The 57,671-nt window shown below is 40.5% G+C and carries 63 protein-coding genes, 1 tRNA gene and 1 other annotated feature (1 of these 65 running past the window's edge); of the genes, 44 read left to right on the top strand and 20 right to left on the bottom strand.

The features are described 5' to 3' along the window. Positions 1-354: the 3' portion of a beta-ketoacyl-ACP synthase II gene (fabF, locus tag FILTAD_RS08195; RefSeq protein ID WP_124069995.1), read on the top strand. Its footprint begins 882 nt before the window's first position; the window shows 354 of its 1,236 coding nt (coding positions 883-1,236); its start codon lies off the left edge, out of view; the stop codon is at positions 352-354. Positions 355-938: 584 nt separating this feature from the next. On the opposite strand, the gene trpS is transcribed toward fabF, so the two are convergent. After that, positions 939-1,925: a tryptophan--tRNA ligase gene (gene trpS / locus FILTAD_RS08190; RefSeq protein WP_124069994.1), complete on the bottom strand. Its 987-nt coding sequence runs from the start codon at positions 1,923-1,925 to the stop codon at positions 939-941. A gap of 95 nt (positions 1,926-2,020) precedes the next feature. Then, positions 2,021-2,263 (bottom strand) — a binding site (T-box leader). A gap of 57 nt (positions 2,264-2,320) precedes the next feature. After that, entirely contained in the window at positions 2,321-2,665 is a 345-nt protein-coding gene (locus FILTAD_RS08185; protein ID WP_124069993.1) for a DUF3899 domain-containing protein, read from the bottom strand. 237 nt (positions 2,666-2,902) lie between these two features. Between FILTAD_RS08185 and FILTAD_RS08180 the strand changes: the two genes are divergently transcribed. From FILTAD_RS08180 to FILTAD_RS08130, 11 genes are all read left to right on the top strand, one after another. Next, positions 2,903-4,606: a peptide ABC transporter substrate-binding protein gene (locus FILTAD_RS08180; RefSeq protein WP_124069992.1), complete on the top strand. Its 1,704-nt coding sequence runs from the start codon at positions 2,903-2,905 to the stop codon at positions 4,604-4,606. Between the two features lie 149 nt (positions 4,607-4,755). Next, entirely contained in the window at positions 4,756-5,685 is a 930-nt protein-coding gene (gene opp3b, locus FILTAD_RS08175) for an oligopeptide ABC transporter permease (RefSeq protein ID WP_124069991.1), read from the top strand. Next, positions 5,685-6,704, top strand: a complete 1,020-nt coding sequence (gene opp3C, locus FILTAD_RS08170) for an oligopeptide ABC transporter permease (protein ID WP_124069990.1) — start codon at positions 5,685-5,687, stop codon at positions 6,702-6,704. Before opp3b ends, opp3C begins: the two co-directional genes overlap by 1 nt. A gap of 14 nt (positions 6,705-6,718) precedes the next feature. Next, the gene (locus FILTAD_RS08165) at positions 6,719-7,783 is read left to right on the top strand and encodes an ABC transporter ATP-binding protein (protein ID WP_124069989.1); all 1,065 of its coding nucleotides are present in this window, start codon (positions 6,719-6,721) and stop codon (positions 7,781-7,783) included. Continuing rightward, entirely contained in the window at positions 7,783-8,709 is a 927-nt protein-coding gene (locus tag FILTAD_RS08160) for an ABC transporter ATP-binding protein (protein ID WP_124069988.1), read from the top strand. The genes FILTAD_RS08165 and FILTAD_RS08160 overlap by 1 nt, the downstream gene beginning before the upstream one ends. A gap of 114 nt (positions 8,710-8,823) precedes the next feature. Next, a complete protein-coding gene (locus tag FILTAD_RS08155; protein ID WP_124069987.1) occupies positions 8,824-10,029 on the top strand; it encodes a putative glycoside hydrolase in 1,206 nt (401 codons plus the stop codon). A gap of 517 nt (positions 10,030-10,546) precedes the next feature. Further along, positions 10,547-10,942 carry a transcriptional regulator SpxA gene (gene spxA, locus FILTAD_RS08150; protein WP_203229680.1) on the top strand — a complete coding sequence of 132 codons (396 nt, stop codon included), beginning with the start codon at positions 10,547-10,549 and terminating at the stop codon, positions 10,940-10,942. 253 nt (positions 10,943-11,195) lie between these two features. Continuing rightward, on the top strand, positions 11,196-11,855 hold the full coding sequence (gene mecA, locus FILTAD_RS08145) for an adaptor protein MecA (protein WP_124069986.1): 660 nt from the start codon (positions 11,196-11,198) through the stop codon (positions 11,853-11,855). A gap of 151 nt (positions 11,856-12,006) precedes the next feature. Beyond that, a complete protein-coding gene (locus tag FILTAD_RS08140) occupies positions 12,007-13,089 on the top strand; it encodes a competence protein CoiA (RefSeq protein ID WP_238988192.1) in 1,083 nt (360 codons plus the stop codon). A gap of 63 nt (positions 13,090-13,152) precedes the next feature. Further along, positions 13,153-14,976 carry an oligoendopeptidase F gene (pepF, locus tag FILTAD_RS08135; protein WP_124069984.1) on the top strand — a complete coding sequence of 608 codons (1,824 nt, stop codon included), beginning with the start codon at positions 13,153-13,155 and terminating at the stop codon, positions 14,974-14,976. A gap of 775 nt (positions 14,977-15,751) precedes the next feature. Further along, positions 15,752-16,630 (top strand): nuclease-related domain-containing protein, encoded by an 879-nt coding sequence (locus tag FILTAD_RS08130; RefSeq protein ID WP_160117585.1) that lies wholly within the window; start codon positions 15,752-15,754, stop codon positions 16,628-16,630. Between the two features lie 570 nt (positions 16,631-17,200). Here FILTAD_RS08130 and FILTAD_RS08125 read toward each other — a convergent pair. The 3 genes from FILTAD_RS08125 to FILTAD_RS16190 form a co-directional block, all read right to left on the bottom strand. After that, a complete protein-coding gene (locus FILTAD_RS08125) occupies positions 17,201-18,007 on the bottom strand; it encodes a DsbA family protein (RefSeq protein WP_124069982.1) in 807 nt (268 codons plus the stop codon). Further along, on the bottom strand, positions 18,004-18,396 hold the full coding sequence (locus FILTAD_RS08120; RefSeq protein WP_124069981.1) for a globin domain-containing protein: 393 nt from the start codon (positions 18,394-18,396) through the stop codon (positions 18,004-18,006). The genes FILTAD_RS08125 and FILTAD_RS08120 overlap by 4 nt, the downstream gene beginning before the upstream one ends. A gap of 104 nt (positions 18,397-18,500) precedes the next feature. After that, complete coding sequence (locus FILTAD_RS16190) at positions 18,501-19,187, bottom strand: lytic transglycosylase domain-containing protein (RefSeq protein ID WP_238988191.1); 687 nt, start codon at positions 19,185-19,187, stop codon at positions 18,501-18,503. 157 nt (positions 19,188-19,344) lie between these two features. Here FILTAD_RS16190 and FILTAD_RS08110 point away from each other — a divergent pair, with 157 nt between their 5' ends. From FILTAD_RS08110 to FILTAD_RS08095, 4 genes are read left to right on the top strand one after another with little or no spacing between them, the layout of a single operon-like run. Then, positions 19,345-19,734, top strand: coding sequence for a UPF0738 family protein (locus tag FILTAD_RS08110; RefSeq protein WP_238988190.1), 390 nt, complete (start codon positions 19,345-19,347; stop codon positions 19,732-19,734). 18 nt (positions 19,735-19,752) lie between these two features. Beyond that, on the top strand, positions 19,753-20,430 hold the full coding sequence (gene yjbM / locus FILTAD_RS08105) for a GTP diphosphokinase (RefSeq protein WP_124069980.1): 678 nt from the start codon (positions 19,753-19,755) through the stop codon (positions 20,428-20,430). Further along, positions 20,427-21,227 (top strand): NAD kinase, encoded by an 801-nt coding sequence (locus FILTAD_RS08100; protein WP_124069979.1) that lies wholly within the window; start codon positions 20,427-20,429, stop codon positions 21,225-21,227. Before yjbM ends, FILTAD_RS08100 begins: the two co-directional genes overlap by 4 nt. A gap of 1 nt (position 21,228) precedes the next feature. Then, complete coding sequence (locus tag FILTAD_RS08095; RefSeq protein ID WP_345788890.1) at positions 21,229-22,152, top strand: RluA family pseudouridine synthase; 924 nt, start codon at positions 21,229-21,231, stop codon at positions 22,150-22,152. On the opposite strand, the gene prpE is transcribed toward FILTAD_RS08095, so the two are convergent. Next, complete coding sequence (gene prpE, locus FILTAD_RS08090; RefSeq protein ID WP_124069977.1) at positions 22,145-22,885, bottom strand: bis(5'-nucleosyl)-tetraphosphatase PrpE; 741 nt, start codon at positions 22,883-22,885, stop codon at positions 22,145-22,147. The genes FILTAD_RS08095 and prpE overlap by 8 nt on opposite strands. 92 nt (positions 22,886-22,977) lie before the next feature. Between prpE and mgtE the strand changes: the two genes are divergently transcribed. Both mgtE and FILTAD_RS08080 read left to right on the top strand, forming a co-directional pair. Further along, entirely contained in the window at positions 22,978-24,351 is a 1,374-nt protein-coding gene (gene mgtE, locus FILTAD_RS08085; protein WP_124069976.1) for a magnesium transporter, read from the top strand. Between the two features lie 93 nt (positions 24,352-24,444). After that, a complete protein-coding gene (locus FILTAD_RS08080) occupies positions 24,445-24,876 on the top strand; it encodes a hypothetical protein (RefSeq protein ID WP_124069975.1) in 432 nt (143 codons plus the stop codon). A 164-nt stretch (positions 24,877-25,040) separates the two neighbouring features. Here FILTAD_RS08080 and FILTAD_RS08075 read toward each other — a convergent pair whose 3' ends face one another. Then, the gene (locus FILTAD_RS08075; RefSeq protein ID WP_124069974.1) at positions 25,041-25,574 is read right to left on the bottom strand and encodes a CotY/CotZ family spore coat protein; all 534 of its coding nucleotides are present in this window, start codon (positions 25,572-25,574) and stop codon (positions 25,041-25,043) included. A 149-nt stretch (positions 25,575-25,723) separates the two neighbouring features. Between FILTAD_RS08075 and FILTAD_RS08070 the strand changes: the two genes are divergently transcribed. From FILTAD_RS08070 to FILTAD_RS08040, 7 genes are all read left to right on the top strand, one after another. Next, positions 25,724-26,104, top strand: a complete 381-nt coding sequence (locus FILTAD_RS08070; protein WP_124069973.1) for a hypothetical protein — start codon at positions 25,724-25,726, stop codon at positions 26,102-26,104. After that, a complete protein-coding gene (gene spoVAC, locus FILTAD_RS08065; protein ID WP_124069972.1) occupies positions 26,104-26,559 on the top strand; it encodes a stage V sporulation protein AC in 456 nt (151 codons plus the stop codon). The genes FILTAD_RS08070 and spoVAC overlap by 1 nt, the downstream gene beginning before the upstream one ends. Beyond that, positions 26,553-27,554, top strand: coding sequence for a beta-ketoacyl-[acyl-carrier-protein] synthase family protein (locus tag FILTAD_RS08060; protein ID WP_124069971.1), 1,002 nt, complete (start codon positions 26,553-26,555; stop codon positions 27,552-27,554). Before spoVAC ends, FILTAD_RS08060 begins: the two co-directional genes overlap by 7 nt. Positions 27,555-27,563: 9 nt before the next feature. Beyond that, on the top strand, positions 27,564-27,926 hold the full coding sequence (gene spoVAE, locus FILTAD_RS08055) for a stage V sporulation protein AE (RefSeq protein WP_124069970.1): 363 nt from the start codon (positions 27,564-27,566) through the stop codon (positions 27,924-27,926). A gap of 94 nt (positions 27,927-28,020) precedes the next feature. Further along, complete coding sequence (locus FILTAD_RS08050) at positions 28,021-28,167, top strand: YjcZ family sporulation protein (protein WP_124069969.1); 147 nt, start codon at positions 28,021-28,023, stop codon at positions 28,165-28,167. 231 nt (positions 28,168-28,398) lie between these two features. Continuing rightward, positions 28,399-28,650, top strand: coding sequence for a stage VI sporulation protein F (locus FILTAD_RS08045; RefSeq protein ID WP_124069968.1), 252 nt, complete (start codon positions 28,399-28,401; stop codon positions 28,648-28,650). Positions 28,651-28,728: 78 nt separating this feature from the next. Then, entirely contained in the window at positions 28,729-29,031 is a 303-nt protein-coding gene (locus FILTAD_RS08040; RefSeq protein WP_124069967.1) for a hypothetical protein, read from the top strand. 63 nt (positions 29,032-29,094) lie between these two features. On the opposite strand, the gene FILTAD_RS08035 is transcribed toward FILTAD_RS08040, so the two are convergent. The 3 genes from FILTAD_RS08035 to FILTAD_RS08025 form a co-directional block, all read right to left on the bottom strand. Then, positions 29,095-29,523, bottom strand: a complete 429-nt coding sequence (locus FILTAD_RS08035) for a GNAT family N-acetyltransferase (RefSeq protein ID WP_124069966.1) — start codon at positions 29,521-29,523, stop codon at positions 29,095-29,097. Positions 29,524-29,526: 3 nt separating this feature from the next. After that, positions 29,527-30,042: a YjcG family protein gene (locus FILTAD_RS08030; RefSeq protein WP_124069965.1), complete on the bottom strand. Its 516-nt coding sequence runs from the start codon at positions 30,040-30,042 to the stop codon at positions 29,527-29,529. 88 nt (positions 30,043-30,130) lie between these two features. After that, positions 30,131-30,853, bottom strand: coding sequence for an alpha/beta hydrolase (locus FILTAD_RS08025; RefSeq protein ID WP_124069964.1), 723 nt, complete (start codon positions 30,851-30,853; stop codon positions 30,131-30,133). A gap of 111 nt (positions 30,854-30,964) precedes the next feature. Here FILTAD_RS08025 and FILTAD_RS08020 point away from each other — a divergent pair, with 111 nt between their 5' ends. The 5 genes from FILTAD_RS08020 to FILTAD_RS08000 all read left to right on the top strand — a co-directional run bounded on the left by FILTAD_RS08020 (position 30,965) and on the right by FILTAD_RS08000 (position 34,773). Continuing rightward, positions 30,965-31,549, top strand: a complete 585-nt coding sequence (locus tag FILTAD_RS08020; RefSeq protein WP_124069963.1) for a phosphatidylglycerophosphatase A family protein — start codon at positions 30,965-30,967, stop codon at positions 31,547-31,549. A 243-nt stretch (positions 31,550-31,792) separates the two neighbouring features. Further along, positions 31,793-32,521 (top strand): amino acid ABC transporter ATP-binding protein, encoded by a 729-nt coding sequence (locus tag FILTAD_RS08015; protein WP_124069962.1) that lies wholly within the window; start codon positions 31,793-31,795, stop codon positions 32,519-32,521. A 30-nt stretch (positions 32,522-32,551) separates the two neighbouring features. Next, entirely contained in the window at positions 32,552-33,355 is an 804-nt protein-coding gene (locus tag FILTAD_RS08010; protein WP_203229679.1) for a transporter substrate-binding domain-containing protein, read from the top strand. A gap of 104 nt (positions 33,356-33,459) precedes the next feature. Then, the gene (locus tag FILTAD_RS08005; protein WP_238988189.1) at positions 33,460-34,110 is read left to right on the top strand and encodes an amino acid ABC transporter permease; all 651 of its coding nucleotides are present in this window, start codon (positions 33,460-33,462) and stop codon (positions 34,108-34,110) included. A 12-nt stretch (positions 34,111-34,122) separates the two neighbouring features. Beyond that, complete coding sequence (locus FILTAD_RS08000) at positions 34,123-34,773, top strand: amino acid ABC transporter permease (RefSeq protein ID WP_124069960.1); 651 nt, start codon at positions 34,123-34,125, stop codon at positions 34,771-34,773. 402 nt (positions 34,774-35,175) lie between these two features. Here the strand turns inward: FILTAD_RS08000 and FILTAD_RS07995 are convergent, their stop codons facing one another. Continuing rightward, positions 35,176-35,754, bottom strand: a complete 579-nt coding sequence (locus tag FILTAD_RS07995; protein WP_203229678.1) for a uracil-DNA glycosylase — start codon at positions 35,752-35,754, stop codon at positions 35,176-35,178. 275 nt (positions 35,755-36,029) lie between these two features. Between FILTAD_RS07995 and FILTAD_RS07990 the strand changes: the two genes are divergently transcribed. Further along, on the top strand, positions 36,030-36,464 hold the full coding sequence (locus tag FILTAD_RS07990) for a YugN family protein (protein ID WP_124069959.1): 435 nt from the start codon (positions 36,030-36,032) through the stop codon (positions 36,462-36,464). A gap of 311 nt (positions 36,465-36,775) precedes the next feature. Here FILTAD_RS07990 and spoIIP read toward each other — a convergent pair whose 3' ends face one another. Continuing rightward, positions 36,776-37,687: a stage II sporulation protein P gene (gene spoIIP, locus FILTAD_RS07985; protein WP_124069958.1), complete on the bottom strand. Its 912-nt coding sequence runs from the start codon at positions 37,685-37,687 to the stop codon at positions 36,776-36,778. Further along, positions 37,677-38,216, bottom strand: a complete 540-nt coding sequence (locus tag FILTAD_RS07980; RefSeq protein WP_124069957.1) for an RNA polymerase sigma factor — start codon at positions 38,214-38,216, stop codon at positions 37,677-37,679. The genes spoIIP and FILTAD_RS07980 overlap by 11 nt, the downstream gene beginning before the upstream one ends. A 217-nt stretch (positions 38,217-38,433) precedes the next feature. Between FILTAD_RS07980 and FILTAD_RS07975 the strand changes: the two genes are divergently transcribed. Beyond that, on the top strand, positions 38,434-38,760 hold the full coding sequence (locus tag FILTAD_RS07975; protein WP_124069956.1) for a four-helix bundle copper-binding protein: 327 nt from the start codon (positions 38,434-38,436) through the stop codon (positions 38,758-38,760). 262 nt (positions 38,761-39,022) lie between these two features. Here the strand turns inward: FILTAD_RS07975 and FILTAD_RS16185 are convergent, their stop codons facing one another. Together FILTAD_RS16185 and FILTAD_RS07965 are read right to left on the bottom strand one after the other, a co-directional pair. Beyond that, positions 39,023-39,694 (bottom strand): collagen-like protein, encoded by a 672-nt coding sequence (locus tag FILTAD_RS16185; RefSeq protein WP_124069955.1) that lies wholly within the window; start codon positions 39,692-39,694, stop codon positions 39,023-39,025. 62 nt (positions 39,695-39,756) lie between these two features. After that, a complete protein-coding gene (locus tag FILTAD_RS07965) occupies positions 39,757-41,802 on the bottom strand; it encodes a PKD domain-containing protein (protein WP_124069954.1) in 2,046 nt (681 codons plus the stop codon). A 145-nt stretch (positions 41,803-41,947) separates the two neighbouring features. On the opposite strand from FILTAD_RS07965, the gene FILTAD_RS07960 reads away from it, so the two are divergent. The 8 genes from FILTAD_RS07960 (at position 41,948) to FILTAD_RS07925 (ending at position 49,338) form a co-directional block, all read left to right on the top strand. Next, the gene (locus FILTAD_RS07960) at positions 41,948-42,367 is read left to right on the top strand and encodes a hypothetical protein (RefSeq protein WP_124069953.1); all 420 of its coding nucleotides are present in this window, start codon (positions 41,948-41,950) and stop codon (positions 42,365-42,367) included. Then, a complete protein-coding gene (locus tag FILTAD_RS07955; protein WP_238988188.1) occupies positions 42,364-42,837 on the top strand; it encodes a hypothetical protein in 474 nt (157 codons plus the stop codon). The genes FILTAD_RS07960 and FILTAD_RS07955 overlap by 4 nt, the downstream gene beginning before the upstream one ends. Positions 42,838-42,909: 72 nt before the next feature. Continuing rightward, positions 42,910-43,491, top strand: coding sequence for an SCO family protein (locus FILTAD_RS07950; RefSeq protein WP_415579204.1), 582 nt, complete (start codon positions 42,910-42,912; stop codon positions 43,489-43,491). A 60-nt stretch (positions 43,492-43,551) separates the two neighbouring features. Beyond that, complete coding sequence (locus FILTAD_RS07945) at positions 43,552-44,313, top strand: hypothetical protein (protein ID WP_238988186.1); 762 nt, start codon at positions 43,552-43,554, stop codon at positions 44,311-44,313. After that, a complete protein-coding gene (locus FILTAD_RS07940) occupies positions 44,306-44,596 on the top strand; it encodes a hypothetical protein (protein WP_124069952.1) in 291 nt (96 codons plus the stop codon). Before FILTAD_RS07945 ends, FILTAD_RS07940 begins: the two co-directional genes overlap by 8 nt. Before the next feature lie 18 nt (positions 44,597-44,614). Further along, on the top strand, positions 44,615-44,902 hold the full coding sequence (locus FILTAD_RS07935) for a hypothetical protein (protein ID WP_124069951.1): 288 nt from the start codon (positions 44,615-44,617) through the stop codon (positions 44,900-44,902). Positions 44,903-44,921: 19 nt separating this feature from the next. Continuing rightward, positions 44,922-48,563: a multicopper oxidase domain-containing protein gene (locus FILTAD_RS07930; RefSeq protein ID WP_124069950.1), complete on the top strand. Its 3,642-nt coding sequence runs from the start codon at positions 44,922-44,924 to the stop codon at positions 48,561-48,563. A 64-nt stretch (positions 48,564-48,627) separates the two neighbouring features. Then, positions 48,628-49,338: a hypothetical protein gene (locus tag FILTAD_RS07925; protein ID WP_124069949.1), complete on the top strand. Its 711-nt coding sequence runs from the start codon at positions 48,628-48,630 to the stop codon at positions 49,336-49,338. Positions 49,339-49,382: 44 nt separating this feature from the next. Here FILTAD_RS07925 and FILTAD_RS07920 read toward each other — a convergent pair whose 3' ends face one another. From FILTAD_RS07920 to FILTAD_RS07910, 4 genes are all read right to left on the bottom strand, one after another. Continuing rightward, the gene (locus tag FILTAD_RS07920; RefSeq protein WP_148085393.1) at positions 49,383-49,688 is read right to left on the bottom strand and encodes a hypothetical protein; all 306 of its coding nucleotides are present in this window, start codon (positions 49,686-49,688) and stop codon (positions 49,383-49,385) included. Positions 49,689-49,696: 8 nt separating this feature from the next. Further along, a complete protein-coding gene (locus tag FILTAD_RS15805) occupies positions 49,697-49,864 on the bottom strand; it encodes a hypothetical protein (protein WP_160117584.1) in 168 nt (55 codons plus the stop codon). Positions 49,865-50,144: 280 nt separating this feature from the next. Then, positions 50,145-50,966 (bottom strand): DUF2935 domain-containing protein, encoded by an 822-nt coding sequence (locus FILTAD_RS07915; protein ID WP_282432576.1) that lies wholly within the window; start codon positions 50,964-50,966, stop codon positions 50,145-50,147. Positions 50,967-51,237: 271 nt separating this feature from the next. Next, a tRNA-Val gene (locus tag FILTAD_RS07910) sits at positions 51,238-51,310 on the bottom strand. Between the two features lie 125 nt (positions 51,311-51,435). Here FILTAD_RS07910 and FILTAD_RS07905 point away from each other — a divergent pair. Further along, a complete protein-coding gene (locus FILTAD_RS07905) occupies positions 51,436-52,290 on the top strand; it encodes a DNA-3-methyladenine glycosylase family protein (RefSeq protein ID WP_415579203.1) in 855 nt (284 codons plus the stop codon). A gap of 101 nt (positions 52,291-52,391) precedes the next feature. On the opposite strand, the gene FILTAD_RS15970 is transcribed toward FILTAD_RS07905, so the two are convergent. Next, entirely contained in the window at positions 52,392-52,535 is a 144-nt protein-coding gene (locus tag FILTAD_RS15970; RefSeq protein WP_203229676.1) for a hypothetical protein, read from the bottom strand. A 540-nt stretch (positions 52,536-53,075) separates the two neighbouring features. Between FILTAD_RS15970 and FILTAD_RS07900 the strand changes: the two genes are divergently transcribed. From FILTAD_RS07900 to FILTAD_RS07890, 3 genes are all read left to right on the top strand, one after another. Further along, positions 53,076-54,464, top strand: a complete 1,389-nt coding sequence (locus FILTAD_RS07900) for an aldehyde dehydrogenase (RefSeq protein ID WP_124069945.1) — start codon at positions 53,076-53,078, stop codon at positions 54,462-54,464. 252 nt (positions 54,465-54,716) lie between these two features. Beyond that, positions 54,717-55,769, top strand: coding sequence for a M42 family metallopeptidase (locus FILTAD_RS07895; protein ID WP_124069944.1), 1,053 nt, complete (start codon positions 54,717-54,719; stop codon positions 55,767-55,769). A 13-nt stretch (positions 55,770-55,782) separates the two neighbouring features. After that, entirely contained in the window at positions 55,783-57,273 is a 1,491-nt protein-coding gene (locus FILTAD_RS07890) for a UDP-N-acetylmuramoyl-L-alanyl-D-glutamate--2,6-diaminopimelate ligase (protein ID WP_124069943.1), read from the top strand. Positions 57,274-57,671 lie beyond the last annotated feature (398 nt).

Raw genomic sequence — 57,671 nt, 5'->3', positions numbered from 1 at the left:
GACAAAATCGACTACATCAACGCCCATGGGACAAGCACAGCGTACAATGATTTATATGAAACAATGGCTGCAAAAACAGTATTCGGAGAGCATGCCTATAAACTGGCAATGAGTTCGACAAAATCGATGACAGGTCACCTACTTGGTGCCGCCGGTGGACTAGAAGCCATCTTTACAGTAAAAGCTTTGCAGGAAGGCATACTTCCACCAACAACGAATTTTGCAAACCCGGATCCTGAATGTGACCTCGATTACATTACAGAAGGTGCGCGCAAAGTGGATATCCAATACGCAATGAGTAATTCACTAGGTTTCGGTGGTCACAACGCTTCATTGGTGTTTAAGAAAATATAACTATTTGAATGGGAGCCCCGCCTAGGTGGGGCTTCTTTTTTTGGTGGATAGCCATGACAGTTTGGTGGAATGGCCTCACAGTTTGCCGAATAGCCATGACAGTTCCCGATTGCCCTTACAGTTTCGTGTGTAGCCATGACAGTTTGGTGGAATGCCCTCACAGTTTGCCGAATGGCCATGACAGTTCCCGATTGCCCTCACAGTTTCGGGTGTAGCCATGACAGTTTTGTGGATTGTCCTCACAGTTTGCGAAATTGCCCTTACAATTCATCGAATCACCTTTCAAACCCACATCAACTCAACGAATCCACCCATCCGACACCTAATTTCTACACAAAAAAGGAACCCCTCGTCTAAAAGGGGTCCCTTCAGTCATATAATTAAAGAAAATCCAAAGGACGATGCCACAATGACACGCCTACTCTTGTTCCTTACCAGTTATGGATTAATAGTAGTAACAATTTCAAATATGATTTTATATTTCAACTACAGATCACTTGGGTATGAATGGAATCCTATCTTTCAGTACATTTTAAGCACGGCAGATTTCAAATTATTTGTCCTGTCCGTTATCGTGCTGATTCTTACCGTCTACGTCCCAGTCCCATCGCGGCCTCCATTTTCGCAAGAGTGACAGAAGCGATTGCATTCGCTTTTTTGGCGCCTTCGTCAAGAATATCATCTAAGACAGGTGATTCGAGAAGTTCATAATATTTCTCTTGAATCGGCGCCAGATGATTGATGATCGCTTCCGCAACACCCGCTTTAAATGCACCATAACCGAGACCCTCATATTTCGCAACAAGTTCGTCAACCGATACATCACTTAGTGCGGATTCGATGATCAATAAATTGGACACGCCCGGTTTATTTGCAACATCGAATTTCACAACACCTTCTGAGTCAGTGACGGCGCTTTTCACTTTCTTTTCAATCTCTTTAGGTGTATCCAAGAGATGAATTGTGCCCTTTTTGTTTGGATCCGATTTACTCATCTTTTTAAGAGGGTCTTGTAGCGATTTGATACGCGCACCGCTTTTTGGAATACGAACTTCAGGTATCGTAAGCACTTCTCCATAGCGTTTATTGAACCGTTCGGCAAGGTCACGTGTAATTTCTAGATGCTGTTTTTGATCTTCGCCGACTGGAACGACTTCTGTATTGTACAGTAGGATATCAGCTGCCATAAGTGGCGGATACGTTAGAAGCGCAGCGGACACAGCTTCTTTGCCTTCGGATTTATCCTTGAACTGAGTCATCCGCTCAAGTTCGCCGATGTATGAAATACATTGCATTATCCAACCGGCTTGCGCATGAGCAGGTACCTCCGATTGAATGAACAACACCGCTTTTTCCGGATCTATCCCACTTGCAATATAAATTGCAGCGAGTGAACGGATTGTTTTTGCTAGCTCAGCCGGATCTTGCTGAACGGTAATTGCATGCTGATCAACGATGCAAAAAATACAATCCTCTTCATGCTGTAACTCCGTAAACTGTCGAAAAGCTCCGATATAATTACCTAGCGTAATAATACCAGTTGGTTGCACACCTGAAAAAATGGTTTTCATTTAATCTCCTCCTAATTGGATGTAAAACTGAAATAATCGTACCAAAAGCCACAGAACTAAATTTGTTGACATAAAAAAACATCAATCGTCCCCGTAAAAGGGACGATTGATGTTTTTCAACCGTGGTACCACCCGAATTGCCCGAAGGCCACTCAAATTCCCATAACGCGGGGGACGTGACAAGCTACTTGAGTCGTTGTTTCACAATCAAACAACTTCTATGCGTTCACCTGTCAGGCTCGGGATTCCATTCGCCCTGTTTCGTCTACCTGTTTGCACCACCCACAGGCTCTCTGAAAGACTCCGTCAGAACTACTTTTTTCCGTCATTGCCGATCGCTCAAATGTTTAACAGATTATACAGCTAAAATAGATGGAACGCAAGGGGATAAAAAATTAACTATAAAAAATGCCTAGTGCGATAGCCGAAGCAATTAAAACAAGGACACCACTTACTACTAATCGGGAAGACGAACCCGAGAAAATTTCAGATGGCTTCCGCATCGACAATACATCATCCCGCCGCCGTTTAGGCGTAAACACTTTGCGCATGCTTACTGTGAAAAAATCGAAAAAACCGGTTGAGAATACATAATAGATTAGCCCGACAAATGTAATCGTACCACCGACAATAAACGAAGAATTTATGTAAGAAAGTAATGAAAATTGTTTATAGTACAAAAACATTATTAATAAAATAATTACATGAGAAATTGAAAAATTCAGTATTGTTTTCTTCACAGTAGCACCTCTTTTCTTAGTAATAGTAAGGTATTGGCAGATAAAAATCAAAACCGAATGCTGTAAAATAAAAAAACTAAAAATAAAAAAACGTTATTATCGTTGATATAATCAATTTCTTAGAATAGTAGCTGTAACAGTACACTGTGAAAAGTAAAAAAACTCTGTACAACGGAAATAGAAGATGTATAATTAAGTTGTACCAATTAATCAGACAATTCAGAGGGGGTATTTGGTTTGAAGAATAAAAAACTTATGTGGCTAATCAGCCTCGTGCTTGTACTTAGCGTGTTCTTAGCAGCATGCGGTAGTAAAGACGAAGATGCTGACACAAGTAAAGACACAAACAAGGACGAAGACAAAGGAACGACAGAAGAAACAGCGGGGGACGAAGAACAAGTCTTGAACTTGATTGAAGTAGCTGAAATTCCATCTGTCGACTCATCTATCGCAGAGGACGCTGTAGGTTTCAACGTCTTAAATAACGTTATGGAAGGTCTTTACCGTTTGGATCAGGAAAGTCTTCCAGTACCAGCAATGGCTGACGGCGAACCAGAAATCAGTGAAGATGGTTTAACATATACATTTAAAATTCGTGATGCACAGTGGTCAAATGGAACACCAGTTACTGCTAACGACTTTGTATATGCTTGGCAACGCGCTGTCGATCCAGAAACGGGTTCACCATATGGTCCGTACTTGATGGAAGGCATGGTTAAAAATGCAACTGAAATCGGTGATGGAAAAGCAGAACTTGCAGATCTTGGAATTACTGCGAAAGACGATAAAACACTTGTCGTTGAGCTTGTTCGCCCAGTACCCTACTTCTTATCATTAATGTCATTTGGTACATTTTATCCACTAAATGAAGAGTTTGTTACTTCACAAGGTGATAAATATGCAAGTAGTTCAGATACAATGATTTACAACGGACCATTCGCATTATCCGATTGGGATGGAACGGGCGGCTGGAAATATGTTAAAAACGATAAATATTGGGACAAAGACACTGTAAAACTTTCAGCAATCAATGTTGACGTTGTTAAAGAAACATCGACTGGAGTTAAACTATACGACCAAGGTGATAAAGACCGTGTAGTTCTATCGGCTGAATATGCTATGCAATACGCTGGCGACCCAGAAGTTACAAACGAACTTGAAACATCTGTATTCTACTTTAAATACAATCAAGAACGTCTAGGCGAAGCTACACCACTAGCTAACGTAGATATTCGTAAAGCAGTAAGTAAAGCATTCAACAAAGCAGAACTTACAGAAGCCGTTCTTGCAAACGGATCTATTCCTGCTGATTTCCTAGTTCCAGAAGATTTCACGTATGATGCAGACGGTAAAGACTTCCGTGAATACAGTGAAACATTCTTAGAGTACAACGTGGAAGAAGCTCAAAAACATTGGGAAAAAGGCCTTGCTGCACTTGGCACGGACACAGTAGAACTTGAATTACTAGGTGGAGACAGTGAGAACGCTAAGAAACAACAAGAATGGTTCAAATCTGAACTTGAAAGAAATCTTCCGGGCCTTACAGTTAACTTGAAAGAAGTACCGTTTGCTGTACGTCTTGAACTTGACGAAACAGGAGACTATGACATTCAATCAGCTGGATGGGGACCTGACTTCCAGGATCCGATTTCATTCATGGAATTGTTTACTACAAATAGTCCACAAAACAAAATGAATTACTCAAATCCTGAACTCGACGCTCTTATCGAGTCTACGAAAATCGAACTTGCAAAAGATCCAGTAGCTCGTTGGGAAGCTTTCGCAAAAGCTGAAAAAATTCTTCTTGAAGAAGACGCTGCAGTTGGGCCAACTTACCAACGCGGTAGAATGGCACTAATGAAGCCTTATGTTAAAGGACTTGCTACACATCCATTCGGCGGAGACTACAGCTACAAATGGACTTACATCGAAGGTAAATAATAGTATTGCAATCTGATTGAAAAGTTTAGAAAATCTCATAGAGAGAGAGTATATGGTTGCTATAGACCATGTACTCTCTTTTTAAATGAAGAGAAACTATCTCAAAATTTGTTATATTCTACATAGTGAGACTTGCAGGAGGTGCAAAGATGACAAAATATATTACTAAACGTGTTGTTTATATGTTTCTATCACTCTTTCTAATTGCTTCATTTACGTTCATTCTTATGAAATTGCTTCCAGGTTCCCCGCTTGCATCCGCAGCAAAATTATCCGTTGAACAACGGGAAGTTGTTTATGAAAAGTATGGTCTGAACGATCCGATTCCCGTTCAATATGTACGCTATATGGGTAATCTTGTGCAAGGAGACTTCGGTACTTCGTTCCAATATAAGAATGTGGACGTATCCTATCTTATTGTGAAAAAACTGAAGTATTCCGCAATCCTTGGAGCGCAGGCTATCTTCGTTGGTACGATAATAGGGATTATACTGGGTATGATTGCGGCTTTGAAACAAAATACAATATGGGATTATGGAAGTACAATTGTTGCAATCCTTGGTATATCCATTCCTTCATTTGTGTTTGCCGCATTACTCCAATATGTGTTTGCTGTTCATTGGCAAATACTACCGGTAGGTTTATGGGATGGCTGGACATCTAGTATTCTGCCATCAATCGCGCTTGCAATGGGTCCGATAGCGATAGCCGCACGATTCATCCGAACAGAAATGATTGAAGTGTTAAGTTCGGACTATATAATGCTCGCAAAAGCAAAAGGTGCCAACTGGTTTGAAATCGCTTTCAAACATGCATTCCGTAACGCGCTTATCCCGCTTGTAACAGTGTTGGGTCCGGTTGCTGCAGGTTTGCTAACAGGGTCGCTAGTTGTTGAACAAATTTTTGCAATCCCTGGTATCGGTGAACAGTTCGTAAAATCCATCAATTCAAATGACTTCTCTGTCATTATGGGTACGACAATGTTCTTCTCCGTATTCCTCATTGTAATTATTTTAATCGTGGATATTCTTTATGGAATCATTGATCCGCGTATTCGTTTGGCCGGGGGTGACAAGTAATGACTAACAACTTAGAGAAACTACCTAAAGATTCATTTGAACGAATTACAATAGATAGTACACATGCCGAAAAAATTACTAAACCAAGCTTAAGTTTCTGGCAGGATGCATGGCTTCGTATTCGTAAAAATAAGGCTGCGATTATTAGTATGTTCATCCTAGCATTCATCGTCATTATGGCGTTTGTGGGACCTTACATGGTTAAATTCGACCCGCAAGAAGTGAATGTAACACATGCAAACTTGCCGCCTAAAATACCTGGTCTCGAGAAGTGGGGGATTGCTGACGGTCAGGGTAAGTTGGGAACGAAAACATTAGACATATATGAAGTGAAAAAAATAGATGAATATTATTGGTTCGGAACAGATAGTCTTGGGCGCGACCTATTTTCACGCTTATGGATGGGTACACGAATCTCACTTTACATTGCGTTAGTCGCAGCGATTATTGACGTGTTCATCGGTGTGCTTTACGGAGGTATCTCCGCTTACTATGGTGGTCGTACAGATGATATTATGCAACGGATTGTCGAGGTCTTAATCGGAATACCGACCCTTGTCATCGTCATACTGATGCTCCTGGTTATGGAACCGGGAATATGGGCGATTATTATCGCAATATCCATAACGGGTTGGATTGGCATGTCGCGGATTGTACGTGGACAAGTGCTGAAATTCAAAAATCAGGAATTCGTTCTGGCGGCTAAAACACTTGGTGCAAGTGATAGCCGAATTATCGGGAAACATTTACTTCCGAATATAATGGCTATTATCATCATCAATATGATGTTCACCATTCCGACTGCGATATTCTTTGAAGCATTCTTAAGCTTTATCGGACTTGGTCTGCAAGCACCAGCCGCTTCACTTGGGACACTTATCAATGACGGCTATAAGTTTCTTGAATACCAGCCCCATATGTTGTTTTTCCCGGCAGTGCTTATCAGTCTACTGATGATTGCATTCAACTTGATCGGTGACGGATTACGTGATGCACTTGATCCGAAAATGAAAGATTAAAGGAGGAAAGTGAAATGGAAAAAGTAATTGAAGTGAAAAACCTGGAGCTTTCCTTCCACACATTTGCAGGTGAAGTGAAAGCAATTAGAGGCGTGAACTTTGAAGTGAACAAAGGAGAAACGCTGGCGATTGTCGGTGAATCCGGCTCGGGTAAATCGGTAACGACTAAATCGATAATGCGTCTTCTTCCAGAGTCTAGTACTGAATTTAAAAATGGCGAGATTTTATTCGGCGGTAAAGATCTTCTTAAAATCTCTGAAAAAGAAATGCAAAAAGTACGTGGGAAAGATATTTCAATGATCTTCCAAGATCCGATGACTTCACTCAATCCCACAATGCCAATCGGAAGACAAATTATGGAGCCGTTATTAAAACACCAAAAACTTAGTAAAGCGGACGCTCGGAAAAAGTCCATTGAACTTCTAGGTCTTGTTGGGATGCCGAAACCGGAATTACGGATGAAACAATACCCCCACCAATTCTCTGGAGGACAGCGCCAACGTATTGTTATTGCAGTAGCACTTGCATGTAATCCAAAGCTGTTAATTGCGGATGAACCGACAACCGCACTTGACGTTACCATTCAAGGACAAATTTTGGAACTAATGAAAGACTTGCAACAAAAGATTGATACATCCATCATTTTCATCACGCATGACCTTGGGGTTGTAGCGAACGTAGCAGATCGCGTTGCTGTTATGTATGGTGGACAAATTGTTGAAGTAGGAACAGTAGACGAGATATTCTACAATCCGCAACATCCATATACATGGGGACTTTTAAGTTCTATGCCTTCATTAGATGCGGCTGAGGACAAACTCTACGCGATTCCCGGAACGCCGCCTGACTTATTGGCGCCGCCTAAAGGGGATGCATTTGCCCTACGAAGTGAATATGCACTGAAAATAGATTTGGAACAAACGCCGCCAATGTTTAAAGTAAGCGATACTCACTATGCTGCGACATGGTTGCTTCATCCCGATGCGCCTCAAGTGGATCCACCTGTCGGCATCGTAGAGCGTATGAAAACTTTTCCTGGCAGTCGGTATTATACGGGTAATGCAGGAGGTGCGAACTAATGGCTAAAAAGTTACTTGAGATTAAAAACTTGAAACAATATTTTAATGAAGGAAAAAAGAATGAAGTTCGTGCCGTTGACGATATTACATTTGACATTTACAAAGGTGAAACATTAGGTTTGGTTGGTGAATCGGGTTGCGGTAAATCAACAACAGGTCGTACAATCATCCGTCTTTATAATGCAACGGGCGGGGAAGTCATCTATGATGGCATCGATGTCCACAATAAAAAATCGAAGAAAGACCTAAAAATGTTCAACCGTAAGATGCAAATGATTTTCCAGGACCCGTATGCATCATTGAATCCGCGTATGAAAGTACTTGATATCATCGCTGAAGGGCTTGATATCCACGGACTTGTGAAAGGTACTAAAGAACGAACAGCACGTGTTAATGAGCTACTTGAAACGGTAGGCTTGAACCGCGAACACGCCAATCGTTATCCACATGAATTCTCGGGTGGACAGCGTCAACGTTTAGGAATTGCGCGTGCACTTGCTGTTGAACCTGAATTCATCATTGCAGATGAACCGATTTCTGCGTTGGACGTTTCTATTCAAGCGCAAGTTGTTAACTTATTGAAAGAGCTCCAAGAAGAAAAAGGATTAACATATTTATTCATCGCACATGATTTGTCGATGGTAAAATATATTTCCGACCGGATTGGAGTTATGTATTTCGGCAAATTGGTTGAAATCGGACCTGCTGAAACCCTATACACGGCACCTCTCCATCCGTATACACAATCCTTACTTTCTGCAATTCCTCTACCGGATCCCAATTATGAACGGAACCGCGTAAGGAAGGGGTACGACCCGAAATCCCATAAATACCTTGATGATGAAGAAGTGACAATGCGTGAAGTAACACCAGGACATTTTGTCCTCTGCTCTCAACGCGAGTTCGATTCATTCAAAAAGGCTTAATATGACCAAATAACAAAACCGGTTTTCGACAAGAAAATCGGTTTTGTTATGCATTTCGCTATTATTCAATTGTTCAGTTTGATAGAATGAGTGAAAAGGAAGGACGATGCTTGCATGAATATTATAAAATGGATATCAGCTGCAACAATTGCGACGATTCTTACCGTTCCGGTTATTGCGCACGCTGAAGATGATGCAAAGGTTGAAGATTTCGCAGGACGTACATATGGATTTCAAGCAATTGATGAAAATAGTGTAGCTGCATCAGCATTATATAAATATGATTCAGGTTTAACATTTGACTACCCAGATGCAGTGCGCGGTGTCTATGTAACAGGTCATTCCGCAGGAGGGGCCCGTTTTGCAAAACTTGTGGACCTTATGGATACAACAGATTTGAATGCAATGGTTATTGATATTAAAGATGATTACGGAAATATTACATATAAACCAGCAGATGATTCTCCGCTAAAAGCAATGGATATTGGAAAAAACTATATCAAAGATCCGATAGCTATGCTTAAAACATTAGAAGAGAAGAAGATTTACCCGATTGCACGTATCGTTGTTTTCAAAGACAGTGTACTTGCTGAAAAACGTCCTGAACTTTCTTACATGGATGGGAATTCTATTTGGAAAAATGGACGCGGAGAATCATTTGTGAATCCATTCATGAAAGAAGTTTGGGATCACAACGTGGACATAGCAATTGAAGCTGCAAAAATGGGCTTCCAAGAAATTCAGTTCGACTACGTCCGTTTCCCTGAAGGTTTTGAAAACCGTAGCGACACTTTGGAATACACTTTTGGTAAATATGGAGAATCTGAGCTAGACCCTGTACAACGGCGTGTAGAGGCCGTAACAGACTTTGTAGCTTACGCCAGTGAACAATTGAAGCCATATGGCGTAGATGTCTCCGTGGACATTTTCGGGTACGCTGCAACACTTCCTGAAGCACCTGGAATTGGTCAAAACTTCACGAGGATAGCAGATAATGTAGATGTGATTTCTTCAATGATCTATCCTAGTCATTGGACGTCGTATTTTGGAATCGCAAAACCAGATCTAGAACCCTATAAACTTGTCTCCGAATATGCAAAAGTCGAAAATGCCAAACTGGCTGAACTGGAAAATGCGCCCGAATCAAGGCCTTGGATCCAAGACTTCAGTGCACCTTGGCTTGGCTCTGGAAATTATTTACGCTACGGAAAAAAGGAAGTCAATGCGCAAATCAAAGGATTAAAAGATAATGGCATCGATGAGTATTTACTATGGAATGCGGGTAACAGTTATACATCGGGCGTTACTTACAAACCCTGACAGGATTTAATTACCCATGAAAACGAAGTGAAGGCTCCTTAAAAGGGGGAGTCAAAGTCATTTCTGAGCTTCGCTGCGAATTCAATGAAATTCTCTTTTTCAACATCTATAAATGACCAACCAGAAACGAATCTACCTGTTTCTGGTTTTTTTGCGTGGAAACCTTTTGAAGCTAACAAACGTACTATATAGTACAGAAAGAAATCATACAGTTCTTTTTGTTCTAGCTTTCTAATTGAGAAAATGAATGAATTAACAAAGGGATGTTTAACAAAATTTATGTCCGGGTATAACAGATAAGAATAAGGGAATACTTCTTGCTATAGTAATAAAGTCAATAGTATAGCCGAATTGTGACAGTGTACAATTGTTTGTGAAATAATTTTAAAAAAGTGTATTCATTGAGAATGATTATGTGTATAATATGTACTATAAGAACACAGTTTAAAATTATTCTAATTAATATTGAAATAGAAGTCATAACGATCAAGCCGACTGAAAGGAAGTGTCAGCAATGATGGTCACATTATTCACATCTCCAAGCTGTACATCATGTAGAAAAGCTAAAGCATGGTTGGAGGAACATGAGATTCCCTATACAGAACGTAACATTTTTTCGGAACCTCTAAATATTGATGAAATAAAAGAAATTCTACGTATGACCGAAGATGGTACAGATGAAATTATTTCTACACGCTCAAAAATATTCCAAAAGTTGAATGTAGATGTAGAAAGCCTGCCACTTCAACGTCTCTATGAGCTAATACAAGAGCATCCAGGACTTTTGAGAAGACCAATCATTCTAGATGAAAAAAGGCTACAGGTGGGGTATAATGAAGATGAAATCCGTCGATTCCTACCTAGAAAAGTAAGGGCCTATCAGCTAATGGAAGCACGTCGCATGGTTAATTAATAATAAAGATTAAAAAAGCTGATAGGAACAGACATTGAAAAATGCCGAAAACCTATCGGCTTTTATATTTCCCTTGCTTTCCCGACGGATGTTATCTACAATGCTAGTATTATTAAAGTTACACTTCCTAAGGCAGAACCCTTTCATATTTCGCCGGACGGTCATATAGTAAGTATAAGCATTGTAGGTCGTTTGGAAAAAATAGAGTAGGAATTGGTGAAAGCCATTTCCAAAGGAAGGGAGAGATTAAGGGATGGAAATAGAGCGCATCAATGAAAATACTGTGAAGTTTTTTCTCTCATATATCGATATTGAAGAACGTGGATTTACACGTGAAGAAGTTTGGTATAATCGCGATAAAAGCGAAGAACTCTTCTGGGAGATGATGGACGAAGTCAACGATGAAGCTGAATTTGAAGTGGAAGGTCCATTATGGATACAAGTTCACGCCATGAGTGGTGGAATTGAAGTGACTGTAACTCGGGCACAACTATCACCAGAAGGCGACCCACTCGATTCTCCGTTCGGTCCTGAAGATACAAAAAGAATGTTCCAACCAAGCAGTAGTGTATTTGAAGATGACGAAACTTCCATGCAAGAAACAGATGAGAAAACATTTGAATGGCTCGAAAATATGTTTGTCTTTCCAGAATTCGATGACCTCATTGCACTTGCAAGTCGTGTAATGGGTTACGAAGTTGGAACTTCGCTTCATTCTTATGAAGGTAAGTATTACCTGCATATGACATTTAATCCTGAATTGATGGATGATTCCCGTAAAACGGACCTATTCAGCGTGCTATCAGAATATGGTACACCATCAAATATGACCATTCATCGTATTGAAGAATACGGAACCGTCATCATGGACTCCGATGTATTTACGAACGTACAATATTATTTTGGAAAGTAAACAATCATTAAGAGACAGCAACTTTAATTAGTTGCTGTTTTTTTGGTTGCATTTTAGTTAGAACTTTTGTAATATTGGATTAAGAAGGAGGGGAAGAAAAATACTAACCGCACAAACACTCGAAGGTCATGCGATTACCCTGTCACTTGAAATGAAAAGGGAACAATTAAGAGAGTGGCGAAGAACAAAAGACTTTTATTGTTGCCAATGTAAAGAGCAAGTCCAGTTAAAAATAGGGGATATTAATATCCCGCACTTTGCTCACCGAAAAGATACTGCTTGTGTTGCCGATTTTTCTGAAGGTGAGTCAAAAGAACATTTACTAGGCAAGATGCTGTTATTCTCTTTTTTTCAAACGCACTCAAGTGCCGTGCAATTGGAACCTTTTTTGAAAATGGTATCACAACGGCCTGATCTTCTTGTCACAACCAAGATATCAAAAATACCGATTGAATTCCAATGTAGTATAATACCGACAGCCGATGTAATATCAAGGACTGACGGTTACCGAAGTATTGACATGGAACCGATTTGGATTTTGCAAACCCCAGCAAAATTCAACACACTGGCCGAAGGTGTAGGTGTATTCCATTTTTCAAAGTTTCATGAGCAATTCTTTATGCGTAAGTCCCCGGAAGAACTTGTTCTCCTCACTTTTAATCCCCAGACGAAACGATTCCATTATTTCAGTAGTCTTATTCATGTAGCAGGAAAACGCTACATAGGCATCCATCGCTCATTATCCATCCATTATCAAACATTCCCTTTTGCAGAACCAAATGCACCATCGAAAGATGAACTTGAACGATATGCAGCGCTCTTTGCTTCCATGCGCAATGATTTTCTTCAGTCCCGTATTTTATTGAATAGAAGGGGAGTAAGAGATCCCTTTTTACGGAAATGTTACGAGCTAAGATTTCTACCCACAAACCTTCCATCGTGGGTTGGAATACCTGTTCCATTTGCCGATGCATTTCAGGAACATGATTGTGAGTGGCAATTAGCAATCGTCTATTTTGTAAGAAGGAAAGGTATTGGTTTCCATCAATTAACGGAAAATCTTATTCGGAAACTAATGGATTGTCAAGAAAATAATTCTGAGAGAAAAATTCAAGCATGCCTTGCTTACCGGAATTTTCTTCTCTCAATAGGTATTAATTCTTCACGTGAAAATGTAGCTTTTAATGAAATTAATATTTTCAAATTAATATCAGATAGATTCCTTGCAAATTGATATGAAAATTGAGAAAATAGTATTGATTCGCTTCCCGAAATAGCGGGAGAAGGGGGAAAACAGATGACAACGAAGACAAAGAATAAATTACTGACACGTGACGAAGTAAAAGTGGAGGAAACATGGCGCCTTGAAGATATATTTGCAACTGACGAAGCGTGGGATAAGGAATATGCCGACATCGAAGCGTTTTTAGGTAAGGCCGAGTCTTTTAAAGGGACTCTTGGAAATGGTGCAGAAGCGTTATTTGAAGCGCTAACATATCGTGATAGCGTTTCGGAAAGGTTGCGTCGTCTCTACACATATTCGCACTTGAAAACAGATCAGGACACAACAAACAGTTTCTATCAAGCAATGGATAGCCGTGCAAAAACGTTGCTTGTAAAAGCATCGACTGCACTTTCATTTTTCTTGCCGGAATTACTGTCAATCAAGGAAGCCGAGTTGAATAAGACTGTAGAAGAATATGAAGAACTACGTCTTTATAAACAGGAATTTGAAGAAATCAACAAACAACGTCCTCATGTTTTACCGGCAGAGCAAGAGGCATTGCTAGCACAATTATCGGAGGTTACTGGTAAATCTGCCGAAACGTTCAGCATGTTGAATAATGCGGATTTGACATTCCCAACTGTGAAAGATGAAAACGGAGAAGAAGTAGAATTATCCCACGGTCGTTTCATTAATTTCCTTGAAAGCAGCGACACGAAAGTTCGTGAAGAAGCATTCAAAGCTATGTACGCAACTTATGGGCAGTTTCAGAACACGTTCGCTTCAACATTATCCGGAAATGTGAAGCGTGACAATGTCAACGCGCGTATCCGTAATTACGGCTCAGCTCGTGAAGCGGCAATGTCAAACAACCATATACCCGAACAAGTATATGAAAACCTTGTAACGACGATTAATAAAAATGTTCATTTGCTGCAACGTTATGTTGCTTTACGAAAAAAAGTATTTGCGCTGGATGAACTTCATATGTGGGATCTCTATGCACCACTTGTTAAAGATGCCGACATGAAGATTTCGTATGAGGATGCAAGTAAAAAAATGCTCGAAAGTTTCCATCCACTTGGTGAAGAGTACGTGTCCATCGTTAAAAAAGGGCTTGATAGTCGTTGGGTGGACGTCCGCGAAAACAAAGGCAAACGTTCAGGTGCTTATTCATCGGGCGCATATGGGACAAACCCGTATATTCTAATGAACTGGCAAAACAATGTAAGTAACTTATTCACACTGGCGCATGAGTTCGGCCATAGTGTGCACAGTTATTATTCACGTAAGAGCCAGCCATTCATCTACAGTGGTTATTCCATTTTCGTTGCAGAAGTTGCATCTACTGTGAATGAAGCGATTTTAAATGATCACTTATTGAAAACGATTGATGACGAACAAAAACGTATCTACTTATTAAATCATTGGTTGGACGGGTTCCGTGGAACTGTTTTTCGCCAAACAATGTTCGCTGAATTCGAGCATTTGATCCACAAATTGGACCAAGATGGTGTCGCCTTAACTGCCGAAAAACTAACTGAAGAATATTACGCTTTGAACAAAAAGTATTTTGGTGAAAATCTTGTTGTTGATGAAGAAATCGGCTTGGAATGGGCCCGAATTCCTCATTTCTACTATAATTATTATGTATATCAATATGCAACAGGCTACAGTGCAGCGGTTGCACTTAGTAATCAGATACTTACAGAAGGGGAGCCGGCAGTAGAACGTTATGTAAATAACTTCTTAAAAGCGGGTTCATCCGATTATCCGATTGAAGTACTGAAAAAAGCCGGCGTCGATATGACAAGTGCAGCGCCAATCGAAGAAGCATGCCGCGTCTTCGAAGAAAAATTAAATGAACTCGAATCTCTTATATTGAAAAATAAATAATTGACATGAATTTCGTCCGCTATATATTAGCGGACGATTTTTTTAGGACTTTTCTAAGCATGTGATACCGAAGAACCTGTAATACAGTTAACCAGAAGTAGAAGATTGTATGTAAATAGCGCCTTATACTAAAACGATTGTGTCATTTATGTGTAATTCTTTGTGAATAGTTGATGCTATTATTATTTTATGATAAAGTAAGGATGTGAAATAAATCACATACCAAACATACACCCCTTTTGTTTGAACGTGAACATTTCTTCCATTCCCTTTGAAATAGAGCATGAACTCCCCCCCAGGAGTCCATGCTCTTTTCTTTTGTCTGAATGTAAAGGACATGGTTGCGGAAACTGTACCGGATAGCGTGTACTGTCATGGCAAAAGAAGAAACTGTAAGGGGAACTCATCGAACTGTAGGGGCAATTGCGGGAACTGTAATGGCTCGGGCGAACTGTCATGGCAAAAGAAGAAACTGTAAGGGGAACTCATCAAACTGTAATGACAATTCCCGAAACTGTAATGGCCCGCCGGAACTGTCATGGCAAAAGAAGAAACTGTAAGGACAATCCCTGTATCTTCTGAGTAAAATCGATTTAATCGTAAAAATGTGTTGTCAGTTTTTGTTTTCTAAAGTATAATTAATGTGAATAATCTGAACGCATGAAGGGGGCTGAAATAAATAAGTAAATTAATCCAAAGAAATAGACCTGTTTTACTCGATGGTATTCCGCGCCTTATTGCCCGGTTATCCCCTACGCATCGAAGAGTACAGGATTTGAAAAATCAATTCTATCGAACGAATAGTGGTTACTCCGGTGAACGTAATGTCGATCTATATATCGAGCGTACACATTTTCCATATATGACTAATATTTTTAAGAACGTTCACCTAAGTATATCCTCGAATCATACATTTGAAATTGACACGTTGATAATTTCAGAGCGATATGTATTAATCGTTGAGGTGAAAAATCTTAAGGATACAGTCAGATTTGTAAAAAATCCCCCTCATCTCAAGCAGACGCTTAAAAATGGTGATGAAGCAGTTCTCAATTGCCCTGTTTATCAAACTGAAACAAATAAGTTGAATTTGAACGAGTGGTTTCGCCAACATGGAATTTCCTTGAAAACTCAAGGTTTAATCGTTTTAGCCAATCAAAACACGATTGTGGAAGACGCGCCTGATGATTTTCCGATCATTTATAAAAAACAAATTCCATACTACTTACAAAACCTACTACCTGATAATGTTATTTTTTCAGGGGCGGAATTAGAGAATATTTCACGTCAAATACAACATGAGCAGCAAAGATTCAATCCTTTTCCGCTATGTTCATATTTTAATATTGATGCGAGTGATTTAAGGAAAGGGTTATTATGTCACCATTGCAATGGTATTCTTATTAAGAAGAACCGTGAAACTTGGTATTGTGAATTTTGTTCAAAAGATGTATTGGATCCATTTAATGATGGAATTAAAGATTGGTTACTCCTAGTGAAAAGTTCTATAACAAATAAAGAATGCAGGGACTTTTTAAGTTTAAAAAATTCAAATGCAGCACGTTATGCCCTATCAAAGTCGCCGCTTGTAAAAAAAGGTAAGTCAACTGCAACATTCTACATTAGTGGAAATAAAAGAGTTCCTCATGAATAAAGTTTAGAGAGCCTATCGATTTAGATAGACTCTTTTTTGCGTGCAGAAAATAAGATGCATAGGGCCGAAGTCAGTACCCGTCACACAGGTTAATGGCAATTCAACAAACTGCGAGGACGGTCGCCGGAACTGTAAGGGGAACCCGTCAATCTGTAAGGACAATCCCTAAAACTGTAATGGCCCGCTGAAACTGTCATGGCAAAAGATGAGACTGTAAGGGGAACCCGTCAAACTGTAAGGACAATCCCTAAAACTGTAATGGCCCGCCGAAACTGTCATGGCAAAAGTTGAAACTGTAAGGAGAACTCGTCAAACTGTAAGGACAATCCCTGAAACTGTAATGGCCCTCCGAAACTGTCATGGCAAAAGATGAAACTGTAAGGACAAATCATCAAACTGTAGGGACGCCCACAAAAACTGCCACTGCAATCCGACAAAACTACACCGAACCACACAACTCACTATCAAATCCCGCACCCCTCACCCCCATAACTATCAAAACAACTCCCGATACAAAAAAAGCCCTCCATCCCCCAGTAAATCCCAGGTGAATGAAAAGGCTTGATAAAGTTATCCTCGTTTTTTACGCCATAAAGTCACATCTTGGAATGCCATTCGTTCGACATTTTGTTGGAGTAGCCGTTTTTTTAACTCACGTTCTGCGGACTTCTCGGATAGACCGTAAAAAGTTGCGATTTCTTTTGTTTCGAGTGTGTCGAAACGTTGGAATAGGCTCTCTAGATTGGGCGGTGGTTCAGGCGTTAAAGATTTCCCCACTAGTTCCTCTAGAATTTGCTTATAGACCGAGTAGTCATATAAGCCTTCCACTTTTAATCCTTCGTCTTCGATATTACCATTGAAGAAGACGAATGTCGGGGCTTGTTCGACTTCCATTTCCTTCGATAAATACAAATCGACTTGAAGGGAACGTAATACATTTTTGGATGAAAAGTCACTTGTAAATTCATCTATATCAAGATTTAGGGTTTCTGCGATTTCTAGCAGTATAGAAAATGATGAAACGTTTTTGGATTTCAAAAATGAATACTCTAGCATTTTAGATAAGAAGCGAAAGCCTGCTCGTTTTCCTTGGAATTCTGCGGCTTTGACAGCAATCGATGGGAAAGCCGCATGGGCTTTGTCACATGTATCCGTTGACTCAGTATCGCGTGTACATTGTAAATTCATACTAGGCAGGGATGTACGTAATACAATGCGAAGCGTAAAGTAACGATCATACTCCACTTGTAATTTACGTAGTAGCGGCTGTAATGACCAGCAATCTGTGCATAAAGGATCGATGAATACATATAATTCAATCGGTCTTGCGAATGCAGAAGGATTAATTGGTTCTTCTATTAAGGATGATCGATTCACGAATTCCCCTCCCCGTTCCTGTTCACCATGTGGCGGGCAGTCAGGACGAGGCGTTTGTAATAAATATCACGTAAATTTCCTTCCAAACCGACATCATCCATTGCTTCTGCCATACATGAAAGCCAGGCATCTGCCCGTGCAGGTGTTATGGGAAATGGATTATGACGTGCTTTCATCATGGGATGTCCATGTTCTTCTGTATATAGATTAGGTCCGCCTAAGTATTGTGTTTGAAATTGTTTTTGTTTTCGTGCCGTTTCTGCCAGATCATCTGGAAAAATCGGGTATAGGTCTGGATGGACGGCAACTTTGGAATAAAACTGGTCGATAAGTTCCGACAACTTTTCAGCACCGATCTCCTCAAAAGGGATCAAAGGTTTTCGAATCATTTACGTCAATCTCCTTTGCTCTGACTGTATTGACATTCTACCAACCCATCACTATTTTCACAAATAAACCGCTTATAAAACAGAATTACATGCAGTGGATATGCCTATGCTTTGTAAAACCCGAGCACTTTATCAACATATTGCTGTGTCTCTTTAAAAGGTGGGATGCCGCCATACTTTTTTACGTTACCAGGGCCTGCATTATAGGCCGCTAGTGCAAGTTCCATATTACCATCGAATTGAGTGAGCATTTGTTTCAAATACTTTGCACCGCCCATAACATTTTGTGCGGGGTCCAAACTATTCTTTACACCAAGAAATTTAGCCGTACCAGGCATTAATTGCATTAGACCCGCAGCACCTGCGTGACTGACAACATCACTATTAAAGTTCGATTCTTGCCTAATAACTGAGGATATGAGTTTCCCTGGCAAGTCATACCTGTCGGCAGCTTGCTGAATGATAGCAGCATACTCGTTATTGTCCACTGTACTGCTTCCGGAAGAAATAGCGGGTGGTTGTTTGGTTGAAAGAATTGAAGAAAGCGATGATGGTTTGAAAATGTTGGCAAGCCCATCATAACGTAAACTATCTGTGCTAGTTGCAGTTCCAAGTAAAGTCGATGAAACGGATGTCAATGAATCAGATACAGAAGGATTCCTCATCAGTTCGCCGAGCATTTCTTGAAACATGGATGAAGACATATTATTTTCACCGGCTAAGGTTTGTACAGAGCCGAGGGATTGGAGTGCATTTATTTCCATTAGTGTACGTATTGCTTGTGTATCCAACGTGATCCGTCCTCTCCAGTGCTTGGCGTGGGAATGCTGAACGATTGCACTTATAGCCAGTATACCAATTTATCGTAAAAAACGCATGGTCCAGACTGCAAGACCGAGTTTCATATGGTAAACTGAACGTATTGACATACGAAGGGACGAGTAAATTGTGCATACTTTAAATTACGTAGAAATAGGTATTCAAAACGGTGAAGAAATTCGTTTTTCACTACCAAATACAGCAGAACGACCGACTGGCACGCCCGCCGGGAAAATGATAACAGATTCGGATAACGTTTCATTCGTTTATTTATTGGATGAAGAAATAGGGTATAGTCACATATATTTCAAACAAGATGTATGGCCATACATGGTAAAAGCACTTCAGGCAGAAAAAGAGCCCATACTTTTTTACGGGGAAGAATCAATGGTCCTTGTTGGATTTAAAGAAGAACTGATGATGCTAATTTACAATATAGAGGGCAATGATAATTACGGAGAGGCTTTTTCTACCGCGGTTGAACAGGCATTCAACGTAATACTACAGCAAGTGGACTAACAGCTAGGAGGACTCTCGATGAGACAATGGAATCAGTTTCTTGAACCATATAAACAAGCGGTGGATGAATTGAAAATAAAGTTAAAAGGGATACGTTCCCAGTATAATCTTGAAGATATACATACGCCCATTGAATTTGTGACGGGCAGAGTGAAACCGCTAGCAAGCATATATGACAAGACACTTGAGAAAGGGATTCCGTTTGAACCGTCAGCAGAACTCGCTGCGGAACTGCCTGATATTGCGGGTCTTCGAATGATGTGTCAATTTGTGGATGATATTGGCACAGTTGTCGAGATATTGCGACAGCGAAAAGATTTGAAAGTGATAGAAGAGCGAGACTATATATCCAACAAAAAACCAAGTGGTTACCGGTCTTATCACGTCATTATCGAGTATCCGGTTCAAACGATTGACGGAGAAAAAACGATTTTTGCTGAAATCCAGATTCGAACACTAGCCATGAATTTCTGGGCGTCGATTGAACATACACTGAATTACAAATATGAGGGGGAAATGCCACCTGCCATTAATCATAGACTGGAAAAAGCGGCGGAAGCGGCATTTCGTCTGGATGAAGAAATGTCACTTATTCGAGATGAAATTCAAGATGCGCAACAGTATTTCAGTGCGTTCAAAGAATATGCAACACGCGGATATAGTCAAAAAAAAGAGAAGGGAGGAGGAAGTAAATGAAATTTACAATCCAATCAAGGAATGATGACTTGTCGAACAAGTTAATGAAAGAAGCTATGGATTATTTGACGGATTTTGGGCTGCTATACGACGATGAAGAACCTGATATGGTCTTGTCGATTGGTGGGGACGGTACATTGCTCCATGGTTTCCATAAATATAGCCATCGTTTAAAAGACACGGCATTTGTAGGTATTCACACTGGGCATCTTGGTTTTTACGCGGACTGGAAACCAGCTGAAATAGAAAAACTTGTCATTTCCATTGCGCGTAAAGAATACGACGTGATTGAGTATCCACTTCTAGATGTGACCATCAACTATCAGAATGGCGCACAAAGCACCACATACCTTGCGTTAAATGAATCGACCGTTAAATCGCCTGAAGTGACACTCGTCATGGATGTCGAACTAAACGGTGAACATTTCGAACGCTTTCGTGGAGACGGATTATGTATGTCGACTCCATCAGGTTCTACTGCATACAATAAAGCACTTGGTGGAGCAATCATTCATCCATCATTGCCTGCGATCCAGTTAACTGAAATGGCATCCATAAACAATCGGGTATTTAGGACAGTCGGTGCGCCGCTTGTGTTACCGTCACATCATAAATGTGTATTGACACCAGTCACAGCGCCAGACTTCATGGTCACAGTCGATCACCTTCAACTGTTGCATAAGGATGTAAAATCGATTGAATATATCGTCTCGAAAGAAAGAGTGCGCTTTGGCCGATTTAGAGCATTCCCATTTTGGAAACGCGTTCACGATTCATTTATAGATAGTGATGTGTGAGATGATGAGTAAAGATTTGAGATTCAAACTCACCTTTGTTGCAAACGAAGAGGCAGCAGAGATGCGTCTTCGTGAATTTCTTCATTTGAAAGGAATCTCAAAAAGAACACTGACGGCGACAAAATACGATGGTGGACTTCTCTTAGTGAATGGAATTGAAAGAGATGTACGTCATGTATTGAAATCGGGAGATGAAGTGACAATCTTATTCCCGTTAGAACAACCGAGTATAGGCTTACATGCGACAGAAGGGCCGCTTACCATCCTATATGAAGACGACGCGCTTATCATTATCGATAAACCACCAGGACAAAGCACAATCCCTTCGCGAGATCATCCTGACGGCACTGTTGCAAATTTTGTCGCAGGGAAATTTGCACGAGATTGCCTACCGGCGACTGTTCATGTCGTTACACGCCTTGACCGAGACACTTCGGGCATAATCTGTATCGCAAAAAACCGTCATATCCATCATTTGCTAAGTCAGCAGATGATACATGACGGTTTTCATAAGCAGTATATCGCAATTGTTGAAGGGCATGTCGATAGAAGCAACTTCATGATCGATGCTCCTATAGGTAGAAAAGAAGGTAGCATAATAGAGCGCATGGTTCGGGATGACGGACAACTTGCACGAACTGAAATAAATGTCGTTAATCGTTTTACTGTAGAAGGCCAACAATTGACAAAAGTTGCACTTGTCCTTCTGACGGGTAGAACTCATCAAATAAGGGTACATATGCAGTGGGCGGGTCATCCGCTTGCTGGGGATGATCTGTATGGCGGTAAACTTTCATTAATCGGCCGTCAAGCCTTACACTGTGCAGCAATTGAATTCAGCCACCCGTTAACAGGGGAACGGGTACGTTTTGAAAGTGACGTTCCCTTAGATATGAGTTCATTAATTTTTTCTAGAATTATATGAATACAGTAAACTTTTCTGGTGTGAAAGGTTGTAAAGAGGCGACAGAAAGAGTAGTCATTTCAGGGTAACGGAATGCACTAAGCTTCCCCCCAAATACACAACCTGTGTCAATATTGACGGTGTTGTTTTTGAAACGGGCTTCCTTTACGGGGGTATGACCGTAAACAATAAACGCATCTCCTTTGTACTCTTTAGCCCAGTCCCGTCGTATCGGTTTTCCATCGGCAGCTTTTTTACCTGTTATATCACCATATAAAACAAACGTTCTTATCGATTCTGAATCCGGTGAACCAATCATTTCTTCGCGAATACCTGCATGTGCGATGATGAGTTGTTGATCTTCAAGTGTCACGTATAATGGCAACGCTTCATAAAATAACCTGTAACGATTCAAAAAAAGTTTCCGGTTTTCAGGCGTTAACGTATCAAGTTCTGCGACGGTCGTTTCGAGTCCATGTGTTTGTTGTACTTTATTGCCTTTTGCGTAGCGATAGAGTTTGTTACAATGATTTCCCGGGGAATAATAGAACGTTCCTGCGTCTTGCATGTTGAAAAGTAATCGTAATGTGTCCAGGGAATTAGGTCCTCTATCGGTTGCATCACCGACAAACACAAGTTTCCTTCCATCAGGGTGAACTGGGATTCCCGTGTCCATCGAGTAACCAAGTTTATAGATTAACTGCATCAGTTCTGTAAAACAACCGTGGATATCACCAATTACGTCGTATTTCATAGTAAGTCGCTCCTTAAAATATAGTTAAGTAAGTATAGCATTTCCTTGTTTGCCACATCAATGTATACTAAATTGGAAAGGAAGGTGCAGATATGACTGTGAATGAAGAAAACAACGAAGAAATTGATTTCGATGAAGAAAAGTTGATCGAACTATTGGAAAATCAGGCAATCCTATCTTTCCGAGATGAATACTTGCACCTTCATGCATATGATCGAGCAAGATTTTATGAAAAAGTTACACTAAACTTGCGGAAAACGATGTATCATTTTTTATCCCCAAAAGAACTTGCAGAGGTTTTTGAAACAAGTGAAATTGACGATGACGATTATGAACAGTTCCTTCAGGAGATGGACACGACGTATGCGGCAGATATGATTTCCTTTATGTTTGTGGATAACGCGGTAGATGTCCTGAATGAACTTGACAAAGCACAAGTCGTTAGTTACTTGACATTGATGGATAAGGATCGTGCTGTAGAAATCAAAGCGCTCCTTCACTATGAAGAGTATACAGCGGGTTCGATTATGACGACAGAATACGTGTCTATTCCTGAAAATTCTACTGTTCGATCTGCGATGACCATTTTGCGCAATGAAGCGCCAGGAGCGGAAACAATCTATTATGTCTATGCAGTGGATGATAGCAATCGTTTAATGGGTGTTGTATCGCTACGCGATTTAATAATTGCGGACGAGGACACATTAATTAGTTCGATTATGAGTGAGCGGATTGTAAGTGTCCTTGTTTCTGAAGATCAGGAAGACGTTGCACGTATGATTAAAGATTATAATTTCCTTGCTGTGCCAGTTGTTGATTTCCAGCAACATATACTTGGAATTATTACGGTTGACGATATTATCGATGTTCTCGATGAAGAGGCATCTGACGATTACTCCAAACTTGCTGGTGTTTCCAATATGGATACATTCGACAAAAATTCATTGTCAGCGGCTAAAAAGAGACTCCCATGGCTTATTATTTTGTTAGTTTTAGGTATGTTGACAGCGAATCTTATCGATTTGTTCACTGAAACAATTTCTCAAGTAGCACTTCTTGCAGCATTTATCCCTCTTATCGCAGGAACTGCAGGAAATAGTGGAACGCAGGCACTTGCTGTTGCAGTTCGCGGTATTGCAACACGGGACATTGAAGATGAAAGTAAGTTTAAGCTTCTTTTGCGAGAGGCCGGGACAGGGTTCATGACAGGCCTTGTCTGCGCGATATTTGTTGTCGGTCTTATCTACGTTTGGAAACATGAATTCATTATCGGTCTTCTTGTCGGTGCAGCTATTTTCGTATCCATTTTTGTCGCGACAATTTCGGGTTCTTTCATCCCGCTCTTCATGCACAAGATGAAAATTGACCCAGCTGTCGCTTCAGGCCCTTTCATCACAACTTTAAATGACGTCATCAGTGTCATTATTTATCTTGGTTTAGCAACGGTTTTCATCGGAGATTTATAATCCGATGAAAATCGTTTTTTTTTGGAGATAGCCACTGCCATTGTAATAATGAACCACGCAGAAACCGGGCGCATATACTAAAACAAAAAGGATGTGCTGATTATTTTACGAAGTGAACCGTTATTATTCGTCCATGCACCGCCTGTTTATGTAAAAGTTACGTTTACAGAAGAAGAGTCCACTTCAGTTTTTGTCATGAGTGGCGAAGAAACGCTACCCACCAACGAGATTGAGATTGGTGCGCAAGAGAAGGAAGGTATAGAAAAAAATATAACAGATCCTATAAAGCAAACAGATCCTTCAATCCATCGAAGAGTTCTTTACCTAAGTGATTCCTTTCGCCAACAAGCCTATAAGCCCCTTCAATTTGTTTTGGAGGATGAAACAATGACGGGTACAATCGATAAGGTTGAAGGCGAAACAGTATGGGTCAATCTAGCGGATACGGAAGATCAACAAGTAGCGATCGAAGTTGGCATGATTGAAGAAATACTTTGGCGCGGGAAACCGTTTATCGAAAACTAAGAATCGAAAATGACCTGCTAAGGGTACGAAAGGCATCATATCAAATTAAAAAAGAGGCAAATCGGCGAAAACCCGATTTGCCTCTTTTGTTAATCGTGTAAAAAATTAAAGTCTGCATGATCGGAATATCCGACCATGCAGACTAAGCATTGTAGGTTTAACGATTAGTTATCTGGACAAAAGTCGATGAACGTATCCATCACACATTGAATACCACAGAAGCAATCCAAGTCAACCGTAATACAAGTATCTGTTTTACCAAACTTTTTCACTTCACATAATAGGTTCGGATTTAGATGACCATCACAGTAAATGTCAACCGGCGTACCATCTAAACGTTGAGGTTCAAGAACCTGTAACGTTGCACAGCATCCGTCAAAGATATTTTGTACTCTGAAAAATACTGAATAGCCACATCTAGGATTTGGTGTTGGTGATCCCGTTGGCAAAGTCTTTTTGTAAAGTGTTTTGAAAGCATCTCCCTGCTTATCTAAAAGCATGAATGCACGTGTATTGATTTGATTACGAACCGGGCTTACCATACTACCTAGAGGCGCCATGAAACAATCCGTTTCACATTCTATGCAATCGTCATCCGTACCAATATCCTGCACACGCTTGATGAATCGTACAACTTCACAAATACAATCGTGACGACGTTTTGTATCTTCAATTCCCTCATTTTTTCCACATCCCATTAATTACACCCCCTTTTCTCTAACTCTTACTAACTTATGCATTCAAGTTCCATTGAATCGGGCGGATGTACCAGTTATGAATAAAGTGAAGTTCAAAAAGGCATACTGTAAAAACAAAGGAGGGGACGCATATCCGAAAAATTGGTCTCATGCTTATCATCTTATTTTTAGTCTCTGGCTGCTCATTGATAGATAATGACTTTGAAGTACAAAACTATTCAGCTATGGATGAACAGGAAGTAAAGGATGTGTTGGCAAGCGATGATCGTCTCGCATCAGCAGTCGTCCTGTTTTTCGAAGAGGAATTGATTGTCGGCGTAAGAGCCAAAACCTTTTCGAGATTTCATAAAACGAAAATTGAAAAGGACATTAAGAAGCAGTTGAAAGAGAAGTATCCTGACTTAACGATCACAGTTTCAGCCGATAGTAAAATCAAAATGGAGACAAAGAAACTAATCGTCAAGGAAGATCAAGAGAAACTCGACATAGGAATTAAGAAAATAAAATCGTTATTAAAGGAAGAAACCTGATGAATGAAAAAAAATATGCAGCATTGGAAAAAGAGATTTCTCCAAAAACACCTTATTTGCGTAATTGTATTAAGGCTTTTCTAGTAGGCGGAACCATTTGCCTTATCGGCCAATTTGTAGCTCTCTTCTATATGACGTATTTTGACTTTACAGAACGAACTTCAAGTAATCCAACAGTGTCGACAATGATATTTTTTGCAATGTTGCTTACCGGATTTGGGTTTTATAAGAAAATTGGTCAAATTGGTGGTGCAGGTGGATCGGTACCGATTACAGGATTCAGTAATGCGGTTGTATCCGCAGCGATTGAACATAAGTCTGAAGGCTATGTACTTGGTGTGGGCGGTAATATGTTCAAACTAGCGGGGTCTGTTATTCTTTTTGGTGTTTTTTCTGCTTTTGTCGTCGCACTTATTAAAACAATACTTGTTAAGCTAGGAGTCGTATCATGGTAGCTCGAGGATTACTAACATTTAAAACAAACCCTTCCATTGCATCTACTGGTGTCACGGCTGGACCACTTGAAAAGAAAAGTCCGTTCGTATCGCTTTTTGACAAAATGTACGATGAAGAACAATCAGGTGCGGGGACGAATGAACAAGGTCACGCAAAAATGATGGAGGATGCCTGCATGATTGCGTTAAGTAAGGTAGACTCGGTACCTGAAGATGCGGATTTCTTACTCATTGGTGATCTCGTCAATCAAATGACACCGTCGAATTTTTGTGCGGCTACTGTCGGGATTCCTTATATGGGAATGTTTTCCGCTTGTGCGACGTCCGTATCAACTCTTATTACGGCAGCCTTATTAACAGACTCAGGCTTCTCTAAAATTGCAATCGCAGGCGCAGGTAGTCAGCATAATGCAGTTGAACGTCAATTCCGTTATCCAATTGAGTACGGTTCGCAAAAGCCGGAAACTTCACAATGGACGGTTACTGCAGTTGGGGTGGCAGCTGTAACACCTAACAAGAAAGGCATGCCTTCTATCGTTTGTGCAACAATTGGAAGTGTCGTTGATCTTGGGATGACAGACCCCCTTAATATGGGGGCAGCGATGGCGCCCGCTGCTGCAGATACACTTCAAAGACATCTCGATGGGCATGGTACGAAAATAACCGATTATGATTGCATAATGACGGGCGACCTTGGTAAAACTGGCTTCGAATTATATAAAACCCTTGCGTCTAATAACGGAATCGACGTAACGGAAAATTTCCGTGATGCTGGTGAAGAGTTTTACGGGGAGGATCCTTCCTTTTTTGCAGGGGCCAGCGGGGCAGGCTGTTCATCTACAGTTTATTTCTCAGAAATATATGCGAAAATGCTGCAAGGCGAGTATAAACGCGTCCTTCTTATCGCGACTGGCGCGTTATTATCGCCATTATCTTTCCAACAAGGTGACACGATTCCGTGTATTGCACACGCTGTCGAATTAACGATGAAATGAGTGGGTTAAATGATTTCGATTTTCATTACTGCGTTTGTTGTTGGCGGCTTGATATGTGTCGTCGGACAGCTATTATTTGATGTAGCAAAGCTGACGCCTGCACATACGCTATGTTTATTAGTCGTTATTGGTTCAGTGTTGGACGGGCTCGGTTTATATGAGCCACTTATTGATTTTGCTGGTGCAGGTGCGACGATTCCAATCACTTCTTTTGGTAATTCTTTGACACATGGAGCGATGGCAGAAGCAGAAAAGCATGGACTGATTGGCGTTTTGACGGGAATGTTCGAAGTGACTAGTTCAGGGATCAGTTCCGCCATCATTTTTGGTTTTATCGCTTCATTCCTTTTCAAACCTAAAGGTACTATCTGAGTACTGAATAAGAAAATAATAATGTCATTGTACATTAGCCCTTCCTTCCTTCTACTTTCTGCATAGGATATGTAGAAAGGAAGGGGGGATTTTCATGTTTGGAGGATGCTATCCTAATACAGGCGGTTATGCGGGCTGTGGCGGTTATGATCAAGGCAGAGGTTCTTACGGAGGTTCTACATTCGTTCTGATTGTTGTTCTCTTCATCTTGCTCATTATTGTGGGCAGAAGTTTTGTATAACTTTATTCAGCAGAAGTCCTTCACTTCTATAAGTGGAGAGATGAATGCGAACAAAAGCTACAATTCAGCGGGGATTAAAACCCCGGCTGAATAAAGTTAGCCTCCGGCGGATGTCACAGATTTTGAGGGGAGTTAATTGAGCAAGCTCAAATCAAAATCCGGACGCAATCACTCCGAGGCGCGATTGATTCCATTCATTTAAACTTGTGCAATAAGAAGGAGGAATAACAGATGAATGATTCATTTTTCCGGAAAATCGAATCAAAAACAGGCGTTCCGATGGAAGAAGTATTTGCACTTGCCAATGCCATTCAATACGCGGATTTCACCGATGAACGCCAAATGAGGCAGATTATCAGGAAAGTCGGGAAGTTGGCGAACAAGGATGTACCACAACATACGGAAGACGAACTTGTTCGTTCTATTTTAAAGAACGGAAAGTCGGTTAATCTAACAGACATTCAAGGTATGTTGGGGAAGTAAGGGAATAAAAAGAAAAGTATAATAATAGGTTTAACGTAGATAGTCTACGGGTAAATTGAAAGGAAAGGGGTGGACACAATGGGCTACTTGTTACCAATTCAACCAATTCAATCGCAACTATATGCAAACCGAATGAATAGGGAACGTTATAACTTTGCTTATATTAATCGTGTAAATTCCGTACGACTGAATCCTGATAATTCGCGTGACTTCGAGGATTCCTTACAGGATGAAATGGAAATGGAAGCGGGCGAATCCAAGTCTTCTGTTGAAGTTCTCCCTGCTTCTTTCCAAGGCTATATCTCACCCAACCCAGCTAATCTCTCGCCAATTATTGCGCAGGTTGTTGGAAAAGGGCAATCGATTAATGCATATGTATAATAAGTAGTTAAAAAGAGTCTACGATGCTCATTTGAGCATTGTAGACTCTTTTTGTCAGCCGACTTATACTATCTTTTCCATTGCGCGATGTGGAATATCCGCATCCATGAATTCGGGTGATGTAATCGTATATCCGAGTTTTTCATAGAAAGGGACAGCATAAGATTGTGCATTTAGCACAATCTTTTCGATTCCCGTCGATTTGGCATACTCTTCAAGGGCGTTCATTATCAAATTTCCTAAATGTTGTCCCCTGAAATCTTTCATAACACAGACGCGTTCTACTTTTCCAATATATTTGTTAATTTCACGGATACGACCGGCTCCAATAGGTCCATTCCCCGAGTAGACAACAAAATGTACAGCTGAACGATCGTGTTCGTCAAGTTCAAGGCTGAGCGGCACACCTTGTTCTTCTACGAACACTTTCCTTCTGACAGAAAAAGCCTCTTCTCGATCATGGTCAGAAGTAGCTATTTTTACAACGGACAACGCTTAGTTAACCTCGCCAAGATGGAACGTTTCATAAACTGTCCATGAACCATCTTCCAGTTGATAGAGAAGATGGAGTCGGTCTACGATTTCAGAATGATTGACACCGACCATCTTAAGCTGTCCGACAATATCATCGTGTTCACCAGAAGATAGTTTTTGTGCAATCGTTATGTGAGGAACAAATGTGTAATCGAGATCATCTTTAAGATTTCCACTATTAAGACCTTCGTGTAACGCAAGCAACTCATTGCTTGGATCCACTTTGAAGTAAAGTGTATTCGTTATCGGAGCGAATGTACTTACCTTCGAAACGTTTAACTCAAAAGGTTTGTATTTTTTAGTGACGTTTCTTACTTCTTTAGCAACTTCTTCAATTTCTTGGTCATTTGCTTCGAATACACCCTTAACGGTCATATGCGGTGTAATAAGCGCATAATGCGGGTCATACCTTTTCCGATAAGCGTTTGCTAGATCTTGTAATTTTTTTGATGGAAATGCAACAATGCCGTATTTCATAATGAGTGACCTCCTTCTAGTATTGGTTGGTATAGGATAGATCATCTTAATTATACCAGAATGATTGGGTAATGTCCTTTTGCTTGCGTTACAAACCATAGACAGTTTGAATAGCACGACGAACATCAGGTTGCCATTGCTTCCACGTATGCTCCCCTTCCAATTCTTCATAGAAGTACAAAAACCCTTTTCTTTCAATCAATTCATTTAAAATCCGATTAGGCGTAAGGAAATCTTTTTCGCCGTCTTCAGTCGTTTTTACTGCAGTTTCTTTTTTACCGATGACGTGATAAATCGAGAAGCAAGACGAATCTTTTGCAGTCTCCACCGCCGCCAGCACTGAATCATCGACGTATGGGGAATGTAGCATCACCCTGCCGAAAATATTTGGATATTTGAGTGCAGTTAGTAAGGAAATCGTTGCGGCAAGGGAGTCTCCAATAAGACCTCGCCCCGCGCCAACCTGATAAGTCGGATATAATTTATCCAAGTAGGGTACAAGCTCGTGTGCAAGAAAACGAATGTAAGCCTCGTGGCGGTCGCCTTCTGGGTGATAGAGTCGTCTTCTTTCAGGCACGCTTTTATACGGTACGCCAACAACAATGACGTTTTCAATTTCTTCAGCATCAAGTAATTCGTCAACTACGCGACCAATGCGTCCATACTGGAAATAATCTTTTCCATCTGAAGCGATTAAAATCGAATATTTATAGAGTGGACTATAGTTATGCGGCAAATAGATAAGTAGCTGCATATCCTCATCAAGTTCATTGCTGTGTAGAGTGATGTCTTCAATTTTTCCATATTTCATTTGTAGAGTGCCTCCTTAAAGCGAATATGTATGGTGATTGTATCATATTGTCACTAACAGGTATAATGGATGTATTACGCTTGTACGAAATAGAAAAGGGGTTGTGTGACTATGTTTGACGGAAAAACGGTTGTTCATTCAAAAGTGGTGACGGAAGCAACAAAACAAGCGCTACTGCGACGCGGCGTTACATTGGAAGCAATTGCAGAGATTGTTTACCAATTGCAGTTGCCGTATAATGAAGGGCTTCAAATGGAACACTGTCTGGAATCCGTTCAGGGGGTATTGCGAAAACGGGAACTTCAACATGCCATTTTAGTTGGAATCGAGTTGGACGAACTTGCTGAGCAAGGAAAACTATCCGCGCCGCTGCAAGAAATTGTGGAATCGGATGAAGGGCTTTTCGGAGTGGATGAAACAATTGCACTTGGTGCTGTATTTACATATGGTTCCATAGCAGTGACAACTTTCGGCCATCTGGATAAAAACAAAGTCGGTATCATAAATGATCTCGATACGAAAAAAGGAATTGGCGTGCATACATTCCTTGACGACCTTGTAGCAAGTGTTGCTGCATGTGCGGCTTCGCGAATTGCGCACAGGACTCGCGATTTAGACGAAGCAGGGGAGACGTTTGGGGACGTTCCACCTGAAGATACAATGCCTGAAACGAATGTTAAAGGTGCTAAAATATAACTGGTTAAGCGTGGGTACACAGATGGAGTAGGTAATCCTTCTGTGTATTTTTTTATTTTAAGTAAAGTAAAGATAATATTAATACAGAATAATTTGTTTCGAGTTACTAATTAAATAAAAAAACTTATAGACAATTAAATTATTAAAAGATATAATAACGTACATGCATAAATATTCAGAAGTAAAGGAACACTTGCTGAAATTCGCATTTGAAAGATAGAAGTGAAAAGAAAGGAGAATAACATGATTTCATTTGGCCATGTAAATAAATATTATGGAGACTTTCATGTTCTAAAAGATATTGACCTCACAATCAAAACTGGGGAAGTTGTTGTGATCATTGGCCCATCAGGTTCTGGTAAGAGTACATTATTAAGATGCATTAATAGACTTGAAACAATTACTGATGGTTCGCTTACGGTGAAAGATGTTCATCTCAATGACAAAAAAACAGATATCAATAAAGTGAGACGAAAGATAGGGATGGTATTCCAACATTTCAACCTGTATCCTCACAAAACCGTACTGGAAAATATCATGCTTGCACCAATTAATGCGTTAGGGATATCAAAAGAGGAAGCAAAAAAGACAGCGGAGTTTTATTTGGATAAGGTAGGAATTCCCGATAAGGCAACCTCATTTCCTTCACAACTATCTGGTGGGCAGCAGCAGCGGGTTGCAATTGCCAGAGGTCTTGCCATGAAGCCTGAAATCATGCTTTTTGATGAACCGACATCTGCCCTGGATCCCGAAATGGTGGGAGAAGTGTTGGATGTAATGAAAGCGCTTGCTGAAGAAGGAATGACGATGGTTGTCGTTACACATGAAATGGGATTTGCAAAAGAAGTGGGCGACCGAATTGTATTCATAGATCAAGGTAAAATCTTAGAAGAGGCCGCGCCGGTTGAGTTTTTCGAAAATCCAAAAGAAGAACGGGCACAAGTTTTTCTCAGCCGTATATTAAATCACTAAAAACAAAAGGGGGATGTATTTATGTTTAAGATGAAAAAAGTTCTTTTATTGGCAATTGTAACGTTGATGTCCGTTATGGTTTTGGCAGCATGTAACTCAGGCGGAGAAAAGTCGAGTAGTGAAGAAGAAGGAAAGAATGTACTAGAAACAATTAAAAAGAGAGATAAAATTATTGTTGGTGTAAAATTTGATACAAAATTATTTGGCTTAAAAAATCCAACATCAGGAGAAGTTGAAGGTTTTGATATCGACGTTGCAAAACAATTAGCAAAAGAAATTCTTGGTGATGAAAATAAGATTGAATTTGTAGAAGTGACATCAAAAACAAGAATTCCACTTTTGAATAAAGGCGATATTGATGCAATTGTTGCAACAATGACAATCACAGAAGATCGTGAAAAAGAAGTTGATTTCACAGATGTATACTTTGAAGCTGGTCAATCTCTACTTGTTAAAAAAGGAAGCCCTATTAAGAGTATTGATGATCTTACAAAAGAGACAACAGTCATTGCTGTAAAGGGATCTACTTCTACTGATAACATTCGTGAAAAAGCTCCAGATGCACCTGTACTGGAATTTGAAAACTATGCAGAAGCATTTACAGCACTTAAGTCTGGAAAAGGAGATACGTTAACAACTGATAACTCAATCCTTTTGGGAATGGCTTCTGAAGACGATTCATTTGAATTAGTGGGTGGCACATTTACTGACGAGCCTTATGGTATTGCGGTGAAAAGTGGCGAGAAAGAATTTTTGGATGCTTTAAACAAAGCACTTGAAGCTCAAAATTCAAGCGGTGAATTCGATAAAATTTATGACAAGTGGTTTGAGTGAACATTAACCAAAATAGTATAAGTTTTAGTGTAGATTAACATTTTTATCAATCAGGATGGGCATCTTTTGCTCATCCTGATTAAGTTAAGTGAGGTGGAAAGAGATTGGATTTTTCTATTTTAGTAGATTACTTCGACATGTATTGGGATGGATTTGTAGTCACGTTAAAAATAAGTCTTATTGCTTTAATCGCAAGCTTTATTATTGGTGCGATAGTTGCCGTTATGAGAATTACACCGTTCGCACCGCTCAGATGGATTGGGACTGCATATGTGGAGTTTTTTAGAAATATTCCACTCCTAATTATTGCTTTCTTCTTTTACTTTGGAACACCCGCCCTAGGACTGGAATTCTCAGGGTTTACAGCGGGAACCATTGCCCTCACGATATACACGTCTGCTTTTATTGGAGAGGCAATTCGTTCAGGTATATTGGCAGTTCCGAAAGGACAAATGGAGGCTGCAAGATCTTCAGGTTTAAATTATATTCAAACGATGAGAATAATCATTTTACCCCAAGCGATTAAAATAGTCATACCTCCAATCGGTAACCAGTTTATTAATCTAGTGAAGAACTCTTCAATTTTGGCTCTTATCGCAGGTACTGAACTAATGTATCAGGCAGATCTTATTTCAGCTAAAACGTATGTTGTCTTTGATGTATACATATTTGTTGCTGTGTTTTATTTAATCATTACCATTCCATTAAGTTTGGGCGTAGGATACCTTGAGAAACGCCTTGCTAATAGCAATTAAGGAGGTATCATAATGGATTTTTTAGGTGCATTTACTCCAGATAATCTGATCTTTTTATTGAAAGGCTTTTACGTTACATTAAAGGTTGCCTTTATTTCAATTATATTTAGCTTTATAATTGGTGGAGCCTTAGGGACGATACGATTTACCAAAATACCTATCGTATCAAATATAGCAGCAGTTCTTGTCGAGACAATCAGGAATCTACCGCTTCTTCTTATTATATTGTTTACGTATTTTGCACTTCCGGAGATTGGTATTAATCTTGGTATTACGGTTTCGGCTATTGTCGCATTAACTATATTTGAGTCGGCTATGCTTGCTGAAATTGTACGTGGTGGGTTGATTTCCATTGAAAAGGGACAAATGGAAGCTGCTCGGTCCTCAGGGTTGTCCTACATTCAAGCTTTGAGATTAGTTATTTTACCTCAAGCACTTAGAAGAATGGTTCCTAACCTGGTAAGTCAGTTTATCTCATTACTAAAAGACACGTCCCTTGCAGTAGTTATAGCACTTCCAGAATTGCTCCATCATGCCAAAATTATTCAAGCGCAAGAATTGAGTTATGTTATTCCAATTTTCCTCCTAATTGCATTGATGTATTTCGTTGTTAATTTTGCATTATCACTAATTGCGAAAAGACTGGAGTTGAAAAGCGCCTAAACGGGTTCTTTTCGGGAGGAATTACTAACATAAGTAAAGGCCTGCTCTCTCACTGCCCAAGTCTCTGTGGAATTCAGGATATATATATTACGAAGTATGTTCTAGTCATTGTTATCGAAGACTTGGGTAGGTTTCAGTTTCGAGAAAAAAGTTGAAAGGATAAAAGATGCACAACTATACCGAAAAGTATAGTTGTGCATCTTTTATTTGTGATTGACTGTTCACTTTAGTAATGCGTATACAAATGACTATCCCGTAAACTCAAGTGGATTATAAAAACTGACTTGCTGCTATTTTCCATATATCACGTGAAAAAGAGGAAGAAACAGTCCTTGTCTAATGAAACTATAAAATCTCCCGCCCTTGATGTATAGGCGGAGGAGAATTTTTCAGTGCCTTCGACTAGCAATCCAGGGTATTATAGCATTCCGCAACAAATTTCAAGTCCTCTAATAGCAAAGAACGCAAGTTGGGGCGACGTCTAACTGCAAGAGGATGGTAAGCCACTGCTGTTTTGAAACCTCTTATATCATACCAACTACCTCGCAACGTCTTTACTTCAGCCTCGGGATTTTGAAAAAAGGATTGGACCGCCACGTTTCCTAAGCAAAGAATCAGAGTAGGCTTTTTTTCTTTCAACTGCTGATCTAAATGTTTCATACAAATGTGCCGTACTTTTTCTTTTTCGTAAGCACGCACTGGTTTTCTTTTAAGGATATAAGTGACATACAGGTCGTCTATATCTAAACCAGCGTCATTTGCGACTTCCTGGAGTGTTTGTCTCGTTCCACATAGGAATGCATCACCCTCACGATTCTCGCGTGCCCCAGGGTTATCTAAAATAATCATAATCGGCGCATCAGGATTCCCTTCACCCCAGACCATCCGTGTCCCATGTTGATATAGACCACAATCTTTACAATCATCAAGGTGGTTAGGAGTCGGTTCTTCTACTAACGTTTTCGGACAAAAGTCAGAAATAATTTTCAACCCCTTTGCTGTTTTGCTCTTACATGGAAAGCATACCTTAAGTAGGGTGATTTCAAACTAGTTTCCAGCGTATTGACGATTATGGGCCCAGCGGCTAATCTCTTTGAAACCGAATTATCAAAACTCTATAACTAGCAATTCCCACGGTGTTAACAGAGTGGAAGTGTTTGGATTTGACGAAAGTGTATTTGTATTTGTTACCTGTATTTTTTCATCTCCTATTGTGAATGCTGTCTACGTAACGACTTAACAAGGAGGAATCGGTTATGTTGAAATTAGAGACGGAACTTGAAGGGCATCATGCTTCTTTTGGTGTCGTGAGCGATTGTATCAGTGATCTTGGTTATCATTTAGGAGGGAACTGGGATTATCATAAAGGGTGTTTTGACCATACGTTATGCCGCGAAAACGGTGAAACCATTTATGTCCGTATTCCTTTCCAAGTAACGGACGGGGAATTGGATGAATATAATGCTTCCATTAAATTTGAAACACCCTATGTGATTAAACATGTCGTGCATGTCGGATTGGATAGTGATGATAGTTCGTTGTTAAATGCGACTGGCTTTAGCCAATTTCAACAGCCAATTGATAAGGACGGGCAGATTAAAAATAAAAACAGATGGATTCATGCAGGGGAAGTCGCTGTAAATGAACTCTTGGAGTGTTTGTACGAACATAAACATTTGAAATCTGGATGAAGAGTAGGTTCGACTTATTTTGCTATATAGGTTGAGATAAAGAATCCTCTCAACAACGCTCGGCGCTTGGGGATGCCTCTCGCAATAAGCTAGTGAAGAAGACCGCTGTCAGTCTTATTGCGAGAGGCATCCCCGGTGAGGCGCCTTCGCTGGAGATTATATAGAATCATTAGTTCGACATATATATAGGTAGAAATAAATAATGTGACAGGTAGTTGATTTCCGTGCCCACGGAAAGTGTCCGCTCGGAATGGAAATCAATGTTTTGTTGTGAAATAAATGAAATTAGTTACTTTACAGTAAATAACATATTATTTATTCTTGATTATTTCCTCAATAATCTCGGATAAAATATCAGCTGTTCGATATGCTTCTTCCAAGGTGCTGTCTATGCCGCCTACATTCATTAACACCGATTGACCAACGAGGTCTTGATTATATGTGCTTTGTATCTGTCCGTTCTTCACGTTATTTTTGACGATTACCCCCCTCGATATTCCAGGGTATTTCTGATTAAATTTAGTGTGCAACTGCTCTGCAAATTCCACATTTTCTTTGTAATTTTTACTTGTTTGGGACACAATAAATGCAACCTTGGCATAGTCTTTACCGTTACTAACGAGGGTACTATCCTTTCTTGCTATGGAATCCCTGTGAATATCAAGCACCATTTTAATGTTACTGTTTGTTTGCAATGACTTTTCTAATGGCTCTCTTGATACATCATAAGTTTTATTGAAAGTCAATCCTCTCCCCTTCGTAATGCCAACGACATCCGTGCTATCATGTATAACATTAATATCTTTTTCTTCCAATGAACTCTTCAATCTTTTACCAACTAAAGTAATATTTTTTGATTCATCTTCTGGTATAATGCCCTCTTTACCATTTATTTCAGGATTGAAAGATTCATGATTATGTGTGTGATAAATATACACAGCCGATTCTTGTTGAGTAACAGCGGGGACAGAATTGCTTTGTCCATCAACTGAGATGGCTGTGTTTATTACTTCGTGTCCACCAAGCAGGAAAACCCATGAGAACGCGATTGCACATAGGGCCATTCCAGTTGCTGCGAAAGAATAATACTTGTACCTTCTTTTTCTTTCTGACTTTCTTGCGATTTGTCTAAGTCGAGTTTCCGTATTTGAAACGAACTCTTTACTTGGCGTATACGAATGGGCATCTTTTAGGATATCAAACAATTCATTATCAGTTCTCATTTTCGATTAACACCTTCCTATTCAAGTTTAATTTTTTTTCGAGTTCTCTCAATCCCCGATGATAATCGACTTTAACCTTGGATTCACTACAGTTTAGGATTTCAGCTGTTTCTTTTATAGAAAATTCGTTTATACCCCGCAGTATTAATACGGTTCGGAAACTTGGTTTGACTTTTGAAATAGCAATTTGTACATAATTCTTCATTTCATTTTGTTCGGCAAGTTCATTTGGATCCTGCGCTTCCGATTTCAAGTTTTTAAAAAATCCCTCTTTAAAGATTGAAGTGAATTTCGACTTCCGATAATGGTCAATTACGACGTGTTTTGCTATGGAAAAAATCCAAGTCTTTAAGCTTGCTGAATGATTAAATTTCGATAAGTTGTTCAACACACGGATAAATACTTCCTGCGTCATATCCTCTGAATCATTTTGATTACCCGAAAAACAGATGATGAATCTATAAACATCTAAGTAATGATTTCGGTAAATCTCAATAATCCTGTCCTCCGTGTTATCTGCATCAAGCAAATAAATCCCTCCTTATTTTGCTATACAACCATTATTCGTTTTAACTGCCGGAAAGGTTACATGTTTTTTTGAGTAGCTCCGTTAAAGCTTGTGATAATCTTCAGTGTACGACACAAAAATGAGTAAATGGGTTTATTCAAGGACTTTTTTTATAAGTTTCAAAACAACTTTTAAGGGAAAAATACCATAGATTGTAATTATAGCAGGAGGTGATTCCGTGAATTCGAATTACGAAAAATGTCTGGAAGCGTGTTTGGAATGTCTAGAGGCCTGTAACGTCTGTTTTGACGCATGCTTGAAAGAGGAAGATATGAAGATGATGGCGGATTGTATTCGTTTGGACCGTGAATGTGCTGATATATGCGCGTTTGCAGCACAAGCAATGACGCGCAATAGTCCATTTACTAAACAAATTTTAGAACTTTGTGCAGCAGTTTGCGAACGTTGTGGAGACGAGTGTGCTAAACACAATCACAATCATTGTAAGCGTTGTGCTGAGGCTTGCAAAAAGTGTGCTGAAGCATGCCGACAAATGATAGCTTAAACGATGTGCGGAAAGTGCAGCTATCAATGTGGGACTATTTCCGGGAATTTAAATTCGTCATGTACTATAAAGCTTTTGCGTCAAACACAAAAAACACCATCCAGTGAAGGGTGGTGTTTTTCTATAAATCTATACATGCCAAGAGTTTAACGTTATGGTCCCGACTGGGCTCGAACCAGCGATACAAGAAGACGTATTGCTCATACAAGTGCGTTAAATTATAGTGGACATCATAGTGGAGCTCCCTATGAAATTATCCATATCACCCAATCTGGATAATTTGTAACGTCGCTAGCGTATAACTACAATGTTCCTGTAATTCAGCAACTAGCTGTATGACGTCTCCCTCAAATAAAGAAAATAAAAGAGTAGAAGATAGAGTGGCAGAAGTGGTGGATTCAGTCAATGATGATGTTACCTTAATGGCATCGTTAATTTGTATATGGAATTTTGAAGGAATGCAGCCTATAACTTTCGATTCAAAGTTGACTTTATAGATGACTTGAAAAATGCCATCTTTTAATACTTTTAAACCTTCGCGTAATACTTCAACATCTTGTAAAGGTCCGGCTATTATGAAACTTACATTACCTGATGCTGAAGTTTTTGATTCGGTATAGGCAAATCCATAAGCCTTATCAAACGTTCCTGCTGGTCCGGGTTCTCCTTGTGGACCTGCTGGCCCTCGCTCACCGCTTGAACCTTTGGATCCTGTGTCGCCTTTTGGACCGGGTTCACCTTTTAATCCTGGAGGTCCTTGGTCTCCTTGAACGCCCCGGAATCCCCGGTCACCTTTTGGCCCTTGTTTTCCACTTGGCCCTGGGCATCCGTCCTTTCCCTGTGGTCCTTGATAGCCTCGTGGCCCCCGCCGACCTCTTGACCCGTCACTACATTTACAAAAATGGCTTTCATTACATTTCGGACAGCGTTCCATGATATATCCTCCTATAAAAGATTATTATTCAATTATGAAAAATCCCTTTTGGATCATCTATATTACCTTCGAATTGTGATTGGGACATTTAAGAGTGTTTCACCTGAACTTGTTTGGATTGAAATAGCTCTCGTTTCATCCGGTTGTATCGCAGATCCTTCAACTCGATACAGCCATTCACCAAGTGCATCAACTGATACTTGTGCAAGGAGAGGGCCACTTAGGTCATTACCAATATAGAGGGAAATGGTAGCGTCAGGTCCAAGTATGTCAGATGTTCCAGTTATTCGCCATTCTGCATCCCGAGTCCGGAATTCTGCTCGAGTGACCGTTAAATTTTGAGTTATGGATGCTACTATTACATCATCGAATGAAGTGCCACCAGGGCCACGAACTGTGAGTCGGAAAGAAGCCGTTCCTACTTGTGTTGGAAATGTAAATGTTGCCGTCGCTGTATTCGCATTGGTTAACTGAACAGGAATTCCAGCGATTTGCTCCCATTGATAGCTGGTCACAATACCTGTTGCACTCCCTGTCAACGTGACGACTGTTCCTTGTTGAACAATTTGGTCTGGTCCGGCATTTGCAACAGGTGTAGGTGCAGACCCAATCACTAAAATACTCACTGAATCAGTGGATGGACCTCCTTCACCGTCAACTGTTAATTCGAAAATTAGAGTCGTAGTCAAATTAGGTGCTGTGAAGGATGGAGTTGCAGTATTCGTGTCTAGTAGTGTAACGGGTGTGCCTGAAACTTGTGTCCAGCTAAAAGATGTAATCGGACCCGTTGAGTTTGTTCCATTCAGTGTAACCGGTGATCCAAAAAGGACTGTAGCATTTTCTCCGGCATTCGCTGCAACAGATATCGGATCGGTTGAAGGTCCTGTCACGGTTATGGGAATCGTTCTTTTTCCTTCTGCACTTGAGTTGATTGTCAAATTGGGTGGGGCAAATAGAAGGTTCGTCGTAAACGTCCCATCGGGTAAAAGGATTAGTTCCCCGATGCCGAAGTCTTCTATTGAAAGCGTAGGGGTACCGAGAGAATCACTGGATGTAGCGATGATTGTAAGGTCTCGAGTATCCGTATCATAGTTGGCAGTTACCGTAATAAAGTCTACAGGAGCTACCTCCTTAATACTTTGAGGACTATCATTTATATTTGTAATGGTAATCGTACTAGGAGGGCGGCTTCCAGTAAACTGAACACGGGCAAAATACTGGCCATTGGTACCCTGTAATAATGTAGGGTCAATACCGGGACCCGTTACATTTATAGTCTGTGGAGTATCATCCGACGTAGCAAAAACGTCTATGAATCCACTATCGGCTACGTTTTGAGTATAAGTCGCCCGTGGAACGTCAACGCCTGATATCGTTGAGATTTTACCTAATACGGTAAAGTTGCTTGTTTCGATACAGTTATCCGGATCAATCCCAGGCGTCGTCGAACGATCTAGTGAACCTATACCGATTCCGGGACCCTCAATTCGAAAAAAGTTTTGAAGTTGCCCGAATCGATCCGTAAACAAACTTCCTATAATTGGATGGACCACAGCTGGGTCCCCAAGATATCCTTCTGGAGCAGCCGGAGCAACAGCTGGATTCCATTGTAAGAACGGATGTACACGGCTATTTAGTGCAAGTTGAAAATCTCCCCCATTTAACCCACCGATATCTTCTGTAAAATTAATTTCTCCAACTGTAGGGTCATCCCGATCCGGTTCAACAGTGAATGTGTCGACTCCGTACGGATGCGTAACCGTATATACCCCGTTTGCTCGTAATCCAGCCACGCGAATGCGGACTCTACCAAACACAATTTGCTCATGGTCCCTCGGTACTTCATTTACAAAAGCAGCTTCTAATGCCAAAACAAGTCTTGCCCTTTCCCCCGTATCTGTCGTCATTTCAGCTTCCACCTGCATGTAGAAAGCTTCTTCCGGATAATTGTCAGGAAACGAAACTGGCTGTGTTGGATTAGGTAAGTCCGCGGGTGAGATGCCAGAGAATGGATCAGTCGGGTCAACATTCAATTGAAGACGTAGGCCATTTTCATCTTTATACCAAACTGGAAATCCATCAAAAGCATTAATCGGTCCAACCTTCATGAAATACCTCCTTCAAGAAAAGCTACTAGTAGTATATGGAGAACGGGTGTGAAAAGCGTAGGCATGAATAAAGTAAGTTTCGAAAAGTCCAGTGGACAACTTCCCAAGGCATCCCTAGTTTCATAGCGTATACAGAGGTGGGACCATGGATAAGACAATTATCTTACTTCTATTGTATGTGGACATTTGCATAGGTTTTGGTTTTTATATGTATCTATGGAGAATAAAGAAACTTATCGGTTTTCATCTGGGAATGAACATCAGTATTGTAATGGGTGGAATGATTGCTCTAATTTTCGGTGTATTACTCATCCTTCAATTTCCGTTCCATTTTACGTTAATTACCGTGGTTTCAACATTAACAGGGTTAGTGGTAGGTGCAATGTTTGGGCTGTTATTCGATTACCAAACGTTTGTGACAGGCTTAACGAATGGAATAGTTGTCGGATTGATGTCACCGATGATCGGCACAATCATCGAAATGCCATCCGTGTTTGTTTGGTGCATTCATATCTTTTTTGCAATCAGTTTATGCACGATTTCAATTTCTATTAAAAGGTCGTGAAAGTAATCATGCTTCTCATCTTGGTCCTTCTGGTATGGAATTTAGCTGAAGTAATTTCTATTTATCGAATGTTCAAGAAGAAAAACTTGTTATTTGATGATCGGTTTACAAAGACAATGTGCATGGCTATAACGACGATTTCTTCAGTTGCGTTATCACTTTACCTGGAACTGTTGATTCCTGAAAATCAGATGTCTTCATTTTTTTTGCCCATCCTAGTGGGGGTATTTATTGGTTGGAGATTCGGTTCTATCATTAAAGCTCCCGCGACGTTAAACGGTATTTATAACGGTGCGATGGGAGGAATGATGGGTATGATGTTAGGTGCCGTGTTGCAAAACCCGGCTCTATGCAACATTCCGATAGATTCGGATTCATTGATTGCTACAAATATGTATGTGATTACAGTTTTTATTGCTCTTCTACACACAATTGTTAGTTCCTTCATACGTTATTCAATAAAAGTGTAGGATAAATATTTTCTCAAAGTGCTAAGGGGGAGAGCTATTTCACTACTTCGCTTTGCTTAAGAGGGGGGAATTGTGTTGAAAAAAGTTATTATGACAGTACTACTAGTCATTGGATTTTTTATTTTTTACTTCCTATGGCCTCGAACAATTGAGTTACCTCACATTGGAACTGTAAAGGAGTGGCCACTTACTGAAGTAGGTGGAAATGAAGCTTCTTTTCGAGAAAAACCAAAACTAATTACTTTTTTCTTTACGAATTGTCCCGATGTTTGTCCTACCACGATGTGGGATCTAAAAAAATTACATCAAGTGATGGAGGAAAGAGGAATATCCCAAGATGAGTACTTTATCATAGCTGTTACGGTGGATCCTGAATACGATACGAATGACAAAATAATTCAGTATAAAGACATGTTTGAAATTAATAGCCCCAACTGGTTGTTTTTCAGAGGTGCAGAAGAGGAGACTTACAAATTCACTCAGTACTTCAACTTTTCCTATGAGAAAAATGAAGATGGATTTCTCACTCATTCAACGTCTATGTATGTAGTGGATTCAAATGATAAAATACGTGCGCACCACGATATGGCATTAGGCAAAAAGCAAGTAAATATTGAAGAAATTGCAGATCATTTGGAACAGCTACTCAAATAACTTACTTACACTTTTTCAGGATAGACTTGTTTTCAGAAATATTATTTGGAGGAAGTCATTATGAAGGAAGAGTATAAAAGTGTTGAAACGGAAAAGAAGATAATGGAATTACCAAAAGAGGTTTCTTCATTTTCATCACCAACAAGTGCTGTTTCCGAGGAAGAAACAAGAATTCTTACAGAGTATAACGACCAGAGAAATATGTTTAAAATAATCAATCTACATGAACCGCACCGTAAAACACTTACGCTGAAGAAGTTTTTTAAAGTGAAGCGAAACCAACAAGTTGTAATCTCCTCGGTTATTGAAAAGGACGGAACTTTAACGACAGAGGGGAAGGTCGCGGCGATTGGTCGAGACTTTGTCATGCTCACGGATTTACAAAAAAGAATTTGGATTCCATATGCTGTAATCGAAACCGCAAATATCCCCTTTGGTTTTCCCACCTACTCGAACTCCCATCAGCATCATATATACGACAATCAATTGCGAAGAAAGCTCATGCTCAATTTTGGCGAAACCGTGACGAAACGAGAAGCGTTGGTTCAACAGTTTTTTGAAGAATCTCTCCGAACAAACTTACATTCATGGAAAGGGACGTGGGTTGAGGTAGTCACGAATGAACAATTGATTTTCGGGAATATATTAAAAACAACAAATAAAGAATTATTCCTGAAAAGGTTCAATGCAGAATTGTCAATCCCTTTAAAAGACGTACGATTTGTATCTACATTCCGGTTATTTTCTTTGTGTAGAAAAATGTTGCATATCATGTTTTCCGTCTTTCATGAAAAATTAAAGGGAGGTAGAAAAGATGGGTAAAGAAGAAGAGAATTATTTTCAGGATTTCAACAAATTAGTAGGAGAAGATCTGCTTGTTATTACGAAAGCTGTTCAGCTCAACCTATTGGGGCAAGTATTTCGCCCAATCTTTTGCGGAACGGTTTCAGAAGTGCAAGATGGACATCTGACATTATCACCTGTCATCGTAAAAATGGTGAATGCCCCATTTTATCGATTTCCTTTCCCTTTGAGTGTTCCGCTTGAGCAAATTGTGTCATTTTCAACTGAAGTACCTTGTGATTTAGTATTCCCGTTAACTTAACAGAAAAGGGGAGAGCATATGTCTAAACCAAATGAATCTCAGCCGATTAATGATATTCGAGAAGCGGCGATTATCAAGCACTTCAGAAAGAATATAGAGAAGAGAGTGTTTATTCTAACAGAAGCATTTCCGTTCATGTATATTGGAAAAATTGTAAATGTGGTTGAAGATTTGGTGGAGATTCTTGTACAGACAACGTCAATACCCGCATTGGAAGGGAAAACGTGGATTGTGCATATCCATTCGATTGATGTGTTCTATATTGAAACAGGGGTAGGTGCAAAGATACCTGATTTGAAAGATTAGAAGAAAAGAGGTGATGCAGATGAAAAGAAGTTATCACGTAGTAGCGATTCCAATTCGAATCGTCCTGAACTCATTCGGCGATCATAATCCGAACGGCATGATGTACGTGTTAAAAGAGAATGAACAGAAAGTAAAAGAAATGGTCAAAAAAAACCCGTTTTCTCCTGTTGACCTCGTTCAGCCACTCGCGATTCGGGCTAATGAAGGGGACACAATAGAAATTTTGTTTGAAAATAAACTACCATTTAACACGGGTATACACTTTCAAGAAGCTGAGTACGACGTATGCCAATCTGACGGGGCAAACGTTGGATTGAACAAAGATAGTACTGTAGCTCCTTTCAAAACTATTTTATATCGGTTACATGTTGTGAAAGAAGGAAACTATTTCTTTTCCGATTTAGGAAATCCTTCAAGTGGAGAAAATGGTTCAAATTCAAACGGTCTGATTGGAGCGTTATGTGTGGAAAATCGCTTTTCCTGGTGGACGGATCCTGAAACTGGAAAAGTATTGAACAGTGGTCAGTATGCGGACATCCATCATCCAATATTGCCTTCATTTCGCGAATATGTCTGGATGTTCCACGATGAAATGGAAGTGGATGATTTAACAGGAAACCGACCAATCAATCATTTCTCTAATCAGGAAGAAGAATCGTTCCATGGGGCCAATTACCGGTATGAACCTGAAAATAGACGCCAACAGCTGATTTCAGAAGGGGTCGTCTGTCCGAATTGCCAGGGGGAAGAAGTCCATCACGATTCCTGGGTGTTTGGAGATCCATCCACTCCGATATTACGGGGGTATCTTGGTGATCCAGCAAAAATAAGAGTCTTTCATGGCGGAGTAAAAGAAACGCATGTTTTTCATTATCATGTCCATCAATGGTTCAGTGATCCGAATGACCTCGCATCTGAAATATTTGACGCACAAGCGATTAGCCCGCAATCACATTACACAATTCAGCCGCTTTACGGTTTAGGTAGTTTACATGGATCGTTTGGAGATGCAGTTATTCACTGTCATCTTTACCCGCATTTTGTTGCGGGGATGTGGGGGATGAATAGGGTGTTTAATACGCTTCAAGATGGGACACAATGCTATCCGAATGGCGTTCCGATTAAAGCGTTGCTCCCATTGCCGGACAGGGAACCACCACCAAAACCGACAAAACTGAAACCGGGATTCCCGAACTTTATCCCAGGTAAGGTAGGGCTGAAGGCGCCGCGTCCACCGCTGGGAATTATCGGAGGAAGAGGTCTGACTGAATTAGAACGAAATGCAGCAATTGAGAATCCTAGACCAGGTGCGGTATTTACGGATCCTTGTCCAGAAGATGCGCCAGTAAAGGAATTTAACGTTTCATTAATTGAATTACCACTTACTTACAATAAGGAAGGTTGGCATGATCCTACAGGGCGAATGTTTGTTTTGGATGAAGACATAGAAGATATTTGTTCTGGAAAAAAGGATCCGGAGCCTCTTGTCATCCATGCGTCGGCGCATACTTGTTTTCACATTAATTTTACGAATCGATTGCCTCATATACTTGACGGCGATGCATTCCAGCTCGTCACCAGGACATATGAAGTAGGCATGCATATCCACTTTGTGAAATTTGATGTACTTGTGAATGATGGAGCGAATGTTGGGTGGAACTATGATTCTTCCGTTTTACCCGGTGAAACGGCACAGTACTCTTACTACGCAGATGTGGAACTAAAAGCTTGGTTTTTCCATGATCATTTATTCCCTGGCGCTCACCAGCAACATGGTGTCTTTGGATCAGGAGTGGTCCATCCACGTTTTTCTAAATTCCTTGATTCAGAAACAGGAAAGGAAGTTAATAAGGGGACTCAAATTACGACAAGTAACCCATTAATTCCTGATTACCGTGATTTTGTATTATTTGCTCAAGACTTCACACATTTGTTTGACAAAAATGGAAAACCGCTTAGTCCTCCCCCTTTTCCTGGTTCGCCGGACGATCCTGGGTTGTTTGGTGTGAATTACAAAAACGAGCCGCTGCAATTTCGCTTAGGTAAAGAATGTGATCCCGCTTATAGTTTTAGCTCCTATGTGAACGGAGATCCCGTCACGCCAATATTGAAGGCGTATGAAGGAGATTCAATCCGAATTCGTCTACTTCAGGGCGCGCAGGAAGAGTCACACAGCTTTAATGTTCATGGACTGAGGTGGTTGAAAGAGCGCGGGGATCTGAATTCCAGGTTAGAAAATCAGCAGCATATTGGTATATCGGAATCATTTACGATGGAAATGCATATTCCACGATCTGGAGATTATCTTTGGGCATTTGAAACTGAAGAAGATTTGTGGAACGGGTTATGGGGGCTAATACGGGCATTTGATGAGAAGGTACCAGATTTAATAACCTTACCGGATCGTCCTGAACCATTAAAACGTTCTAAACCTTTGCCGGTATGTACTGGAACGAAGCCACCACCAGCAGAAGATCCGACGTCTGCTCCAATTAAGGGACCAATACGTTATTTTGATGTCGTTGCCTTTCAGACATCCATCGTTTACAATTCGTTCGGGGATCATGATCCAAATGCAATCATTTTTGCACTTCGGAAAGATATGAAAGCAATAAAAGAGGGCTTAAAAAACCCTGAGCCGCTAATCCTTCGGGGCAACGTAGGAGAAACCGTAGAAGTGACGTTGACCAGTTTATTGAAGCAAGAATTATTCCCATTTCAAGATGGAATCTACCCTTACCCGATTGTCAAAGAGCAGGCTTTTTATCCACCGTCACTCCGAATTTCCCTGCATCCTCAATTGATTGATTATGATGTGAAAACGTCAGCAGGAGAAACGGTCGGCTTCAATGGCGATCAAACTGTCGGGCCAGGGGAATCTCGTACCTATCGCTGGTTTGTAGATTCCCAAGTGGGAGCATGTGGTCTATGGGATATGGCGGATATCCGCAACCATAAGTCGCAGGGAGCTTTTGGCGCTTTTATAGCAGAGCCAAGAGGAACGGAGTATTTGAATCCGTATACGCTAGAATCAGATACAACTGGAGCAAACGTTATATTACGCAATCCTTTATTACCAGATACAAGGGAATTTGTATTAGTCATGCATGATGGTGTGAGGTTGCTAGATAAAAATAAACAAGTCATTTTTGATCCGGTTGATGGCATTTTGCTTGCATCCCCTGAGGTTGATGAAGATTTACTAGATACCTATGATCAAGGGTCACGCGGTTTTAACTATCGAAGCGAAAGATTAATTAACCGTTATCAAAAGCATCCAATGCTTCATGATTTGTTCAGTTCAAAAGTTTTCGGTGATCCGGCAACCCCTCTATTAGAAAGCTATGTAGGGGATCCGGTAACGATACGATTGGTTACACCAGCTGAAAGACGAAGATCCCATACGTTTCATTTGCATGGCCATCGTTGGCGATTTGATGCAAAAGATAGTAATTCACGGACAGAGTCATTCGTCGGATTTAACGTGGCCGGTGCAACACGAAACTTGGAATTGTTAGGTGGAGCAGGTGCTTATAACGGATTTCCTGGAGATTTCATGTACCGTTCAGGAAATATTAGATGGGATATAGAGCAAGGAATGTGGGGAATTATGAGAGTGCTAGGTGAGCTAAAAGAACATCTCCCTCCATTAGATCAATAAGTGATGTGAAAGAGAAGAGAATCTCTTCTCTTTTTCCTCTACCTAGATGAAAGGAGGTTTACCGATGAAAAAGAAAGAAGAAATGCCAGAAAAAGAAATGCAGAAAAAAAGGCGAGACATTGACTTTTTTATTCCCGAAAGATGTTGTCCTGAACGATTTCCCTCTCCTCAGTTTCCCTCACCAGAAAATTGTCTTCCTCCAGATAGAATAGCAAAAGTTGATGAGAAGATTATAGACGCAAATGAATTATTGTTGGATCTCGCATTAGATGATGACCGATCGATACAAGAAACGTATCAAAAAGCTTTCGATGGGTTAATTGGTTTACAAGTTGAAGTTACAAATCAATTAGGCGAATTGATTGAGGGAGAAGTAACTGTACCTGGATTTGATTTTGTTGTTCTTCGTGATGAAAAAAACATATTCGCTGTACCGTATGGACAAATTGAATTGATAAAGCCTTCAGGGCGTTTTGCGGAGCCGTTTCCGGATGCGGAACTACTGGATATCAATCCTTGTTTTCGACGGAATTTAACATTTCATTTTGGGGAAGTTGTCTCATCTTCACCGGAGCTAATTCAGTTGTTTTTCAGAATCCCCTTATCTATTTACCTACTTATCTTTGAAGGGAAGCAAATTCGAGTTAAGATAGAGGATACGATGATAGAAGGGCTTCTTACGGATGTGAATAAAGAATCAATCGTTTTGAAAGTAGATGGAGAAAGAAACATTATTCCAATTGAAAGGATTTTGCTTATTACAATAAAAGCATAAAATCAGCCCCTTGAATGACAAGGGGCTGATTTTTAGGGAACTGTTTAAGGGCATGAATTTTTCAAATGACAAGGACTAATTAACGTCATATGTGAAATCTTGTCGATAGAGAAAATCCAAGTCCGACCCTTTTTGTGTATCCTTTCGTCAGAAACATGTTCAAGAACGTTTTCTTCTTCGTAGTTGTTCTTTGTGGACTCCTTGTCCGTTTGTTTTTCAGATAGTATACCTTTTACGTCTTCACAATCTATTGGATGAGTACCATCTACAAATAGTTCAACGAAATTCGATCCGACAAAGACAATCGTTCCTTTAACTTTTTTTCCGTTATCCAACTCGAATTCAACCACGCAACAGATCATCTGACGTAGGCGAAAGCTAAGTCCGTTTTGTAAACCGCCCAATCGAACTCTAAAGTTGGCATCACACAAATCTTTTCGGCAACGACAGCAGTCACAAGTACAGCAACATTCATGAGAACAACAGTGTTTGCAAGAATGATGGTTGTGGTCATGATTGCAATCATGACAATGACTTTGCTTATGACAACAGCAGGTAGTACAACAATACTTCCCCACTTTAACCCTCCCTTCTCACATGTTTACTTTTATTATATGAGGACGTTGACAGGGGGAGTGATTGGTAAACCTATGCAAATACCGAATCTGGAGATTTTAAGTATTCAAGTGCTAAAAGAAGATTTGCGGGTAGCGGTGGCGGATACGGAAACTACCCTAATGAAGATGAGTAAAGTGAAAAAGGACTGTCATAAAGTCAGAATTGACGACTTTTGTGACAGTCACTTTTCATTTTTTTATTGCAGTAAGATGCTCATCGAATGCATCAATAATGTGAAGGAAATGATCTGCTTCTCGGTATACGTGGTCCGCAAGAAGTGTGGGGATGCTACTCTTAATTTTACAGGCTTCAATTAAATCTCTAGCCGTTTTCTTGAAATCGCGTAGTGATACAACCGATACACGATTTTGGTCTAGAAACTGGTCTAATAACGGTACTGTTTCTGATTGAGGACGCATATGATCCAAGTCTTGTGCTTGGAAAAGAAGTTGATCAAAATCATTGCTGAATTCTCTTGCTTGGTCGACGAGTTTTCTTTCTGAAGGATCCAACAAATGACCGATAAACTTTGAGTGGTCCGCCATTATTTTTAAGAAAAACACATTTTCTTTAATAATAGCCTCTGGTAATGGTTTCAGCTTCCCTTCATTCAATTCCTTTAATCGTTTAGCGAAATAAGCTGCTTCTCGGCTCGTGTGGTCAACGAGTAATGGCATATTATTGGACACAATTTCACAGCGTAATATTAATCCAAGAACTTTTCGTTTATATGCCCAAATGGAAGCAGCCGCCTGGTACACTTGGATGTTAAGTTGTCTAATTACCCCAGGATCTGTCATTTCATTGTAGTCGCTAATTTGTTCTTCAATCCGTTCAAAGACAGCAATATAATGTCTTGCTTCTTTAATGAGTTGCGTCTGATCTACTGTAAATCCTAAACTTAAAAAGAAAGCGTGCTCTTTCATTATCCTAGACCAAAAACGTATTTCCTCTAACGATTGCGTTACGTAAGTAGTAATCGTCTTTTCGCTCCTTCTAAGTTTTTCAATCTTTTCATCTTATGTGGTGATGGCTTTGCTAATGATAAGTTTTACGGGTGGAGAAGACAGGTCAAGGAATTCATCTCCAAATGCATTCAATGCTGTGCAAAAAGTAAAAGACTTTAGTGTGTTTTCTCTCCTAATGGGAAGTAGCATAAATATAATTTTACATCGATTAATAGGCGTTATAACCCCAATTTAACCCCAACAATAAAAAGAGTATCATCCATTGAAGGATGATACTCTCTGTAAACCCATACATACCAAGGGTTCATCGTTATGGTCCCGACTGGGCTCGAACCAGCGACCCCTACCTTGTCGAGGTAGTGCTCTCCCAGCTGAGCTACGGAACCGGGAAGTAAATCGTGCACTTGCTTACTGCACATTTATTATTATAGCTAGTTTTGAATATAAGTCAATACCTTTTGAAAAACTTTTTTCACAGTACGCTAAATGATAGAATCATATGTGAAAAGGGGTGTATTCGATGGATGTACAGTTTTCATTGCCATTTACATACGATTTTGACCGGGCGCTTGATAGGTTGTCCGGTGATCCAGTAATTGCGGTTAATCGGGAAAGTCGATCTGTGAGAATTCCTATGAAAGAGGGGAATGTTGTGACGCTTTTAGGGAAAGGTACAACTTGTAGCCCTTCTTTCATCGTGGAGAATGCGGTTGATGAGCGTCAACAAGAAGAAATCAAATCGACTTTTCATTTTGATAGACCATTGGATGGGATTAGTGCACATTTTAAAGGAACTGATCTTGAGCAACTTTTTAGAGAACATGAAGGAACCCCGCTTATCAAAAGCTTTTCGCTTTATGGTGAGCTGATGAAAAGTATTATTCATCAACAACTGAATTTATCATTCGCCAATACATTATTGATGCGCTTTGTTGAATCATATGGGGATAAAATCGATGGTGTTTGGCGTTATCCATCTCCGGAGCGGATTGCTTCTTTAGACGTTACAGAGCTTCGGGACAAACAGTTCAGTACACGAAAAGCGGAATATGTGATTGGTGTATCGCAAGCCATCTCTGAGGGGAGACTGGACCTGGAGAAGTTCAGTGGCATGGAGGATGCGGAAGTAACAGCAGAACTGATTACATATCGTGGCGTAGGTCCGTGGACTGCACAAGGATTCTTGATGTTCGGACTGGGGCGCCCGAATTTATTTCCACTTGCAGATATCGGGTTGCAAAATGCGTTGAAAAGGATTTGGGGTTTGGATCGAAAGCCGACGAAAGATGAAATTCTTGCACATTTTCCAGATTGGTCTCCTTATTTAAGTTATGCCGCTCTTTATTTATGGCGTAGTATCGAGTAAGGGGTCCCAATTAAAAATGACTTTTCCTCTAACTGCATGGAAAAGTCATTTTTACGTATCATAAACAGGGACTGTGGAAAATAACCGGTTGTTGAACAAACTCAGTGTAGCTGCTCCAAATTCGGTTCCTCTTCATTGAAAAAAAGAAAGTTTTCCTCTTCTAGCTCAAAAAGACGATCTTTATCGATACCCAGTGATAAGTTTCCTTCAAAAATTGTTTCGTACCAAGATTCTGTTGTTGTCATGTCCATTTCCTCCTTTGTATTGTTTGTTGTTAGAACATTCTTTACCCTTGAATGTTAGACTACAAAACATGGTTACGTGAAAAGGAATCGTTTGTACTAGAAGTATTCCCTCATTTGTTGAACGTATGTACAGTATGATTATGGGAGCCCTTTCTATATTCAAGATACCAACGATTTGAAAATGAAGTGCTAACAAAATATGCGTTAATGTGATTGGGGCGAGAGACAAAGTTTTCACTTAAAACAAAAACAAGTGACAGGAAGAATAGCTGTCATACACAGTATATGGAGTAAAGGTTGTTCTAAAACTGCGTAAAAGGTCGGAACTTATCGCGGCGTAAAAAGACAGTCCTTTTGTGATATTGACTTCTTCAGATTCACTGAAGACACTTGGGGAAATTGAATTATCGTTTTTTTCGCCCGTAGAATTTCTGCAGATTAAAGGCATTTTTTGATTAATTAGAAATAGTGAGGGTTGTTCTTTGCTTCTTGGATGCAGGAAATCTATTATTATAGTAACAACAAATTGGAGGGGATGAATTGAATTTCACTGCTCAGGATGTAGAATCGATGATAGCAGCACAACGTAATTTCTTTTATAGCGGGGAAACAAGAAGTATTGAATTCCGTAAAGAGATGTTAGCTAAGTTGAAAGATGCAATTATCGTGAACGAAGATGACATTTTGGAAGCGCTTCATAAGGATTTGCGGAAAAGTCCGTTTGAATCCTATGCAACGGAGGTCGGGTTTGTCCTTTCGAGTATTTCACAAATGAGTAGCAATCTTGACGAATGGTCGGCGCCTACAATGGTGAAGACGCCCATCCATTTACAACCTGCAAAGAGCTTCATTGTTCGTGAACCATACGGCAGTGTTTTGATAATCGGTCCATACAATTATCCTTTCCAACTTATTATGGAGCCGCTTGTTGGTGCGATTGCAGGTGGCAACTGTGCAATTGTGAAACCATCTGAGACAGCGGTTCATACTGCAGAGATTGTGAAAAAGATTGTGGCAGAAACTTTTCCACAGGATTATATCCGTGTTGTTGAAGGGGAGCGCGAGGAAACATCCGCACTGATCCACGCATCATTCGATTACATTTTCTTCACGGGTAGCGTTGCAGTCGGTAAAGTGATCATGAAAGCGGCTGCTGAACGATTGACGCCGATTACCCTTGAACTTGGCGGGAAAAGTCCGGCACTAGTCGACCAGACGGCAGATATTCAAAAAGCTGCTGAACGAATCGTCTGGGGGAAGTTTGTGAATACGGGACAGACATGTGTTGCACCTGATTATGTGCTTGTTCATCAATCGGTAAAAGAAGAACTTATAAAAGAAATGAAGAAAACACTACAGAAGTTTTATGGGAAAGATGCAGCTGACAGTCCCGATTATGGCCGTATTATAAATGGAAAACAATTTGACCGTTTAGCAAGAATCGTTGTCGAAGAACAAACGAAAATCGTATATGGCGGCACTGTTGACCGCGAAGATTTGTATATCGAACCGACAATACTGGATGACGTTTCGTGGACGGATGCTTCGATGGAGGATGAGATTTTCGGTCCGCTATTGCCCGTTTTGACGTATACGAATCTCGGGGTAGCGATTCACCAAATCCGGCAATTACCAAAACCGTTAGCTGCCTATATGTTTACTGAAAATGATCAAGCGTCCAACTATTTCATCGAAAACCTGCCCTTTGGCGGTGGGTGCATAAATGATACAATTGCGCATGTCGGAAATACGAACTTACCGTTTGGTGGCGTCGGTCCATCGGGCATGAATGCTTATCACGGGCTCGCAAGTTTTGAAGTGTTTACACATGCCAAATCAATGATGAAAAAAAGTACAACGATTCCAATGCGACTGGCATTTCCGCCTTATGGCAATAAAATGAAGATGATAAAACCGCTCATCCGTTAAAGGATGGCGGTTTATTTTCGACTTTTCGTTCGGATAGGTCCGTAATTTCATTGCATCCGAAAAAAACGGGGAATAGATAAGATGTGTGATGACGCAGGATAATAAAAAAAGTATAATAAACATGATGCATGTATGGATTATATTCGTTTGTTCTGTTAGGCACCTTGGGAAATTTTCATTATACTTATCATACACGATTCCGCATAAACGGAAAAAGACAAATTTCAACGCAGGGAAAAGGGGAGAATGGATATGACAACTGTATTTCATGAAAAACGGACAATTGATTTACTGAAGAGGTTAGTGGAGACACCAAGTCCATCGGGTTATACGGATAAAGTGATGAAGCTGATTACGAAAGAACTTGGTGAAATGGCTGTTACGCATAAGACGACAAATAAGGGCGCAGTCATTGCAACTATCGAAGGATCGGATACTGGCCGTCACCGTCTTTTGACGGCTCATACTGACACGCTAGGTGCAATGGTGAAAGAAATCAAAAGTGACGGACGATTGAAGCTTGCGATGATTGGTGGGTTCAACTGGAACGCGGTTGAAGGCGAGTATTGTCTAATACATACGGCATCCGGAAAAGACATTCGGGGAACGATTCTTATGCACCAGACTTCGGTTCATGTCTACAAAAATGCGGGTACTAAAGAACGTAGTGCAGAAAACATTGAAGTGCGTATTGATGAGAAAGTAAAAGATATGAAGGGCACACGGGGACTTGGCATTGAGGTAGGGGATTTCGTTTCATTTGATCCGCGCTTCGAAATGACAGATAGCGGCTTTGTGAAATCCCGCCATCTGGATGATAAAGCAAGTACAGCATTAGTGCTTGAATTGATTCGAACTTTGCAGGAAGAAAAAGTGCAACTGCCACATACAACACATTTCTACATCTCGAACAATGAAGAAATTGGGTATGGCGGAAACTCTAATATTCCTGAAGAGACAGTTGAATACATTGCAGTCGATATGGGTGCTATGGGGGATGGACAAGCAACTGACGAATATACAGCGTCAATTTGCGTGAAAGATGCAAGTGGACCTTACCACTATGCATTGACGCAACATCTTGCAGGTCTGTGTAAAACGGAAGATATTCCATTTAAACTGGATATTTATCCGTATTACGGCTCGGATGCATCTGCAGCGATTCGGGCAGGCTTCGACGTGAAACATGCACTTTTCGGTCCTGGAATCGAATCATCTCACTCACTTGAACGTACACATGTTGATTCTTTGAAATCTACAGCACAATTATTACATGCGTATGTCACATCAGCAATGATGGAATGAACGGAGGAATTGCATGGATACAGAAACATTATTTTCAGTGTTACCTATTAAACAGGTAACAGGTACTCTACCAATGACAGTGACGGATATTGCAGTTGATTCGCGGGCAGTGAATGCGGGCGGTGTATTTGTTTGTATCACAGGCTTCACAGTGGATGGACATGATTTCGTGGAAAAAGCAGTGGAGAATGGTGCAAGAGTAATTGTAGCGTCAAAACCTGTTCAAGTCGATTTAGAAAAGGTTGCTGTTATTACTGTAGAAAATACGGCGCGTGCAATTGGTTTATTGGCACCTCGATTTTACGGTTATCCTTCGAAACAGATGACGATGATTGGCGTAACAGGAACAAATGGCAAAACAAGTGTCAGCGGAATCATTCATTCAATTTTATTGGCGGCGGAAGAAAAGTCTGCTTTAACAGGTACAATCGGTTTTAATTTGGATGGTACTTTATATGAGACGGATAACACGACAGCTGATGTATTAACGACGCAAAGTATGATCAATCGTGCAGCACAAGAAGGATGTAACACGATGACAATGGAAGTCTCTTCTCATGGCCTTGTCGAAGGCAGACTCGCTGGCACGGAGTTCGACATTGCGGTGTTTACAAACTTGACGCATGATCATTTGGATTTCCATGGAACAATGGATAATTACGGTCATGCCAAAGGGTTACTGTTTTCACAGCTTGGACAAGATTTAAATCAGCGCAAATTTGCGATCATAAATGCAGATGATGCGTGGGAGGAAAGAATTTCTGAAATGACTTCGTTTCCGATTCTTTCATTCGGCATTCATAATGATGCGACGTTCCGTGCGACTGAAATTGAGTTAAAGGCAGACGGAACCACTTTCACATTAAACGCACCAGATGGCGAATACCATGTCGACATGAAGTTAATCGGTGAGTTTAGTGTTTATAATGTGCTCGCTGCAATTGCCGCACTCTATGCAAAAGGAATGGCAGTTGAAGACATCATCGGTTATTTGGGTGGAATCGGCGCTGTTAAAGGACGCATGGAAATCGTGCCAACTGAATTGCCTCTGACAATGTATGTCGATTACGCACATTCTCCTGATGCAATTGAAAAAGCGATTGCTGCTGTACTGCCTTACAAAAAGGAAGGTAGTAAATTGATCTTTTTAATCGGCACGGGCGGCAATCGTGACCGTTTGAAACGACCGATTATGGCGGAAAAGGCAAGTGTAGCCGATTACGTTATCTTGACGACAGATGACCCACGCGACGAGCCATATGCGTCAATCGTCGGGGAACTTGAAGCTGGTATGAAGCATGACCACTATGCGTGTATTGGCGATCGAACAGAAGCGGTTCGCCATGCAGTATCGATTGCTGAGGCAGGCGACATGATCATTTTTGCCGGAAAAGGGCATGAGGACTACCAAATTATTGGATCAGTGAAATACCCTCATTCCGACGCGGAAATTGCGTTAGAAGAAGCAGAGAAGAAGTTTGGTACAGGTGTAGTTGGAAAGTGATAAAGATTGGGACTGTCCGAGTTAGTGGGACAGTCTTTTTTGATGGGGTGGATGATTGGAATTGAAAGTTTCGGAGCCATGACAGTTTTCGAGATAGCCCTTACAGTTCGGGCAATTGCCCTTACAGTTTCGCCGGGCCATGACAGTTTTCGAGATAGCCCTTACAGTTTGGGCAATTGCCCTTACAGTTCCGCCGGGCCGTGACAGTTTTCGAGATTGCCATGACAGTTCGGGCAATTGCCCTTACAGTTTCGCCGGGCCGTGACAGTTTTCGAGATAGCCCTTACAGTTTGGGCAATTGCCCTTACAGTTCCGCCGTGCCGTGACAGTTTACAAGATTGCCCTCACAGTTCGGGCAATTGCCCTTACAGTTCCGCCGGGCCGTGACAGTTTTCGAG

Source organism: Filibacter tadaridae (assembly GCF_900609045.1).
Lineage (GTDB): Bacteria > Bacillota > Bacilli > Bacillales_A > Planococcaceae > Sporosarcina > Sporosarcina tadaridae.
The sequence above is the reverse complement of the archived record's forward strand: the minus strand, read 5'-3'. Positions and strand labels throughout refer to the sequence as shown.

Coding starts and splice junctions, on each gene's coding strand:
- trpS (WP_124069994.1), bottom strand. CDS start 1,925: ATGAAAACCATTTTTTCAGGTGTGCAACCAACTGGTATTATTACGCTA.
- opp3b (WP_124069991.1), top strand. CDS start 4,756: ATGACAAAATATATTACTAAACGTGTTGTTTATATGTTTCTATCACTC.
- opp3C (WP_124069990.1), top strand. CDS start 5,685: ATGACTAACAACTTAGAGAAACTACCTAAAGATTCATTTGAACGAATT.
- FILTAD_RS08165 (WP_124069989.1), top strand. CDS start 6,719: ATGGAAAAAGTAATTGAAGTGAAAAACCTGGAGCTTTCCTTCCACACA.
- FILTAD_RS08160 (WP_124069988.1), top strand. CDS start 7,783: ATGGCTAAAAAGTTACTTGAGATTAAAAACTTGAAACAATATTTTAAT.
- FILTAD_RS08155 (WP_124069987.1), top strand. CDS start 8,824: ATGAATATTATAAAATGGATATCAGCTGCAACAATTGCGACGATTCTT.
- spxA (WP_203229680.1), top strand. CDS start 10,547: ATGGTCACATTATTCACATCTCCAAGCTGTACATCATGTAGAAAAGCT.
- mecA (WP_124069986.1), top strand. CDS start 11,196: ATGGAAATAGAGCGCATCAATGAAAATACTGTGAAGTTTTTTCTCTCA.
- FILTAD_RS08140 (WP_238988192.1), top strand. CDS start 12,007: ATGAAAAGGGAACAATTAAGAGAGTGGCGAAGAACAAAAGACTTTTAT.
- pepF (WP_124069984.1), top strand. CDS start 13,153: ATGACAACGAAGACAAAGAATAAATTACTGACACGTGACGAAGTAAAA.
- FILTAD_RS08120 (WP_124069981.1), bottom strand. CDS start 18,396: ATGATTCGAAAACCTTTGATCCCTTTTGAGGAGATCGGTGCTGAAAAG.
- yjbM (WP_124069980.1), top strand. CDS start 19,753: ATGAGACAATGGAATCAGTTTCTTGAACCATATAAACAAGCGGTGGAT.
- FILTAD_RS08100 (WP_124069979.1), top strand. CDS start 20,427: ATGAAATTTACAATCCAATCAAGGAATGATGACTTGTCGAACAAGTTA.
- FILTAD_RS08095 (WP_345788890.1), top strand. CDS start 21,229: ATGATGAGTAAAGATTTGAGATTCAAACTCACCTTTGTTGCAAACGAA.
- prpE (WP_124069977.1), bottom strand. CDS start 22,885: ATGAAATACGACGTAATTGGTGATATCCACGGTTGTTTTACAGAACTG.
- mgtE (WP_124069976.1), top strand. CDS start 22,978: ATGACTGTGAATGAAGAAAACAACGAAGAAATTGATTTCGATGAAGAA.
- FILTAD_RS08075 (WP_124069974.1), bottom strand. CDS start 25,574: ATGGGATGTGGAAAAAATGAGGGAATTGAAGATACAAAACGTCGTCAC.
- FILTAD_RS08070 (WP_124069973.1), top strand. CDS start 25,724: ATGCTTATCATCTTATTTTTAGTCTCTGGCTGCTCATTGATAGATAAT.
- spoVAC (WP_124069972.1), top strand. CDS start 26,104: ATGAATGAAAAAAAATATGCAGCATTGGAAAAAGAGATTTCTCCAAAA.
- FILTAD_RS08060 (WP_124069971.1), top strand. CDS start 26,553: ATGGTAGCTCGAGGATTACTAACATTTAAAACAAACCCTTCCATTGCA.
- spoVAE (WP_124069970.1), top strand. CDS start 27,564: ATGATTTCGATTTTCATTACTGCGTTTGTTGTTGGCGGCTTGATATGT.
- FILTAD_RS08050 (WP_124069969.1), top strand. CDS start 28,021: ATGTTTGGAGGATGCTATCCTAATACAGGCGGTTATGCGGGCTGTGGC.
- FILTAD_RS08045 (WP_124069968.1), top strand. CDS start 28,399: ATGAATGATTCATTTTTCCGGAAAATCGAATCAAAAACAGGCGTTCCG.
- FILTAD_RS08040 (WP_124069967.1), top strand. CDS start 28,729: ATGGGCTACTTGTTACCAATTCAACCAATTCAATCGCAACTATATGCA.
- FILTAD_RS08030 (WP_124069965.1), bottom strand. CDS start 30,042: ATGAAATACGGCATTGTTGCATTTCCATCAAAAAAATTACAAGATCTA.
- FILTAD_RS08025 (WP_124069964.1), bottom strand. CDS start 30,853: ATGAAATATGGAAAAATTGAAGACATCACTCTACACAGCAATGAACTT.
- FILTAD_RS08020 (WP_124069963.1), top strand. CDS start 30,965: ATGTTTGACGGAAAAACGGTTGTTCATTCAAAAGTGGTGACGGAAGCA.
- FILTAD_RS08015 (WP_124069962.1), top strand. CDS start 31,793: ATGATTTCATTTGGCCATGTAAATAAATATTATGGAGACTTTCATGTT.
- FILTAD_RS08010 (WP_203229679.1), top strand. CDS start 32,552: ATGAAAAAAGTTCTTTTATTGGCAATTGTAACGTTGATGTCCGTTATG.
- FILTAD_RS08000 (WP_124069960.1), top strand. CDS start 34,123: ATGGATTTTTTAGGTGCATTTACTCCAGATAATCTGATCTTTTTATTG.
- FILTAD_RS07990 (WP_124069959.1), top strand. CDS start 36,030: ATGTTGAAATTAGAGACGGAACTTGAAGGGCATCATGCTTCTTTTGGT.
- spoIIP (WP_124069958.1), bottom strand. CDS start 37,687: ATGAGAACTGATAATGAATTGTTTGATATCCTAAAAGATGCCCATTCG.
- FILTAD_RS16185 (WP_124069955.1), bottom strand. CDS start 39,694: ATGGAACGCTGTCCGAAATGTAATGAAAGCCATTTTTGTAAATGTAGT.
- FILTAD_RS07965 (WP_124069954.1), bottom strand. CDS start 41,802: ATGAAGGTTGGACCGATTAATGCTTTTGATGGATTTCCAGTTTGGTAT.
- FILTAD_RS07960 (WP_124069953.1), top strand. CDS start 41,948: ATGGATAAGACAATTATCTTACTTCTATTGTATGTGGACATTTGCATA.
- FILTAD_RS07945 (WP_238988186.1), top strand. CDS start 43,552: ATGAAGGAAGAGTATAAAAGTGTTGAAACGGAAAAGAAGATAATGGAA.
- FILTAD_RS07940 (WP_124069952.1), top strand. CDS start 44,306: ATGGGTAAAGAAGAAGAGAATTATTTTCAGGATTTCAACAAATTAGTA.
- FILTAD_RS07935 (WP_124069951.1), top strand. CDS start 44,615: ATGTCTAAACCAAATGAATCTCAGCCGATTAATGATATTCGAGAAGCG.
- FILTAD_RS07930 (WP_124069950.1), top strand. CDS start 44,922: ATGAAAAGAAGTTATCACGTAGTAGCGATTCCAATTCGAATCGTCCTG.
- FILTAD_RS07925 (WP_124069949.1), top strand. CDS start 48,628: ATGAAAAAGAAAGAAGAAATGCCAGAAAAAGAAATGCAGAAAAAAAGG.
- FILTAD_RS15805 (WP_160117584.1), bottom strand. CDS start 49,864: ATGATTGCAATCATGACCACAACCATCATTCTTGCAAACACTGTTGTT.
- FILTAD_RS15970 (WP_203229676.1), bottom strand. CDS start 52,535: ATGACAACAACAGAATCTTGGTACGAAACAATTTTTGAAGGAAACTTA.
- FILTAD_RS07895 (WP_124069944.1), top strand. CDS start 54,717: ATGACAACTGTATTTCATGAAAAACGGACAATTGATTTACTGAAGAGG.
- FILTAD_RS07890 (WP_124069943.1), top strand. CDS start 55,783: ATGGATACAGAAACATTATTTTCAGTGTTACCTATTAAACAGGTAACA.